Annotated in this window: 44 protein-coding genes; 12 read left to right on the top strand and 32 right to left on the bottom strand. The window is 74.7% G+C overall.

Annotation, left to right across the window (positions count from 1 at the left end; genetic code table 11):
* Positions 1 to 347 precede the first annotated feature (347 nt).
* The 16 genes from IE330_RS17340 to IE330_RS17265 form a co-directional block, all read right to left on the bottom strand.
* A complete protein-coding gene (locus tag IE330_RS17340; protein WP_190136933.1) occupies positions 348 to 1,748 on the bottom strand; it encodes an alkaline phosphatase family protein in 1,401 nt (466 codons plus the stop codon).
* The gene (eboE, locus tag IE330_RS17335) at positions 1,745 to 2,941 is read right to left on the bottom strand and encodes a metabolite traffic protein EboE (protein WP_190136932.1); all 1,197 of its coding nucleotides are present in this window, start codon (positions 2,939 to 2,941) and stop codon (positions 1,745 to 1,747) included. Before eboE ends, IE330_RS17340 begins: the two co-directional genes overlap by 4 nt.
* Before the next feature lie 3 nt (positions 2,942 to 2,944).
* A complete protein-coding gene (locus IE330_RS17330) occupies positions 2,945 to 3,793 on the bottom strand; it encodes a TatD family hydrolase (RefSeq protein WP_190136931.1) in 849 nt (282 codons plus the stop codon).
* Positions 3,793 to 4,527, bottom strand: a complete 735-nt coding sequence (locus IE330_RS17325) for an EboA domain-containing protein (protein WP_190136930.1) — start codon at positions 4,525 to 4,527, stop codon at positions 3,793 to 3,795. The genes IE330_RS17330 and IE330_RS17325 overlap by 1 nt, the downstream gene beginning before the upstream one ends.
* A complete protein-coding gene (locus tag IE330_RS17320; RefSeq protein ID WP_190136929.1) occupies positions 4,524 to 5,633 on the bottom strand; it encodes a sugar phosphate isomerase/epimerase family protein in 1,110 nt (369 codons plus the stop codon). Before IE330_RS17320 ends, IE330_RS17325 begins: the two co-directional genes overlap by 4 nt.
* Positions 5,630 to 6,583, bottom strand: a complete 954-nt coding sequence (locus IE330_RS17315; protein ID WP_190136928.1) for an SCO3242 family prenyltransferase — start codon at positions 6,581 to 6,583, stop codon at positions 5,630 to 5,632. The genes IE330_RS17320 and IE330_RS17315 overlap by 4 nt, the downstream gene beginning before the upstream one ends.
* Before the next feature lie 3 nt (positions 6,584 to 6,586).
* Complete coding sequence (locus IE330_RS17310; protein WP_190136927.1) at positions 6,587 to 7,894, bottom strand: inositol-3-phosphate synthase; 1,308 nt, start codon at positions 7,892 to 7,894, stop codon at positions 6,587 to 6,589.
* Between the two features lie 133 nt (positions 7,895 to 8,027).
* The gene (locus IE330_RS17305; protein ID WP_229925710.1) at positions 8,028 to 9,725 is read right to left on the bottom strand and encodes a ThuA domain-containing protein; all 1,698 of its coding nucleotides are present in this window, start codon (positions 9,723 to 9,725) and stop codon (positions 8,028 to 8,030) included.
* Positions 9,726 to 9,740: 15 nt separating this feature from the next.
* The gene (locus tag IE330_RS17300; protein WP_190136926.1) at positions 9,741 to 12,197 is read right to left on the bottom strand and encodes a PQQ-dependent sugar dehydrogenase; all 2,457 of its coding nucleotides are present in this window, start codon (positions 12,195 to 12,197) and stop codon (positions 9,741 to 9,743) included.
* A 334-nt stretch (positions 12,198 to 12,531) separates the two neighbouring features.
* On the bottom strand, positions 12,532 to 13,530 hold the full coding sequence (locus IE330_RS17295; RefSeq protein WP_190136925.1) for a sugar phosphate isomerase/epimerase family protein: 999 nt from the start codon (positions 13,528 to 13,530) through the stop codon (positions 12,532 to 12,534).
* Positions 13,531 to 13,600: 70 nt separating this feature from the next.
* Positions 13,601 to 15,064, bottom strand: coding sequence for a Gfo/Idh/MocA family protein (locus tag IE330_RS17290; RefSeq protein ID WP_373314669.1), 1,464 nt, complete (start codon positions 15,062 to 15,064; stop codon positions 13,601 to 13,603).
* Positions 15,065 to 15,118: 54 nt separating this feature from the next.
* Positions 15,119 to 16,165: a substrate-binding domain-containing protein gene (locus IE330_RS17285; RefSeq protein WP_190136924.1), complete on the bottom strand. Its 1,047-nt coding sequence runs from the start codon at positions 16,163 to 16,165 to the stop codon at positions 15,119 to 15,121.
* Between the two features lie 12 nt (positions 16,166 to 16,177).
* Positions 16,178 to 17,197, bottom strand: a complete 1,020-nt coding sequence (locus IE330_RS17280) for an ABC transporter permease (protein WP_190136923.1) — start codon at positions 17,195 to 17,197, stop codon at positions 16,178 to 16,180.
* Positions 17,194 to 18,891 carry a sugar ABC transporter ATP-binding protein gene (locus IE330_RS17275; RefSeq protein ID WP_190136922.1) on the bottom strand — a complete coding sequence of 566 codons (1,698 nt, stop codon included), beginning with the start codon at positions 18,889 to 18,891 and terminating at the stop codon, positions 17,194 to 17,196. The genes IE330_RS17280 and IE330_RS17275 overlap by 4 nt, the downstream gene beginning before the upstream one ends.
* Positions 18,892 to 19,179: 288 nt before the next feature.
* On the bottom strand, positions 19,180 to 20,361 hold the full coding sequence (locus IE330_RS17270) for an ROK family transcriptional regulator (RefSeq protein ID WP_190136921.1): 1,182 nt from the start codon (positions 20,359 to 20,361) through the stop codon (positions 19,180 to 19,182).
* A gap of 233 nt (positions 20,362 to 20,594) precedes the next feature.
* On the bottom strand, positions 20,595 to 21,542 hold the full coding sequence (locus IE330_RS17265) for a beta-ketoacyl-ACP synthase III (protein ID WP_190136920.1): 948 nt from the start codon (positions 21,540 to 21,542) through the stop codon (positions 20,595 to 20,597).
* 318 nt (positions 21,543 to 21,860) lie between these two features.
* Between IE330_RS17265 and fdhD the strand changes: the two genes are divergently transcribed.
* Positions 21,861 to 22,739: a formate dehydrogenase accessory sulfurtransferase FdhD gene (gene fdhD, locus IE330_RS17260; protein WP_190136919.1), complete on the top strand. Its 879-nt coding sequence runs from the start codon at positions 21,861 to 21,863 to the stop codon at positions 22,737 to 22,739.
* 332 nt (positions 22,740 to 23,071) lie between these two features.
* Here the strand turns inward: fdhD and IE330_RS17255 are convergent, their stop codons facing one another.
* Positions 23,072 to 23,530 (bottom strand): MarR family winged helix-turn-helix transcriptional regulator, encoded by a 459-nt coding sequence (locus tag IE330_RS17255; RefSeq protein WP_190136918.1) that lies wholly within the window; start codon positions 23,528 to 23,530, stop codon positions 23,072 to 23,074.
* A 91-nt stretch (positions 23,531 to 23,621) separates the two neighbouring features.
* Between IE330_RS17255 and IE330_RS17250 the strand changes: the two genes are divergently transcribed.
* The 3 genes from IE330_RS17250 (at position 23,622) to IE330_RS17240 (ending at position 28,044) form a co-directional block, all read left to right on the top strand.
* Complete coding sequence (locus IE330_RS17250; RefSeq protein WP_190136917.1) at positions 23,622 to 24,545, top strand: quinone oxidoreductase family protein; 924 nt, start codon at positions 23,622 to 23,624, stop codon at positions 24,543 to 24,545.
* Between the two features lie 228 nt (positions 24,546 to 24,773).
* Complete coding sequence (locus tag IE330_RS17245; RefSeq protein WP_190136916.1) at positions 24,774 to 26,723, top strand: sialidase family protein; 1,950 nt, start codon at positions 24,774 to 24,776, stop codon at positions 26,721 to 26,723.
* A gap of 10 nt (positions 26,724 to 26,733) precedes the next feature.
* Positions 26,734 to 28,044 (top strand): DUF5005 domain-containing protein, encoded by a 1,311-nt coding sequence (locus tag IE330_RS17240; RefSeq protein ID WP_373314668.1) that lies wholly within the window; start codon positions 26,734 to 26,736, stop codon positions 28,042 to 28,044.
* Here IE330_RS17240 and IE330_RS17235 read toward each other — a convergent pair.
* Positions 27,980 to 29,059 (bottom strand): bile acid:sodium symporter family protein, encoded by a 1,080-nt coding sequence (locus IE330_RS17235; RefSeq protein ID WP_229925709.1) that lies wholly within the window; start codon positions 29,057 to 29,059, stop codon positions 27,980 to 27,982. The two genes, IE330_RS17240 and IE330_RS17235, sit on opposite strands and share 65 nt — an antisense overlap.
* 214 nt (positions 29,060 to 29,273) lie before the next feature.
* Here IE330_RS17235 and IE330_RS17230 point away from each other — a divergent pair, with 214 nt between their 5' ends.
* Positions 29,274 to 30,140, top strand: coding sequence for a LysR substrate-binding domain-containing protein (locus IE330_RS17230; protein WP_190136914.1), 867 nt, complete (start codon positions 29,274 to 29,276; stop codon positions 30,138 to 30,140).
* 15 nt (positions 30,141 to 30,155) lie between these two features.
* Here the strand turns inward: IE330_RS17230 and IE330_RS17225 are convergent, their stop codons facing one another.
* A complete protein-coding gene (locus tag IE330_RS17225) occupies positions 30,156 to 31,133 on the bottom strand; it encodes an Lrp/AsnC family transcriptional regulator (protein ID WP_190136913.1) in 978 nt (325 codons plus the stop codon).
* 143 nt (positions 31,134 to 31,276) lie between these two features.
* Between IE330_RS17225 and IE330_RS17220 the strand changes: the two genes are divergently transcribed.
* On the top strand, positions 31,277 to 32,794 hold the full coding sequence (locus tag IE330_RS17220) for an MFS transporter (RefSeq protein WP_190136912.1): 1,518 nt from the start codon (positions 31,277 to 31,279) through the stop codon (positions 32,792 to 32,794).
* A 204-nt stretch (positions 32,795 to 32,998) separates the two neighbouring features.
* Entirely contained in the window at positions 32,999 to 34,825 is a 1,827-nt protein-coding gene (locus IE330_RS17215) for an AMP-dependent synthetase/ligase (RefSeq protein WP_190136911.1), read from the top strand.
* A gap of 72 nt (positions 34,826 to 34,897) precedes the next feature.
* Here IE330_RS17215 and IE330_RS17210 read toward each other — a convergent pair whose 3' ends face one another.
* From IE330_RS17210 to pqqA, 7 genes are all read right to left on the bottom strand, one after another.
* Positions 34,898 to 36,046: a PQQ-dependent sugar dehydrogenase gene (locus IE330_RS17210; RefSeq protein ID WP_190136910.1), complete on the bottom strand. Its 1,149-nt coding sequence runs from the start codon at positions 36,044 to 36,046 to the stop codon at positions 34,898 to 34,900.
* A 49-nt stretch (positions 36,047 to 36,095) separates the two neighbouring features.
* Entirely contained in the window at positions 36,096 to 36,956 is an 861-nt protein-coding gene (locus IE330_RS17205; RefSeq protein ID WP_190136909.1) for a Tat pathway signal sequence domain protein, read from the bottom strand.
* Positions 36,957 to 37,086: 130 nt separating this feature from the next.
* A complete protein-coding gene (gene pqqE, locus IE330_RS17200; RefSeq protein ID WP_190136908.1) occupies positions 37,087 to 38,214 on the bottom strand; it encodes a pyrroloquinoline quinone biosynthesis protein PqqE in 1,128 nt (375 codons plus the stop codon).
* Positions 38,211 to 38,435 (bottom strand): pyrroloquinoline quinone biosynthesis peptide chaperone PqqD, encoded by a 225-nt coding sequence (pqqD, locus tag IE330_RS17195; RefSeq protein ID WP_229925708.1) that lies wholly within the window; start codon positions 38,433 to 38,435, stop codon positions 38,211 to 38,213. Before pqqD ends, pqqE begins: the two co-directional genes overlap by 4 nt.
* A 116-nt stretch (positions 38,436 to 38,551) precedes the next feature.
* Positions 38,552 to 39,349 (bottom strand): pyrroloquinoline-quinone synthase PqqC, encoded by a 798-nt coding sequence (gene pqqC / locus IE330_RS17190; RefSeq protein WP_190136935.1) that lies wholly within the window; start codon positions 39,347 to 39,349, stop codon positions 38,552 to 38,554.
* A 77-nt stretch (positions 39,350 to 39,426) separates the two neighbouring features.
* The gene (locus IE330_RS17185; RefSeq protein ID WP_190136906.1) at positions 39,427 to 40,437 is read right to left on the bottom strand and encodes an MBL fold metallo-hydrolase; all 1,011 of its coding nucleotides are present in this window, start codon (positions 40,435 to 40,437) and stop codon (positions 39,427 to 39,429) included.
* Between the two features lie 8 nt (positions 40,438 to 40,445).
* Positions 40,446 to 40,589 carry a pyrroloquinoline quinone precursor peptide PqqA gene (gene pqqA, locus IE330_RS17180; RefSeq protein WP_190136905.1) on the bottom strand — a complete coding sequence of 48 codons (144 nt, stop codon included), beginning with the start codon at positions 40,587 to 40,589 and terminating at the stop codon, positions 40,446 to 40,448.
* Between the two features lie 320 nt (positions 40,590 to 40,909).
* Here pqqA and IE330_RS17175 point away from each other — a divergent pair, with 320 nt between their 5' ends.
* Together IE330_RS17175 and IE330_RS17170 are read left to right on the top strand one after the other, a co-directional pair.
* A complete protein-coding gene (locus IE330_RS17175; RefSeq protein WP_229925711.1) occupies positions 40,910 to 41,701 on the top strand; it encodes an aldo/keto reductase in 792 nt (263 codons plus the stop codon).
* 157 nt (positions 41,702 to 41,858) lie between these two features.
* Entirely contained in the window at positions 41,859 to 42,560 is a 702-nt protein-coding gene (locus tag IE330_RS17170) for a bleomycin resistance protein (RefSeq protein WP_190136903.1), read from the top strand.
* 24 nt (positions 42,561 to 42,584) lie between these two features.
* Here the strand turns inward: IE330_RS17170 and IE330_RS17165 are convergent, their stop codons facing one another.
* From IE330_RS17165 to IE330_RS17150, 4 genes are all read right to left on the bottom strand, one after another.
* Complete coding sequence (locus tag IE330_RS17165; RefSeq protein ID WP_190136902.1) at positions 42,585 to 43,646, bottom strand: class I SAM-dependent methyltransferase; 1,062 nt, start codon at positions 43,644 to 43,646, stop codon at positions 42,585 to 42,587.
* Positions 43,647 to 43,697: 51 nt separating this feature from the next.
* A complete protein-coding gene (locus tag IE330_RS17160; RefSeq protein ID WP_190136934.1) occupies positions 43,698 to 44,492 on the bottom strand; it encodes a class I SAM-dependent methyltransferase in 795 nt (264 codons plus the stop codon).
* A 21-nt stretch (positions 44,493 to 44,513) separates the two neighbouring features.
* Complete coding sequence (locus tag IE330_RS17155) at positions 44,514 to 44,837, bottom strand: 4a-hydroxytetrahydrobiopterin dehydratase (RefSeq protein ID WP_190136901.1); 324 nt, start codon at positions 44,835 to 44,837, stop codon at positions 44,514 to 44,516.
* A gap of 67 nt (positions 44,838 to 44,904) precedes the next feature.
* Positions 44,905 to 45,993 carry an ADP-ribosylglycohydrolase family protein gene (locus tag IE330_RS17150; RefSeq protein ID WP_190136900.1) on the bottom strand — a complete coding sequence of 363 codons (1,089 nt, stop codon included), beginning with the start codon at positions 45,991 to 45,993 and terminating at the stop codon, positions 44,905 to 44,907.
* 97 nt (positions 45,994 to 46,090) lie between these two features.
* Between IE330_RS17150 and IE330_RS17145 the strand changes: the two genes are divergently transcribed.
* Positions 46,091 to 47,002: a helix-turn-helix domain-containing protein gene (locus IE330_RS17145; protein WP_190136899.1), complete on the top strand. Its 912-nt coding sequence runs from the start codon at positions 46,091 to 46,093 to the stop codon at positions 47,000 to 47,002.
* Positions 47,003 to 47,033: 31 nt separating this feature from the next.
* Here the strand turns inward: IE330_RS17145 and dnaK are convergent, their stop codons facing one another.
* Together dnaK and IE330_RS17135 are read right to left on the bottom strand one after the other, a co-directional pair.
* Complete coding sequence (gene dnaK, locus IE330_RS17140; RefSeq protein WP_190136898.1) at positions 47,034 to 49,013, bottom strand: molecular chaperone DnaK; 1,980 nt, start codon at positions 49,011 to 49,013, stop codon at positions 47,034 to 47,036.
* Between the two features lie 145 nt (positions 49,014 to 49,158).
* On the bottom strand, positions 49,159 to 49,584 hold the full coding sequence (locus IE330_RS17135; protein WP_190136897.1) for an OsmC family peroxiredoxin: 426 nt from the start codon (positions 49,582 to 49,584) through the stop codon (positions 49,159 to 49,161).
* A gap of 231 nt (positions 49,585 to 49,815) precedes the next feature.
* Here IE330_RS17135 and IE330_RS17130 point away from each other — a divergent pair, with 231 nt between their 5' ends.
* Both IE330_RS17130 and IE330_RS17125 read left to right on the top strand, forming a co-directional pair.
* On the top strand, positions 49,816 to 53,196 hold the full coding sequence (locus tag IE330_RS17130) for a S8 family peptidase (RefSeq protein ID WP_190136896.1): 3,381 nt from the start codon (positions 49,816 to 49,818) through the stop codon (positions 53,194 to 53,196).
* Positions 53,197 to 53,467: 271 nt separating this feature from the next.
* The coding region (locus IE330_RS17125) for a DUF6345 domain-containing protein (protein ID WP_190136895.1) at positions 53,468 to 54,868 on the top strand (1,401 nt) is incomplete at its 3' end.

Raw genomic sequence — 54,868 nt, 5'->3', positions numbered from 1 at the left:
GTGGGCGCGGCCGCGGCGGCGGGCGCCGCGGCGGCGGCGCCCGCGGCGACGCCGAGGACGCCGCGCCTGCTCAGTCTGCGGGCGAGGTCGGGATCGGGTGGGGGCTTGCGGGTCATAGGGGCCTCCCGAGGTGGGTCGGGTCGGGGTTATCTCAGGGATGGGTTCGAAGAACGCGTCAGGGTGGGATCGGGGGCCGACCCCGATGGCAGGGGCGGCGCGCTCTGGTTCAGTGGAATGCGTGGGAACCGGGGCGGCTCGGACGGGTCGGGGCGGCTCGGAGGGAGCCGCCGTCGCGGCCACCGGGCGGGGCGCGGGCGACGCCACGTCCGGGTGATCGCCCGCGGGGTTCAGTCGAGCCCCGCGAGCCGCAGCAGCAGCGCCTTCACATCGGTGGCCGCGACGCGGCCGGAGACAGCACGGGGGGTGGAGCACAGAATGAGCGGCGCGGAGTCACGTTCCTCGCCCGCCGGGAGGCGGCCGTGGCTGCCCCGCACCGGCGACGGGTCGAGGGGCACGACCGCCATGCGGTACCGCAGACCGAGCTTCTTGCGGGCCAGGGCCCCGGCGGCCTTGAGCCGGACGTAGGGGTCCTCCGGGTCCATGAACAGCTCGGCCGGGTCGTAGCCGGGTTTGCGGTGGATCTCGACGAGCTGCGCGAAGTCGGGCGCGCGGGCGTCGTCGAGCCAGTAGTAGTACGTGAACCAGGCGTCGGGTGCGGCGATCGCGACCAGTTCTCCCGAGCGGGGGTGGTCGAGGTGGTGGGCCTTCTTGCTCTCGTCGTCGAGGAGCTGCTCGACGCCGGGCAGGCCCTCGAGTGCCGCGCGGGTGGCCTCCAGGTCCTCCGGGCGGCGCACGTAGACGTGGGCGATCTGGTGGTCGGCGACGGCGAAGGCCTTGGACGCCATCGGGTCGAGGTACTCCATGCCGTCCTGGGTGTGGACCTCCAGGAGCCCGGCGCGGCGCAGCGCGCGGTTGATGTCGACGGGCCGGCTCACGGGGGTGATGCCGTACTCGGACAGCGCGACCACGGTGCGCCCTGCCGCGGCGGCGTCGGCGAGGAGCGGTGCGAGCACCGCGTCCAGGTCGGCGGCGGCCTGGTGGGAGCGGGGGTCGTCGGGGCCGAAGCGCTGCAGGTCGTAGTCGAGGTGAGGGAGGTAGCACAGGGCGAGGTCGGGGTGGCGGGTGTGGAGGATGTGGCGGGTGGCGTCGACGATCCACCGGCTGGAGACGATGTCCGCGCCGGGGCCCCAGAAGTGGAAGAGGGGGAAGGTGCCGAGTTTCCGGGTCAACTCGTCGTGCAGGGCCGGGGGCCGGGTGTAGCAGTCGGGTTCCTTGCGCCCGTCGGCGTAGTAGACGGGGCGGGGGGTGACGGTGAGGTCGGTGTCGGCGCCCATGGCGTACCACCAGCAGATGTTGGCGACGGTGTAGCCGGGGTGGGCGCGGCGGGCGGCGTCCCAGAGCTTGTCCCCCGCGACGAGGCCGTTGTGCTGGCGCCACAGCAGGACGTCGCCGAGCTCGCGGAAGTACCAGCCGTTGCCGACGATGCCGTGCTCGGCGGAAGTGGTGCCGGTGAGGAACGTCGACTGCGCGGCGCACGTGACGGCGGGCAGGACGGTTCCCAGCGAGGCCTGGGAGCCGGCCTCGCCCAGGGCGGCCAGGCACGGCATGTGAGCGAGCAGACGGGGGGTGAGGCCGACGACGTCGAGGACGAGCAGCGGGGTCGGCCGTCGTGGGGCGGAGGAGGTCATGGCAGTTCCTTCAGGCCGAGGTCCGTCAGGAGGTCGCGGGCGAGGGCGAGTTCGGCGGCGATGCCGTCGGCGAGCTGGGCACGGGCGCGCGGCCGCAGGCCGGGCGGGAGTGCCTGCCAGGTGTACGTCTCGACCTCCAGGTGGTGGGTGCGCGGGCGCGGCCCGCCGACGAGGCGGGCGAGCGCCTCCTGGAGGACGGGGAGCGTGGAGGTGAGAGGAGGCGCCGGGGCCGCGTGCAGCGGCACGTGGAAGTGGGAGCGCCAGGGAGCCGTGTCGGGCAGGGCGTCACCGGTGAGGGCTTCGCCGAGGTCGTCGGTGCCGCGCAGGGCGGGGGCCGCTCCGGCCGCCCTGCGGGGGCCGCGGGGCACGGTGCGGGTCTGGTGCAGGAAGCGGGGTTCGTCGAACGCGGTGAGAGCGGCGCGTACGGCGGGGAGGTGGGGGTGTTCGGCGTGCAGGGCGGCGGAGAGCTGGGTCTTGACGACGGGGACGCCCGCGACGGCGAGGGCGTCGAGCGCGGTGCGCGGATCTTCGAAGGAGGTGGCGAGATGGCAGGTGTCGACACAGACGCCGACGCGGTCGTGGCCGATCGCGGTGAGGGGCTCGATGGCGTCGCCGGTGGTCTCCACGGTGCAGCCGGGTTCGGGTTCGAGGCCGACGCGGACGGACCTGCCGGTGAGGTCGGCGAGCGCGTCCAGGCGACGGCCGAGGGTGGCCAGGGCGGCGCGGGCCGCTCGGGCGCGGTCCGCGTCGAAGGCGGTGCGCCAGGCCAGCGGCAAGGTGGAGATGGTGCCCTCGGTGACGTCGTCGGGCAGCAGCCGGGCCAGGACGCGGCCCAGGGCGGTGGTGTGTTCCAGGCGCTCGGGGTCGGCCCAGTCGGGTTTGTACACGCGGTACTTGACCTCGCCGGAGCCGAACCCGTCGTACGGGAAGCCGTTGAGGGTGACCACTTCGAGGCCGCGCCGGTCGAGTTCGGCGCGCAGGGCGCGCAGGGCGGCCGGGTCGGTGTCGAGGGTGTGGGCGGCGTCCTTGGCGAGCCAGAGGCCGATGCCGATGCGGGCGCGGCCGAGCCGTCTGCGGACCGGCTCGCAGTGGTCGCGGAGCTGGGCGAGGACGCCGTGGAGGGTCTCGGCCGGGTGGACGTTGGTGCAATAGGCGAGGTGGACGGTCGAGCCGTCGGGGTGGCGGAAGCGCATGGCTCACGCCCCGCCGCGCAGGACGGAGTTGCCCTCGTGGGTGGCGTCGGTGGCCGCGACGTCCAGGACGAGGCGGTTGCTGAGGCCGTAGAAGGCGACGGGGTTGCGCCACAGGACGCGGTCGACGTCGTCCTCGGTGAAGCCGGCGCCGAGCATCGCGTCGCCGACCTCGCGGGTCTTGAGGGGGTCGCTCCTGCCCCAGTCCGCGGCCGAGTTGACGAGGACGCGCTCCGGGCCGTACCGGCGCAGGATCGCGACCATCCGGTCCTCGTCCATCTTGGTGTCGGGATAGACGGAGAAGCCCAGCCAGCAGCCCGCGTCCTTGGCCTCCTCGACGGTGGTCTCGTTGAGGTGGTCGACGAGGACCCGGTCCAGGGGCAGGGCCGACTCCTTGACGACGTCCAGGGTGCGGCGCAGGCCCGCCGGCTTGTCGCGGTGCGGGGTGTGCACGAGTGCGGGCAGCTCGTGTGCGACGGCCAGCTCCAGTTGCGCCGCGAGGGCCGCGTCCTCGGCGGGCGTCATGGAGTCGTAGCCGATCTCCCCGACGGCGACGACGTTGTCCTTCACCAGGTACCGGGGCAGCAGGTCGAGCACGGGCGTGCAGCGCGGGTCGTTCGCCTCCTTCGGGTTGAGCGCGATGGCACAGTGGTGGGCGATGCCGTACTGGGCGGCGCGGAAGGGCTCCCAGCCGAGGAGGGAGTCGAAGTAGTCGACGAAGGTCGCGGGCGAGGTGCGGGGCTGCCCCAGCCAGAAGGCGGGCTCGACGACGGCGCGCACGCCCGCGGCGTGCATCGCCTGGTAGTCGTCGGTGGTGCGGGACGTCATGTGGATGTGCGGGTCGAAGATGCGCATCAGGACTCCTGCTCCTCGCCGGTGGGGGTCGAAGGGGAGACGGCGGCCGCGGGGGCCGTCTCGTGCCGGGGGCCCGGTGCGGCCGGTGGGGGCGCCGGCGTGGCCGTCAGGGCCAGGACGCGGTGGAGATCGGCGGGGACGGGGCGGCCTGCGGCGGTGCGTTCGTCCGCGTAGTCGACGAGCATCCGGGCCAGTTCGGTGTCGGCGCGGGCGCGGCGTTCCAGGTCGGCGACGGTGTCCACGGGCACGCCGGTGAACAGGCACTTCAGGACGGCGTACCGCCAGGCGTGCGGCGGGAGGTGCGCGGCGGCGTACGGACCGAGGGCGACGGCGAGCAGGCGGGTGTCGTTGGTGCGCAGGGCGTCCTCGACCAGTGGCAGGGCGTCGGGGCCCGGCACCAGCAGGGGCAGGGCGCGCAGGACGGCGCGGCGCTCGGCGGCGGTGCCCTGGTGGTAGAGGCGGGCGAGGGTGGTGCGGTCCGCGCGGGCGGCGTGCAGCAGGAGCAGCCGGGCGGCGTCGGCGTGCTCGGGCCCGCAGCGCCGCCCGGCTTCGGCGAAGCGCACCTCCCAGGTGGGCGGGGCGGCCTGGTGGACGGCCGCCCGGGCGTCCTCGGCGTCGGCGGACGGGTGCGCGGCGGCCTCGGCGGTGGCCTGGTCGAGCCAGGCGCGGGCGGCTCCGCCGAGGGCGGCGTCGAGACGGGAGCGGAGGTCGGTGACGGCGGGCGAGTCGGTCACGGGGTTCCTCCTGGGGGTGACGCGGCGTCGTGGGCCGTCCCCGAGGCGGCGGGACCGGAGGCGGAAGGAACGGCGGCGGAAGGAGTGACGGTGACGGTGGAAGGAGCGGAGGTGGGATGCCCGGGGGCACTCGGCCGGGCGAGGGCGGCGGCCCGGCGGAGGAAGGCGAGGGACCGCGCGGCCAGTTGGGGGCCCGCGTGGGAGTGACGGGGCAGCTCGACGACGGTCAGGCCTTGGTAGCCGCTGTCGGCGAGGGCGCGCAGGACGGGCGGGAAGTCGATCTCGCCGTCGCCGAAGGGCAGGTGCTCGTGGACCCCGCGGCGCATGTCCTCGATCTGGACGTGCCGCAGCCAGGGCGCGGCGGCGCGTACACAGTCGGCGGGCGGGCGGGGTTCGAGGCACTGGCAGTGCCCGATGTCGAGGGTCAGGCCCAGCGGTGCGGGGTCGCCGAGGAGACGACGGAGGTGGTGGAAGTGGGCGAGGGTGGCGAGGAGGTGGCCGGGCTCCGGTTCGACGGCGAGCGGCACGTCCGCGGCGGCCGCGGCGTCCAGGACGGGCGCGAGGGCGTCGGCGAGCCGCGCCCAGGCCGTGGGCTCCGGGGTGCCGTCGGGCACGGTGCCGCTGAAGCAGTGCACGGCGTGCGCGCCCAGGTCGGCGGCGACCTGTACGGCCCGGGTGAGGAGGCGGACCCGCTCGGCCCGGCGCCGCGGGTCGGGGTCGAGCAGCGAGGGGCCGTGCTTGTGGCGCGGGTCGAGCACATAGCGGGCGCCCGTCTCGACGGTGACCGTCAGCCCCAGCCGGTCAAGGCGCCGGGCCAGCCGCCGGGTGCGGGCGGGCAGGTCGGGGGCGAGCGGGTCGAGGTGCATGTGGTCGAGGGTGAGCCCGACACCGGCGTAGCCCAGGTCGGCAAGAAGGCCGAGCGCGTCGTCGAGCCGGAGGTCGGTGAGCCCGTTGGTGCCGTAACCGAAGCGGAGGCCGGCGGGGGCGGCCTGCGCGGAGGGTGCCTGGGGTTGCCCGTTGTCGGGCCGGCCGCCACCGGCGCCCCGGCCCGAAGACCGTCCCTCCCCGGTGTCCCCGGCCGGAGGCCACTCGTTCCGGGAGGTCATGTGACGCTCACCAGGCGGGCGAAGCGGCGGGCGGCCGGGGCCAGGGCCGCGGTGAGCAGGGCGGTGCCGGGGGCGCCGGAGCGTGCGGCAAGGGCCGCCTGGAGAGGGATCAGGGCGCGGATGCCGCCGCCGACGGCGCGTTGGGTCAAGGGGCGTGAGGGGTTCAGGGCCGCGTGCAGGTAGGGGCGGCCGGCGGTGGTGAGGTAGGCGGCGGCGAGACCTGCCCGGGCCAGGTCCCCGGTGCCGCCCGCCGCTCGCCGGGGCCGGGCCACCGCGTGGCTCAGGACGAGGACCGTGGCGAGGGCGCCCAGGGGAGCGGTGGTGGACCCGCCTCGGGTCTCGTGCCGGGAGACGGAGGTGACGGCGAGGGTGTGGGCGCCGACGGCCAGGGCGGAGGGCAGCGCGGAAGCCACCGCGCCCGGGCCACCGTGGACGCTCCAAGCCTCGGTGCCGTCGCCGACGCGGTTCGCGGGAGCCGTGGCCGTGGCGGTCGCGCCGAGGAGGAGGTCCAGGGCGCGGGCCGTGGCCATGGCGGTGGGACCGGCCTTGGTGTGCTTGAGGGACAGGTCGTAGGCCCAGACCGTGCCGGCGAGGGCGGTGGCCACCGTCAGGGCGGGGCGGCCCGCCCGGGCGGCCAGGCCCAGGCCCGCCGCCGTGAGGGCCCCGGCGGCCGTGAGCGCGGCGACGGGGGAGACGCGGCCGGACGGGACGGGCCGGTGGGGCCGGTCCACGGCGTCCTCGGCGCGGTCGGCCCAGTCGTTCAGGGCCATGCCCGCCTCGTACAGGCAGAGGGAGGAGGTGAGAGCGAGGACGGTTCCCCGGCGGGGGCGCGGGCCGGTCGCGGCGGCACCGGCGAGGGCGTCGCCCGGGACGGTGAACAGGGCGGGCAGGCGGAGGAGTTCGGCCCAGGCGCGGGTGTCTGGGCGGAGATTCGGGCGGAGGGTCGGCACGCGTCACTCACCCCGTTCCCGGAGGCGGGCGGCGAAGGCGACCAGGGCGGCGTACTGGTCGGCGAGGCCGGAGGGGGCGCCGGGGTCGGGGTCCTTGAAGTAGAAGGCGAGTTCCGGGCGGGGGCCGGTGAGGCCGCGCTCGTGGGCGCGGGAGAGGAGGCGGGCCAGGTCGAGGACCAAGGGGGCGGCGAGGGCGGAGTCGCAGCCCTGCCAGGTGGTCTGGAGCGTCATGCGGGTGCCGAGGAAGCCCTCGAAGGCGATGTGGTCCCAGGCGGTCTTCCAGTCGCCGAGGGCGGGCACGTCGTCGATGTGGACCTCGCCCTCGGGAACGGCGCCGAGGGTGTCGGCGAGCACGCGTTCCTTGCCCGCGTTCTTGGCGGCGGCCGCGCGCGGGTCGGCGAGGGCGGCGCCGTCGCCTCCGCCGAGGAGGTTGGTGCCGGACCAGGCGCGGACCACCAGGGCCCGATGGGCGAACATCGGGCCGAGCACGGAGCGCAGCAGGGTCTGGCCCGTCTTGCCGTCCCGCCCCGCGTGGGGCAGGCCGCCGGAGGCGGCGAGGCGGGCCAGGGCCGGGTGGTGGAGACCGGTGGAGGGGGTGAAGTTCACGTAGGAGCAGCCGGCGCGCAGGGCAGCCGCCGCGTACAGGGAGCTGGCGGGCAGCCTCCCTCCGGCCCCCGCCTCCGCACCGGAGGCCGCACCCCGACCGGGCTCACCGGGCTCACCGGGCACCGAGGGCTCACCGGGCACTGGGGGCTCACCGGGCGCTGGCGGCTCCGCGGACTCCCCCGGCTCCCTTGCCGGGCCGGAGCCTGCCCCCGGAGGGAGTGGTCCGGCCGCGTCGGAGGGGGCGGACGCCGGGGCCGGTTCCGTGGAGGCCACGTTCACGACGACCGCCCGGGTGAGGCCCCGGCGGCGGAGGAAGTCCAGGAGATCGGAGGTGAAGGCGGTGATGAGGTCCTCGTCGGTGCGGGTGTCGCCGGGGTGGGGGCCGCCGGGGCGGATCTCGGCGTCGGCGGCGAGGAGTTCGGCGCGGACGGCCAGGGGGAGGTCGTGGGGCAGGACTCCCCCGGCGGCGAGCTGTTCGGCGCGCTTGGGGAGCGGGCACTCCACGACGTCGTGGCCGCCGAAGACGAGCGCGGACAGGGCGGGCAGCCCGGCGCCGGCGAAGGCCGGGGTCTCCGTGGCCATGCCGGTGGGCGGGTGCAGGCCCGCCGCCATCGCCGCGCAGCCCGCGACGGCCGTCGTCGCGACCGACCCCCGGGCGCCGATCAGCCACACCCCGACGCGGTCCGCGGTAGCAGTACTGGACACGGCTGCCTCCTGTCCGCGCGCACGGGTCGTGCGCGCACTCGCTCGGTCCTCACCCGTCACCCGTGCCTCGCGGTGCGGGCGGGACGGTGACAAGACGGTGGGCGGAGGTCCGGCGTCCTCCGCCCACCGCCGTCTATCGGGCGCCGGCCCCTTCGGCCCGGGCCGCGCCCCCGCTTCCGGCCGCGTGGCGCCCGTGCACCACGAGGCCACCGCCGGCCGCGGGACCGCCCTGCGCCACCGGACCGCCCTCAACCGCAGGGCCGCCGCCAGCCGCGAGACCGCCGTGAGCCGCGAGGCTGCCGTCAGCCACCGGGCCACCACCAGCCACGAGGCCATCACCAGCCACGAGGCCGCCGCCAGCCGCGAGACCGCCGCCAGCCGCGAAGCCGCCGCCAGCCGTGGGTGCAGGACGGGCACCGGTCCGCGGGGCGGTGGTGGTGGGGGCCGGTTCCGCCCCGGTTCGGACCGGGGGCAGGGCCCGCAGTCGGATGTCGCGGAACGCGACCTCGTCGTCGGCGCCGTGGTTCTGGATGCCGATGTGGCCGTCGCGCAGGCTCCGTGCGGGGTCCGTGTTGGTGAAGTCGTTGATCAGGACGCCGTTGAGCCACAGGCGCAGGCGCTCGCCCTCGACGCGGATCTCGTAGGTGTTCCACTCCCCCGGCGGGTTCAGCGCGCGGTCGCGGGCCGCGAGGTCGGCGGACTGGAAGCCGTAGACGGAGCCGGTGGTCTTCTCCGGGACGTCGGTGGCGTCGATCTGGATCTCGTAGCCGTGGTGCACGGCCGACCAGGGGTCGTCGGAGGGCGGGAAGCCCACGAAGACCCCGGAGTTGTCGTCCTTGTCGGCGCCGCTCATCCGCCAGTCGAGCTTGAGCGAGTACGAGCCGAAGGACCGGTCCGCGTACCAGAGCAGGCCCATGCCGCCGACCGAGGTGAGGGTGCCGTCGTCCTTCAGGGCGAAGGAGCCGGGCCCGGCCTGTTTCCACTGCGCCAGGGAGGCCTCGCTGCCGTCGAAGAGGGGGGTGTGGCCCCGTTCGGGGCGGCAGTCGGCGTGGGCGGCGCCGGTGGCGTAGCGGATGCCGCCGAGCAGGTGCTGCCGGAAGGCGGGCTCGGCGTACGACTCCTTGGTGTGGCCGCCGCCGGTGTAGAACGACCGCCCGGCCGTGCCCGCGACGGACGCCTGGCACCAGGCGATGGGGTGGTCGCCGCCCATCGTGCCGCCGCTGTACGACGACTCGTCGAGGGAGGCGAGCACCCGGGCCCGTTCGCGCGGGTTGGCGCGGTAGTCGTACCACTCGTCGGTGCGGTGCCAGTCGGTGCCGAGGTGGGCGGTGGCCGGGTGGGCGTGGTCCTCGACCGTGATCCTGGCGCGCTGGACCGCGGGGTGGGACCGGAAGTAGGCGCCCGCGAGGGCACCGTAGAAGGGCCAGTCGTACTCGGTGTCGGCCGCCGCGTGGACGCCGACGTAGCCGCCGCCCGCGCGGATGTACTGCTCGAAGGCACCCTGTTGCTGGGGGTTCAGGACGTCGCCGGTGGTGGAGAGCCAGACGACGGCGTCGTAGCGGGCGAGGTTCTTGCGGGTGAAGGCCGCGGCGTTCTCCGTCGCGTCGACGGTGAAGCCGTGGGCGGCGCCCAGGGCCCTGACGGCGGCGACGCCGTCCGGGATCGAGTCGTGGCGGAAGCCGGCGGTCTTGGAGAAGACCAGGACGCGTTCGCCGTCCTTGCCGGGTCCCGTCCGGTCCGGCCCCGGATCGGAGGACGCCGACCCCGACGCGCACCCGATCAGCAGGGTGGCGGCCGCCGTGGCGACGGCGAGCCGTGCGCGTGCGCGCATCACGGTGCCTCCCTCTCAGCTCGTGGTGAAGGTGAAGTCGTCGACGTCGTACAGCGCGCCCGTGCCCGTGCCCTTGAAGACGAGGTAGAGCGTCGTGGTGGAGGCCGGTGCGCCCGTGAGGGCCGTGCTGACGTCGGTGTACGTCTCCCAGGAGCCGGTCGGGGTGACCTGGGCGCTGCCGAGCAGCGTCCCGTCGGGCGCGCCCGCGCGGACCTCCAGGGTGCCGCCGGAGCCGGCCGAGGCGACGCGCGCGGTCAGCTTGGTGGCGTTGTTCAGGAGGTAGGGCGTGAAGGAGATCCAGTCGCCGTGGTGGATGTCGCCGACCGTCCTGCCGCCGTGGGCCGGGGTGTGGCTGACGACGCGCACGCCCTGGGAGCCGCCGTGGTGCTCGGCCTGGCGGAGCCTGGTCTGGGTGATGTTCTGGTCGTGGGTGGTCAGCGGGGGCTGGCTGTTCGCGCCCTGGTCGGTGTACTCGGCGTCGAAGACCCCGAAGATGTTGGCGTTCGGGTCGTGCTCGCTGTCCGCGGAGGTCTGCAGGGTGCCTTCGCAGCCGGTGGCGGAGGTGACGGGGTGGCCGTGGCTGTCGTGGCCGAGGATGTGGGTGACCTTGACCTTGGAGCAGTCGACGGGCCCGTCCTCCGGGTCGGTCACCGTCACCTTGAAGGGCACCTTGTCGCCGAAGGTGAAGAGTTGCCCGTTGCCGGGGAGCTGGAGTTCCACGGTCGGCGCGGTGTTGCCGACGGTGACGTGCGCGCCGGCGGTGCCGGTGCGGCCCGAGGGGTCCTTGGCGGTGACGGTGGCGGTGTAGGTGCCGTTCTTGTCGTACGTGTGCGTGGGGTTCTGCTCGGTGGAGGTGGTGCCGTCGCCGAAGTCCCACGCGTACGTCAGGGTGTCGCCGTCGGCGTCCGTCGCCTTGGCGGTGAACTGGGTTCTCAGCGGGGCCTGGCCGCTGGTCACCGAGGCGGCGGCCTCCACGACGGGCGAGTGGCCGCCGGTGGCGTTCTCGATGCGGTAGAGGGCGGAGTTCTCGTCGCCGTTGAAGAAGCCGGTGCCGTAGTCGAGGACGTACAGGGCGCCGTCCGGGCCGAACTCCATGTCCATCACCTGGGTGCCCTTCCAGGGAAAGGCGTTGATGGACGTCACGGTACCGTCGCCGCCGTGCTCGATGCGCTTGATCCAGCGCCGTCCGAACTCCCCCGCGAAGAAGTCCCCGTCGTACGCCTGCGGGAACTTGACCGGCGAGTCCAGGTTCGCGTCGTAGCGGTACACCGGGCCGCCCATCGGGGACTCCGAGCCGGTGCCGAACTCCGGTACCGAGCCGCCGTCGTACGGGATCCACGCGGGCTGCGCGGGCGGCAGGGCCGTCAGGCCGGTGTTGCGCGGCGACTCGTTCCGCGGTGCGGCGCAGTTGAAGGCCGCGCCGGAGGTGCCGGTGGCGAAGTCGTGGTCGACGTAGGCGTCGTTCTTGCCGGTGCAGTACGGCCAGCCGTAGTTGCCGGGCTTGGTGACGCGGGTGAACTCGACCTGTCCGGCCGGTCCGCGCTTCGGGTCGGCGGTGCCGGCGTCGGGGCCGTAGTCACCGACGTAGACGATGCCGGTGGGCTTGTCGACGCTCATCCGGAACGGGTTGCGGAAGCCCATCGCGTAGATCTCGGGGCGGGTCTTCCTGCTGCCGTTGGCGAAGAGGTTGCCGCGGGGTATGGAGTACGAGCCGTCGCTCCTGACCTTGATGCGGAGGATCTTGCCGCGCAGGTCGTTGGTGTTGGCGGAGGTGCGTTGGGCGTCGTACGCGGGGTTGCGGGCCGGGCGTTCGTCGATGGGGGTGTAGCCGTCGGAGGCGAAGGGGTTGGAGTCGTCGCCCGTCGACAGGTACAGGTTGCCCTGCCTGTCGAAGTCGATGTCGCCGCCGACGTGGCAGCAGATGCCGCGGCTCGCGGGGACGTCGAGGACCTTCTTCTCACTGGCCGTGTCCAGCGTGCCGTCGGCCTTGAGCACGAAGCGGGACAGGCGGTTGACGCCGTCGAACTTCGCGAAGTCCGCCGCCGTGCCCTCGTTGGGCGCGTCGCCCGGCGGGGTGGACAGGGGCGGGGCGTAGTAGAGGTAGACGGCCCGGTTCTTGCGGAAGCCCGGGTCGATGGCGATGCCTTGCAGGCCCTCTTCGTCGTGCGTGTAGACCGGGATCTTGCCCGCGACCCTCGTCACGCCCGCGGCGTCGGTGCGGCGGACCGTGCCGTCGCGGGAGGTGTGCAGGACCGAGCGGTCGGGGAGGACGGCGAGCGTCATGGGCTCGCCCGTCTCCGGCTCGCCCTTGGCGAGCGTGACCTGCTGGAAGTCCTCCGCGCGCGGCTGCGGGGCAGGGGCGGCGGGTTGGGCCGAGCTGGGCGGGGTGACGAGGGTGAGCGTGGCGGCGGTGAGGAGCGAGCCGGTGAGCAGGGCCAGGGGCTTGCGGGTTCTCGGGCGCGGTCTGTGCACGGGGTCCTCCGGTGGGGGACGGTGGTGCCGGTGGGTGCGGGCGCCCGGGGTGCGCCGTCACCCCGGGAGGGTTATGTCCTGTACACATCAGGGACGGTAGCCATGTTTGTCCGTGACGGGTAGTCCTTGCGCGGGAGGTGTGTGCGGCTTCTTCCTTGGGCGGGACAAAGTCGGCGGGGCCGGTCCCTCGCGGGGCGCCCCAGACCCGCCCCTTTCCCGGAACCAGGGGCTCCGCCCCCTGGACCCCCTTTTTTCGGCGCTCCGCGCCTCGTCCTCAAACGCCGGACAGGCTGGAACTCTCCGCCGAGCGCGGCCGCCCCGCGCGAGTGCGGCCCTAGCGGGCGAACGCCGCGTCGAAGGAGGCCGTGGGTGGGTCGAAGTCGTAGGCCTTGAGGCGGCGCAGGGCCTCGGGGGCGCCTTGGAGGCGGTCCATGCCCGCGTCCTCCCACTCCACCGACACGGGACCCTCGTAGGCGATGGAGCGCAGCATGCGGAAGACGTCCTCCCAGGGGACGTCCCCGTGGCCCGCCGAGACGAAGTCCCAGCCCCGCCGGGGATCGCCCCACGGCAGGTGGGAGCCGAGGCGGCCGTTGCGGCCGTCCAGGCGGCGGCGGGCCTCCTTGCAGTCGACGTGGTAGATCCGGTCGCGGAAGTCCCAGAGGAAGCCGACCGGGTCCAGGTCCTGCCAGACGAAGTGGGAGGGGTCGAAGTTGAGCCCGAAGGCCGGCCGGTGGCCGACGGCGGCCAGGGCCTTGTGCGTCGTCCAGTAGTCGTACGCGATCTCGCTCGGGTGCACCTCGTGCGCGAAGCGGACGCCCTGCGCGTCGAACACGTCGAGGACCGGGTTCCAGCGCTCGGCGAAGTCCTCGTAGCCGCGTTCGATCATCGACTCGGGCGCGGGCGGGAACATCGCCACCAGGTGCCAGATCGCGGAGCCGGTGAAGCCGACCACCGTGGTGACCCCGAAGGCCGCGGCGGCGCGCGCCGTGTCGGCCATCTCGGCGGCGGCCCGGCGGCGTACGCCCTCCGCGTCGCCGTCGCCCCAGATCCGGGCGGGCAGGATCGCGCGGTGGCGCTCGTCGATGATGGCGTCGCACACCGCCTGGCCGACGAGGTGGTTGGAGATCGCCCAGCACCTGAGGCCGTACTTGTCGAGCAGCGCGTGGCGGCCCGCGACGTACGCCGGGTCGGCGAGGGCCTTGTCGACCTCGAAGTGATCGCCCCAGCAGGCGAGTTCCAGGCCGTCGTAGCCGAAGTCGCGGGCCAGGGAGCAGACCTCCTCCAGGGGCAGGTCGGCCCACTGGCCGGTGAAGAGCGTGAACGGGCGGGGCATGGCGGGTCCCTTCGGAGTCGTCGGCCGCGGCGGGCCGCGGGCCGGGAACGGGCTCGGGCCACGAGCGGGCTCAGGCCACGACCGGGGTGTACACGGAGTTCTTGGCCGCGCTCTCCTCCACCGCGGCCAGCACCCGCTGCACCGCGAGCCCGTCGGCGAAGGAGGGCTCGGGCGTGGTGCCGGTGGCGACGGCGTGCAGCAGGTCGCGGGCCTGGTGCACGAAGGAGTGCTCGTAGCCGAGGCCGTGGCCGGGCGGCCACCAGGCGTCCACGTAGGGGTGGTCGGGCTCGGTGACGAGGATGCGGCGGAAGCCGGCCGAGGCGGCGGGCGCGGTGTGGTCGTGGAAGGAGAGTTCGTTCAGGCGTTCCAGGTCGAAGGCCAGGGAGCCGTCGGAGCCGTTGAGTTCGAGGCGCAGGGCGTTCTTGCGGCCCGCCGCGAACCGCGTGGCCTCGAAGGTGGCGAGGGCCCCGGAGGGGAACCGCGCGGTGAACACGGCCGCGTCGTCGACCGTGACCTGACCGACCGCCCCGCGCGTACGGGAACCGGAACTGGTGCCGGTACCGGCACCCCCTCCCCCGGCTCCGGCCCCGGCTCCCCCGGCTCCGGCCCCGGCTCCCCCGGCTCCGGCGCCCGCACCGCCCGCCGCGCCCAGGCCGCCGGGAGCGCCCGCGCCCCAGCCACCGGCGAGCGGCCGCTCCCGTACGAACGTCTCGGTCAACGCGGAGACGCCCGCGACGGCCTCACCCGTCAGGTACTGCGCGAGGTCCACGATGTGCGCGCCGAGGTCGCCGAGGGCGCCCGAGCCCGCCCGGTCCTTCCGCAGTCGCCACGTCAGCGGCGCGCCGGGGTCGACCAGCCAGTCCTGGAGGTACGTGAACCGCGCGTGCCGCAGCGCGCCGAGGCGGCCCTCGGCGACGAGGCGGCGGGCCAGCGCCAGCGCGGGCACGCGGCGGTAGTTGAAGCCGACCATCGCCACCTGACCCCGCGCGCGGGCCCGTTCGGCGGCGGCGGCCATGGCCTCGGCCTCCTCGACGGTGTTGGCGAGCGGCTTCTCGCACAGCACGTGCTTGCCCGCCTCCAGCGCGGCGATCGCGATCTCCGCGTGGCTGTCGCCGGGCGTGCAGATGTCGACGAGGCCGACGTCGTCCCGGGCGACGAGGGCACGCCAGTCGGTCTCGGCGGCCGCCCAGCCGAGCCGCTCGGCGTCGGCGCGCACGGCGGCGCCGTCGCGGCCGCAGACCGCCGCGAGGCGCGGGTCCTCCGGCAGGTCGAAGACGTGCCCCACGGTCCGCCAGCCCTGGGAGTGGGCGGCGCCCATGAAGGCGTAGCCGACCATGCCCACGCCGACGTGGCGCCGCGCGGCACCCGGTCCGGACGCCGCCGCAGTACCCGGGCCGGGCGCCGCCGCGGTACCCGGGCCGGGCGCCGGCCCGGCCCCGGACACCGGCCCCGACACCGGCCCCGCCCCCGGCCCCGCCCCCGCCCCGGACACCGGCCCGGCCCCGGAAGCGGCCTCGTGCTCCGTCTCACTCATGCGGTAACTCCTCCTGGTCGGCGCGGCGTCCGCTGCGCGGGGCGGTGGGCCGCCTCACTTGAAGCCGGTGGACATGTACTGGTCGACGTTGTCCTTGTCGACGACGGCCGAGTAGAGCGTGATGGAGGCCGGGATCTCGAACTCGGCCATGCCGCCGATGCCCTTGCCCTGGCCGAGCGCGCGGGCCAGGTCGATCGCGGACGCGGCCATCGTCGGCGGGTACAGGACGGTGGCCTTCAGCACGCCCCGGTCGGCCTTGATCTCCTGGAACGCGGAGAGCGCGCCCGCGCCGCCGACCATCAGGAAGTCGTCGCGCCCGGCCTGCTTGACGGCGCGCAGGGCGCCGACCCCCTGGTCGTCGTCGTGGTTCCACAGGGCGTCGAAGTCCTTCTGCGCCTGGAGGAGCTGCGACATCTTCGCCTGGCCGGACTCGACGGTGAACTCGGCAGCCTGGCGGGCGACCTTCTTGATGTTCGGGTAGTTCTTCAGGGCGTCGTCGAAGCCCTTCGTCCGCTGCTTCGTGAGCTCCAGGTTGTCGAGCCCGGCGAGCTCGACGACCCGGGCGTTCCCCTTGTCCTTCAGCTTCTCGCCGATGTAGTGCCCGGCGCTGAGGCCCATGCCGTAGTTGTCGCCGCCGATCCAGCAGCGGTAGGCCTGCGCGGTGGCGAAGATCCGGTCGAGGTTGACCACGGGGATCCCGGCCTTCATGGCCTTCAGGCCGACCTGGGTGAGGGCCTTGCCGTCGGCGGGCAGGACGACGAGGACGTCGACCTTCTTGTTGATGAGGGTCTCCACCTGGCCGATCTGGGCGGCGGTGTCGTTGGAGCCCTCGGTGGACTCCAGGGTGACGTCCTGGTACTTCTCCGCCCGCCGCTTGGCGTTGTCGTTGATGGCGTTCAGCCACCCGTGGTCGGCCTGCGGCCCGGCGAAGCCGATGGTCACCTCCTTGCCCGGCTTGTCGTCGGCGACGGCCTGGCCGTTGTCGGCCGGGCCGTCGTCGGAGTCCTTCGGCTCGTTGCTGGTGCAGCCCGTCAGGACGGCGCCCGCGGACACGGCGGCCGCGCCCATGAGCAGTCCTCTGCGGCTCGTGATCGGTGGCATGGCGGTGACCCCTTACGTGGTGGAGGCCCGGCGCTGGACCAGGACGGCGGCGACGATGATCGCGCCCTTGGCGATCTGCTGGACGGCGGTCTCCAGGTTGTTGAGCGCGAAGATGTTGGTGATCGTGGTGAAGATCAGCACGCCGAGCACGGCGCCGGTGATGGTGCCGCGCCCGCCGCTGAGCAGGGTGCCGCCGATGATCGCGGCGGCGATGGCGTCGAGTTCGTACAGGTTGCCGTTGGTGTTCTGGCCGGAGCCGGACAGGACCACGAGCAGGAAGGCCGCGATGCCGCAGCACAGGCCGGACAGCAGATAGAGGTAGAGCCGCTGCCGGCGTACGTCGATGCCGGCCAGGCGGGCCGCTTCCGCGTTGCCGCCGACCGCGACCGAGCGGCGGCCGAAGGTGGTGCGGTTGAGCAGCAGCCAGCCGACGACGGTCACCGCGGCGAAGACCAGGACGAGGGGCGGTACGCCGAGGACGTACGCGTCGCGTTCGCCGAGTCTGAGGACGCCGTCCACGGTGACCATCTGGGTCTTGCCGTCGGTGATCTCCAGGGCGAGGCCGCGGCCCGACGCCAGCATGGCGAGCGTCGCGATGAACGGCACCATGCCGCCGTACGCGATGAGCAGGCCGTTGACGAGCCCGCAGCCGAGGCCGACGACGACGGCGGTGAAGAGGATGCCGGCGAAGCCGTACTCCTGGGTGGCGACCGTCGTCGCCCACACCGACGCGAGCGCGACGATCGCGCCGACGGACAGGTCGATGCCGCCGGAGATGATGACGAAGGTCATGCCGACGGTGACGACGCCGATGACGGACGCCTGGGTGAGGATGAGCTGGAGGTTGTCGGTGTCGAGGAACGCGTCGGGCTGGGTGACGCCGCCGATCACCGCGAGGGCGGCGAGGACGCCGAGCAGGGACAGGGTGCGCAGGTCGGCACGGGCGGCGAGGGCCCGCCAGGGGCCGGCCGCGCCGTCCGGCGGCGGGCTCTTCTCGGTCACGGGCCGGGCGGGCGATGCGGGCTGCGTCATGGCGCCGGGCTCCCTTCGGTGGTGACGGTGTCTTCCGGTGCGCCGGGAGTGCTGCCGGACCCGCGGTTCGCGCCGGTGCCGCCGGTGCCGCCGGTGCCGCCGGGCCCACGGGGGCCACTGGATCCACCAGCCCCTCCGGCTCCTCCAGCCCCACCGGCTCCTCCGGCCCCACCGGCCCGCCCCGACCCCAGGACCAGGTCCAGCACCCGGGGTTCGTCGAGTTCGTCCGCGCGGGCCGTGTGGACGACGTGGCCCTCGCGGAGTACGAGGACGCGGTCCGCGAGGCCGAGGACCTCGGGCACCTCGCTGGAGACGAGCAGCACGGCGAGGCCCTGGTCGGCGAGGCCGCGTACGACGGCGTACAGCTCCGCGCGGGCGCCGACGTCGACGCCGCGCGTCGGCTCGTCGAGCAGCAGCACCCGGCAGCCGCGCAGCAGCCACCGGGCGAGCACGGCCTTCTGCTGGTTGCCGCCGGACAGGGTGCGTACGGGTACGGACGGGTTGTCGGGCCGGAGCGACAGCTCCCGGGTGGCGGCGCGGGCGGCGGCGCGCTCCGCGCCCCGGTCCAGCCAGCCGCCGCGCGAGAAGCGGGACATGGAGGACACCGACACGTTGCGCGTCACGGACTCCAGCATCAGCAGGGCCTGGGCCTTGCGTTCCTCGGGGGCGAGGCCCAGCCCGGCGCGCACGGCCGCGCGGACGCTGCCCGGCCGCAGCGGCCTGCCGTCGACGCGGACATGTCCGGCGGCGGGCCTGCGCGCGCCGTAGACGGTCTCCAGGATCTCCGAGCGCCCGGAGCCGACGAGCCCGGCGAGTCCGACGATCTCGCCGGGGCGCAGTTCCAGGTCGAGGGGCGCGAACTCGCCGTGGCGGGCGAGGCCGTGGACGGTGAGGACGGGCTCGGGCGGCGCTCCGGGGCGGTCGGCGGGCGCGCGCTCCGGGAAGACGTACTCGACGGTGCGGCCCGTCATCAGCGCGACGATCTCGCGCGTGGGCGTCTGCTTCGCGGGCAGCCCGACGGCGACGGCACGGCCGTCCTTCAGGACGGTGACGCGGTCCCCGATGCGGCGGATCTCCTCGAGCCGGTGCGAGATGTAGACGACGGCGACGCCCTCGGCCGTGAGGTCGCCGATGACGCGGAAGAGGTTGTCGACCTCGTCGGGGTCGAGCGCGGCGGACGGCTCGTCCATGACGATGAGGCGTACGTCGTGGGAGAGCGCGCGGGCCATGGACACGATCTGCTGCTGCGCGGCGGACAGGTCGCCCACCAGCCGCCCCGGGTCGATCTCCGCGTGGCCGAGCCGGGTGAGCAGCGCGGCGGTGGCAGCCCGGGCCCGGCCGGGCCGGACCACGAAACCGGCGGCGGTCGGCTCGTGCCCGAGGAAGACGTTCTCGGCGACGGACAGGTGTTCCACCAGGTCGAGTTCCTGGTAGATGGTGGCGATGCCGAGGCGCATCGCGGCGATCGGCGAGCGCGGCGCGACGTGTTCGCCGCGCCAGGCGATGGTGCCGCCGTCGGGCTGGTGGGCCCCGGCGAGGACCTTGATGAGGGTGGACTTGCCCGCGCCGTTCTGGCCGAGCAGGCAGTGCACCTCACCGGCCTGTACGTGCAGGTCCACGCCGTCGAGCGCGCGGACGCCGGGGAACGACTTGGTGATGCCGGACATGCGGAGCAGCGGTGGTTCTGGTGCCATGACGGTTCCCTCGCGCGGGTGCGGCCGGTTTCAGGGCAGAGCAGGGTGAGCGCCGTGTGCGTCGTACGTGCTGCGTGCGTCGTAGGTACCGCGTGTGTCGTGCGTGCCGGGTGTGGGTCGGGCGTGCTGTATGCGTCGTACGTGTCGGGTGCGTCGTACGTGCTGCGCGCGTCGTACGTGTCGGGTGTGTGCCGTGCGTGCTGTGTACGTCGTACGTGCTTGTGCGTCGTCGTACGTGCCGGGTGGGGCGTGCGGGAGGAGCCGGGGGGGCCGGTCGTCGCGGGCCGGTCAGGCCGGGGAGAACAGGTGGTCGCTGATGAGCCGGGCGCCGCCGATGACTCCGGCGGCGGGGCCGAGCTCGCCGAGGACGATGGGGAGGTTGCCGGTCGCGAGGGGCAGCGACTGGCGGTAGACCTGGGTGCGGATCGCGGCGAGCAGGGTGTGTCCGAGGCCCGTGACGCCGCCGCCGATCACCACGAGGCCCGGGTTGAAGAAGCTGACGAGGCCCGCGATGACCTGGCCCGTGCGGGTGCCGCCGACGCGGATCAGGTCGAGCGCGGTGGGGTCGCCGGCGGCGGCCGCCGCGGCGACGTCGGCGGCCGTGAGCGTCCCGGCCGCCTCCAGGCGGGCGGCGAGCTCGGGCGAACGGCCCTGCTGGGCGGCCTCCTTCGCGTCACGGGCGAGCGCCGCGCCGCTGAAGTAGGCCTCCAGGCAGCCCCGGTTGCCGCAGGCACAGGGGCGTCCGTCGGGCTCGGACTGGATGTGCCCGATGTCGCCCGCGCTGCCGGTCGTGCCCCGGTACACCTCGCCGCCGACGACGATGCCGCAGCCGATGCCGGTGCCGATCTTCACGCACAGGAAGTCGCCCACGGAGCGGGCGACGCCCGCGTGCTGCTCCCCCGTCGCCATCAGGTTCACGTCGTTGTCGACCATGACCGGGCAGCCGAGCTCCTGGCTGAGCGCCTCCCGTACGGGGAAGCCGTCCCAGCCCGGCATGATCGGCGGGGCGACGGGGACGCCCTCGGGGAAGCGGACGGGCCCCGGCACGCCGATGCCCGCCCCGTCGAAGCCCTCGGCGAGCCCCGAGTCGCGCAACTTCGCGGCCATGGCGAGGACTTGCTCGAAGACCGCGACCGGGCCCTCCCGGACGTCCATGGGCTGGTTGAGGTGGCCGAGGACCTCCAGCTCGGCGTTGGTGACGGCGACGTCCACGGAGGTGGCGCCGATGTCCACGCCGAGGAAGCGGAGGTTCGGGGCGAGGCGGATGTTGTGGGAGCGGCGGCCGCCGCGGGAGGCGGCGAGGCCGTCGGCGACCACGAGGCCGGTCTCCAGGAGCCGGTCCACCTCCACGGCCAGCTTGGACCGCGACAGGTCGACCTGGTCGCCGAGTTGCGCACGGGAGCTGGGGCCGCCGTCACGCAACAGGCGCAGCAGCCGCGCCTGGTGCGCGTTGGCGGGTCGAGCCGTCATACGTCTCACGCGCCCCTCCCCGCCTCATCGGCCTTGACCCTCGTACGCGTTGGGCTTTCGAGGGGAACGTAGCAGCGGGTGTCCGGCCTGGGAAGCACTTGCGCCCGAATAGCCGCCGACTTTCTCCTCGGGCAGGACAAAGCCTCTCGCCTTTCGGCCACCCGAGGGCCCGCCACCGTCATGAGGGACGCCGCCCGTCACGGGGCCCGCCGCCGTCACGGGGCCCGCCACCGTCACGGGCACCGCACCACCTGTCCCGCGTACGACAGGTTCCCGCCGAAGCCGAACAGCAGCACCGGGGCGCCCGTGGCGATCTCGCCCCGCTCCACCAGCTTGGACAGAGCGATGGGCACGGACGCCGCCGAGGTGTTGCCCGAGTCCACCACGTCCCGGGCCACGACCGCGTTCACGGCGCCGATGCGCTCGGCGAGCGGTTCGACGATGCGCAGGTTGGCCTGGTGCAGCACGACCGCCGCCAGGTCGGCGGGGGCGAGCCCGGCCCGCTCGCAGGCGGCGCGGGCCAGCGGCGGAAGCTGGGTGGTCGCCCAGCGGTAGACGCTCTGGCCCTCCTGTGCGAACCGCGCAGGCTCCCCCTCGATGCGCACCGCCCGCCCCATCCCGGGCACCGAGCCCCACAGCACCGGCCCGACGCCGGGCTGCTCGTCCGGGCCGCACGCCTCCACCACGGCCGCGCCCGCCCCGTCGCCGACCAGGACGCACGTGGTGCGGTCGGTCCAGTCGGTGACGGCGGACATCTTGTCGGCCCCGACGACCAGCGCCCGGGTGGCGGCGCCGGCCCGCACGGCGTGGTCGGCGGTGGCCAGGGCGTGCGTGAAGCCCGCGCAGACGACGTTGACGTCCAGCGCGGCGGGCGAGGGCACGCCGAGGCGGGCGGCGACGCGGGCGGCCATGTTCGGCGAGCGGTCCACCGCGGTGGACGTGGCGACGACGACCAGGTCCACGGCGGCGGGGGCCTGCCCGGCGGCCGCGAGGGCCTTGGCGGCGGCGTGCGCGGCGAGCTCGTCGACCGGCTCCTCGGGGCCCGCGATGTGCCGGGTGCGGATGCCGACCCGGGACCTGATCCACTCGTCACTGGTGTCGACCATGCCCGCCAGCTCGTCGTTGGTCAGTACCTTGGCGGGCTGGTAGTGGCCGACGGCGGTGATGCGTGAGCCGGGCATGTGCGGGTCCCCTCGTGGTGCCGGATGTGCGGGACCGTCCAGTCTGCTGAGCGACTCACGGGTACGAGGTGAGGTGAAGCGACAGTATTGGGAGCGGTCGTTTGGATGCTTCTCATCATCGCGTCACCCGGTGACGAGGCGCCTGGTCGCGTGTGCGAGTGCGTACGGGCCGCGGGCCGGGGCACCCTGCACGTGCAGGACAATGAGCGGGCGGAGGTCGCCTCGCGCACGGCCCCGGCCGGTGCCCCGCGCCCTCCGCGCGACCAGGGCCGCTCGGGCCGCCGGCACGTACGGAACACAGAACCGGGACTGATCGACATGGGACGAGTCACGGAGCGCCGCCGCGTCCTCCGCATCCGCGACGGCGTGGTCACCGAGCGGCCGGACACGCTCGTCGCCGAGGAGCCGCTGGAGATCCGCCTGAACGGCAAGCCGCTCGCGATCACCATGCGCACGCCGGGCGACGACTTCGCGCTGGCGGTGGGCTTCCTGGTCAGCGAAGGGGTGCTCGGCGCGGCGGACGAGCTGCGGAACGTCGTGTACTGCGCGGGCGCCACGCGGGACGGCTCCAACACCTACAACGTGGTCGACGTGTCGACCGCCCCGGGCGTGGTGCTGCCGGACATCACGCTGGAGCGCAACGTGTACACGACCTCGTCGTGCGGGCTGTGCGGCAAGGCGAGCCTGGACGCGGTGCGGACGACGGCCCGCTGGGCCATCGACGACGGGGCCCACGGCGCCCACGGCGCGGACGGCGCCGGCCCGCTGCGCCTCACGCCCGAGCTGCTCGCCGGGCTGCCCGACCGGCTGCGCGCCGCCCAGCGCGTGTTCGACCGGACCGGGGGGCTGCACGCGGCCGCGCTCTTCTCGGAGCAGGGCGAGCTGCTGGACGTGCGCGAGGACGTGGGGCGCCACAATGCCGTCGACAAGCTGGTGGGGCGCGCCCTGCGGGACGGGCGCCTGCCGCTGTCCCGTACCGTCCTCCTCGTGTCCGGGCGGGCCTCCTTCGAGCTGGTCCAGAAGGCCGTGATGGCGGGCGTTCCGGTGCTCGCCGCGGTGTCGGCGCCGTCCTCGCTCGCGGTCGACCTGGCCGCGGAGGCGGGGGTGACGCTGGTGGGGTTCCTTCGCGGGGCGTCGATGAATGTGTACGCGGGGCAGCACCGGGTTGCCCTGCGGGCTGCTGCGGATCGGGGGTAGGCCCTGGTCGGGCCGGGGCTCTTTCTCCCGCCCGCCCGCCCCTTCATCGCGCTCCGCGCTCGTCCTCAAACGCCGGACGGGCTGGAGCGCCCGGTCGCGGCCGTCCCCCCTGTGCCGGTTCATACCTTCGCGCTGGCGCGCTCGTCCTCAAACGCCGGACGGGCTGAAGCGCCCGGTCGCGGCCGTGCCCCCTGTGCCGGTTCATACCTTCGCGCTGGCGCGCTCGTCCTCAAACGCCGGACGGGCTGGAGCGGCCGGTCGCAGCCGTCCTCGAACGCCGGACGGGCTGGAGCGGCCGGTCGCGGCCGTCCTCGAACGCCGGACGGGCTGGATCAGCCCGCGGCGGGGTCCTCTTCTGCCCTCACCACGCGCGTCAGCATGTCCATGAAGTGGTCTCGTTCTTCCTCCTCCAGGGGCGCCAGGAGTTCCTTGTTGGCGCGGTGGGCCGCTCGGGCGCAGTGGCGGAGGGTGCGGTGGCCCTGGGGGGTGATGGTGACGGCGTTCTTGCGGCGGTCCCTGGGGTCCGGGGTGCGCTCGACGAGGCCCGCGTCCTGGAGGTCGTTGAGGACGCCGACCATGTCCTTCGGGTCGAGCGACACGCTGCGGCCCAGCTCCGCCTGGGCGACGGGGCCCAGGTCGGCGACGGCGGCCAGCACCACGTGGTGCCACATCTTCATGCCCTGCTCCGCGAGGGCGTCGGCGACCAGGGCCCGGCCGCGGGCGGCGGCACGGCCGAGGAGCCAGCTCGGCAGGGTGCGGATGGCGGACGGGGCGGGCGGGGTCTCGGGCATGGGGAGAGCGTAGCGAAGAATCGTTGGACTTCCCCATGAACAGGGAGATACCGTTGGGAGCACCAATGGTTTTCCGTGTGGGGAGGCATTCATGCGTCGTGTGCGGTACGACCACCGCGGCAATCCCGGCGTCCTGCGGATCGAGGAGGTGCCCGTGCCCGAGCCGGGCCCCGGCGAGCTGCTCGTACGGGTCGCGGCGGCCGGTGTGACGCTGCCGGTCGTGCGCAAGGTGCGCGAGTCCGCCGGGCCCGTGCCGCTCGGCGGCGAGGTCGCGGGCGAGGTGGCCGCGCTCGGCCCGGGCGTCACCGGCTTCGCCGTGGGCGACCGCGTCACCGGCCTGGTCTTCGGGCACGGCTACGCCGACTACGCGCTCCTGGGCACCGCGATGGCCTCGCCCGTGCCGGACGGCGCGAGCGCGACCGAGGCGGTGGCGCTGGTGCGCAGCGGCCTGGTCGCGTACGGCGCGCTCCAGGCGGCCCGGCCCGCGCCCGGCGAGGCCGCGCTCGTCACGGCCGCGGCGAGCGGGGTGGGCCATCTGGCGGTACAACTCGCCCGGCTCCAGGGCGCCGGGCGCGTCGTGGGCGCCGTGTCGGACCCCGGCAAGGCGGACCTCGTCCGGGGGCTCGGCGCGGACGAGGTGGTCACCTACGACCGGGAGAGCTGGGGCGAGCCGGTCGACTACTGCCTGGACGGGGTGGGCGGCGAGCTGCTGACCCCGGCCCTGGCCGCGCTCGCCCCGGGCGGCCGCCTGGTCGCGTACAGCTCGGGCGGCGGCACCGTACAGGCGTACGACCTGCTGGTCGGCGCCAAGACCGTGACGGGCTTTCACATGAGCCTGGTCGCCCGTCAGCGGCCGCTGGAGTACGAGGCGTGGCGCAAGGAGCTGTGGCGGCTGTTCCAGGAGGGCTCGCTGCGGCTCGCCGTGCACGCCGCGTACGCCCTGGAGGACGCGGCCGCGGCGCACCGGGCCGTGGAGTCCCGTGCCAACCGCGGCAAGGTGGTGCTCGTGCCGTGACCCCGAGCCGACCGGCGCGCACGCCGTCCTGAGAGGCACTCAACAGCCGCCCGCGCACGTCATTCGCACCCGTTGGGAGGGTTGATCGGGAACCGCTCGCCCGTATGGCGTCAGCTTGCCGCACGGTTGTTGTGCGGCCCGAGTGGCCCAAGTAGCGTCGTCGCCCCGCACTTGCTCATGGGATGTCCATATGTCCGGTCGATATGGTCACGACGAAGGGCCCGCAGCATGCCGCCGAGACACCGCGTACGCCCCAGACCTCCCCGGCTCAGCCACTCCCGCTCCCGCCCGCGTGCGACACGGCGCGCCGTCGCCGCGCTGACCACCGCCGCCCTCACCGCGCTCACGCTGCCGTCCGCGCTCAGCGGCGCGACCAGGGCCACGGCCGCGGGGGCGGCGCCCTCCTTCGAGCAGCAGACCCTCTTCAAGGCCTCCCAGGACCCCGGGTACACGTGCTTCCGCATACCGGCCGTCGTGCGGACCACGAAGGGGACGCTGCTCGCCTTCGCCGAGGGCCGCGTCAACGACTGCAGCGACGCGGGCGACATCGACCTGGTGCTCAAGCGCTCCGGCGACGGCGGCCGCACCTGGGGGCCGATGCAGGTCATCAACGAGGGCGCGGGGGACACGCACGGCAACCCGACGCCGATCGTCGACCGCAGGACGGGCCGGATCGTCGTCGCGGAGACGTACAACAAGGGCCGGACGGACGGCCAGAACTGCGCCACGCCGTGCGCCCGCACCCCCTACCTCCAGTACAGCGACGACGACGGCGTGACCTGGTCCAAGCCGCGGGACCTGAGCGACCAGATCCTGCCCGCGCACTGGAACTCCTGGTACGCCACCGGGCCCGTGCACGGCATCCAGCTCACCCGCGGCCGGCACAAGGGCCGCCTGGTCTTCGCGGTGAACGCCGAGACGTGGAACGGCAGCCGGGTCACCGCCAACCACGCCGCGCTCGTCGTCAGCGACGACGGCGGCACCACCTGGCGCATCGGCGCCACCGACACCTACCCCGTCGACGCCGCCGACGGCACGTTCCGGCAGAAGCCGTCGGAGATGACCGTCACCGAGCGGTACGACGGCGCCATCTACGTCAGCGGGCGCGAGCAGGACGGCACCGACCTGGGCCACCGCTCCCACACGATCAGCCGCGACGGCGGCGACAGCTTCGTCGCGCCCTTCCGCCCGCAGCCCGACCTGTACTGCCCGCAGGTGCAGGGCTCGACGCTGCGGATCGGCCAGCGGCTGCTGCTGGCCTGCCCGGCCGACCCGGACCGGCGCAGGACCATGCTCATCCGGTCGTCGTACGACGGCGGCCGCACCTGGGACAGCGTCGACCGCGGCACCGTCGTGACCACCGACTGGTCCGGCTACTCCGACATGGTCCGCGCCGACGCCGCGCACGTGGGCCTGATGTACGAGGGCGGCCCGGTCGACGCCCGGGACGAGATCCGCTTCGCGCGCTTCACCGAGGAGTGGCTGAAGCCGCGGCGCGGGCCCGACCCGACGACACCCGACCGGGCGCCGGGCGCGCGGGACGCCGCTGTCCTCGGCGACGCGGACACCACTGACGGCGTCGCGGGCGGCGCGCTGGAGTTCGACGGCGTCGACGACGCCGTGCGCCTGCCCTACCGGACCCGGCTGCCGCTCGGGACGCGCGACTTCACGGCCTCGCTGTGGTTCCGCCACTCCGCCGCCCGCGGCGAGCAGCCCCTGCTGTGGATGGGGGGCGTGGGCGGCAACCAGCCGCAGGTGTGGCTGCGCGACGAGCCCGCCGAGGACCGCCTCACCGGCCTGATCACCACCCGTGAGGGCAGCGGGCCGCCCCGCTCGGCGTCGCTGAGCGCCCGGGGCGCGTACGACGACGACGAGTGGCATCACGTGGTGCTGCGCCGCGGCGGCGGGCAGCTCAGCCTGTTCGTGGACGGCGAGAAGGCCACCCGGGCGGACGTGCCGGGCTCGGTCAGCCGCACCTCGCCGTTCGGCGTGCACGTCGGCCAACGCGTCGACAGCCGGGCGCACTTCACCGGCGACATCGACGAGGTGCGGGTGCTCGCGCGGGCCCTGTCGGACGACGAGGTGGCCGAGCTGCGCCGCAACCCGGGCGACCGGACCGCTGTGACACGGGACACCGTCCTCCGGCTCCCCATGGACCGCGTGCGTTCGAGGAACTAGCGTCCCGGGCGTGTCCCAAGCCACACGGCCGCACACCGGCCCGCCCGCCACCGACCGGGGGCAGGGCAGCCGCAGTTCCCGTGGACTGTGGCTCGCCCTGCTCCTGGCGCTCGCCTGCGTGGCGGTGCTGCTCACCGTCCTCCCGGACGCCGACGACGGCACGGACGACCGGAAGGACGGCGCCGCGTGCCCGGCGCGCACCGTCGGCTCCTGGCGGGCCGAGCCCCGGCTGAACGACGCGTTCGCGGCGTACGGCGACGACGGGGCCCGCGACGACGACTGGTCCGGCGGCGACGGCAGCCACTCGGTGCGGCTCCCCGACGGGCGGGTGCTGTGGCTGTTCTCCGACACCTTCCTCGGCCGGGTGCACGCGCCGCCCAACCCCGAGGGCAAGCCGCACAAGTGGCGCGACGGCGGCGCGCCGATGGTGCGCAACTCGGGCGTGGTGATGTCGCGCTCGGGCACGCCGGAGCAGACCCTGCCCACGCCGCTGTTCCACGACGCGGGGCCGGGGCAGTGGCGCTGGCCGGTGGCCGCGAAGGTCGAGCCGCGGACGCCCGGCAGCGACGAGGACGTGGTGCGCGTCCTGCTGTGGACCCGTGCCACGGCTCCCAAGCCGTGGATCTTCGGGGTGCCCGCCGCCACCGAGGTCGCCACCCTCACGCTGCCCGACCTCGCCCTGGAGGGCATCACCCAGATCTCCGACCAGCGCGGCGTCGCCGACCCCGAGCGGCGCGTGCTGTACGGCACGACCGCGGTCGACGACGGCGAGTGGACGTACGTCTTCGGCGGCAACGACGCGCAGACCGCCAGGCGGCCCTCCTCGCACGCCTACGTCGCCCGCGTCCCGCAGGGCGCCCTCGGCGACCCCGCGGCCTGGCGCTACTGGGACGGCCGCGACTGGTCGCGGGACGGCGCGAAGGCGCGCTCCGTGCTCGGCAACGGCGACCACAAGGGCGTGGGCAGCGCGTTCACCGTGGTCCGCGACGGCGGCACGTACGTGCTGTTCACGATGGCCGCGGGTGCCAGTGGCCTGACCGACGTGACGTCGTACTGGGCGTGCGCGCCGACCGGGCCCTGGCACGGCCCCGGCGCGGGCTTCGCTCCCCCGCTGCCCCGGGACGCCGCGGCGAACGGGGACACGGCCGCCTACAACCCGCAGGCCCACCCCGCGCTCAGCCGCGACGGGCGGCTCGTGCTCAGCTACGACGTCAACGCGCTCGACGCGGCGGGCACGCCCGGCGGCCAGGCGCTGGTCAACCGGAACGTGGAGCTGTACCGGCCCCGCTTCGTGTCGCTGCGCCTGACCTCGCGGCCCTGACGTCCCCGCCGGGCCCGCGCCCCCCGGCCTCCGGCGGCTCCTGGGCCTCGGGGTCCCGGGAGCGGTGCCGGGCGATGACCGCGCCCACCATGAGCTGCATCTGGTGGAACAGCATCAGCGGCAGCACCGCGAGCGAGGCCTGCGCGCCGAACAGCACGCTGGCCATGGGCAGCCCCGCCGCCAGGGACTTCTTCGACCCGGCGAACTGGATCGCCACCCGGTCCGCGCGGCCGAAGCCGAGCCGCTTCGCGCCGTACCAGGTCACGGTGAGCATCAGCGCGAGCAGCACCGCCTCCACGCCGAGCAGCGCCGCCAGCCGCGCCGGGGTGACCTGGCTCCAGATGCCCCGCACCATGCCCTGGCTGAACGCGGTGTAGACCACCAGCAGGATCGAGCCCCGGTCGACGAGGCTCAGGACCTTCTTGTGCCGGCTGACGAACCCGCCGATCCAGCGGCGCAGGAGCTGACCCGCGAGGAACGGCACGAGGAGCTGGAGCACGATCTTGACGAGCGCGTCGGCGGAGAACCCCCCGCCCTTGTCGCTGAGCAGCCAGGCCACGAGCAGCGGCGTGATGACGACCCCGGCCAGCGAGGAGAAGGAGCCCGCGCAGATGGCCGCGGGCACGTTGCCGCGGGCCAGTGAGGTGAAGGCGATCGACGACTGGATCGTGGAGGGCACCAGCGTCAGGAAGAGGAAGCCGCTGTAGAGCGCGGGCGTCAGGACGTACGGCACGAGCCCCTTGGCGGCGAGGCCGAGCAGCGGGAAGAGCGCGAAGGTGCACAGCAGGACGGTCAGGTGCAGCCGCCAGTGCCGCAGGCCGTCCAGGGCCTCGCGGGTCGACAGGCGCGCGCCGTACAGGAAGAACAGCAGCGCGACGGCCGTGGTGGAGGCGCCGGACGCCACGTCGGCGGCGGTGCCCCGGGCGGGCAGCAGCGCGGCGAGGCCGACGGTGGCGAGCAGCGCCGCGATGAAGGGGTCGACCGGTATCCAGGACGGCCAGGACGGGCGTTTCACGGTGCTCCGGGCTCTCGGGGACGGCGGTGGTGGGGGCCCGCGCGGTGCCGGTGGTGCGGGACGGCGCCCGCGCGCGGCGGCGGTGCGGCGCACGCGGCCTCGCGCGGGGCGAGGGCCGGTACGTGCCGCCCTTCCCATGGTCCTCCTCCCGGAGGCCATCGGGAAAGCCGTACACCGCTCTGACTGTCATCACGTTCCGCGATAGCCTGGTGCCGTGTACGACCCCGGTCAGCTCCGGACCTTCCTCGCCGTGGCGCAGACGCTGAGCTTCACGCAGGCCGCGCGCCGCCTCGGCGTGCGCCAGTCGACGGTCAGCCAGCACGTGCGCCGCCTGGAGGACGCGGCGGGCCGGGCGCTGTTCTCGCGGGACACGCACCGCGTGGAGCTGACCGAGGACGGCGAGGCCATGCTCGGCTTCGCGCGCGGCATCCTGGAGGCGCACGAGCGGGCGGCGGCGCACTTCGCCGGGGCCCGGCTCGGCGGCCGGCTGCGCTTCGGCGCGTCCGAGGACTTCGTCCTGACCCGCCTCACCGACATCCTGGAGTCCTTCCGGCGCGGCCACCCGGAGGTCGACCTGGAGCTCACGGTCGAGCTGTCCGGCACGCTGCACGAGCGCCTGGACGCGGGCAAGCTCGACCTCGTCCTCGCCAAGCGGCGCCCGCGGGACCCGCGCGGCGAGCTGGTCTGGCACGACGGCCTGGTCTGGATCGGCGCGCCCCGACTGCGCCTCGCCGCCGACCGGCCGGTGCCCCTCATCGTGTACCCGCCGCCGGGCATCACCCGCGCGCTGGCCCTGGACGCGCTGGAGCGCGGCGGCCGCCCCTGGCGGATCGCCTGCACCAGCGGCAGCCTGAACGGCCTGGTGGCCGCGGCGCGGGCGGGGCTCGGCGTGATGGCGCACTCCCGCGGCCTGGTCCCGCCGGGCCTGGAGCGCGTGTCGGACCGGGCCGGGCTGCCGGAGCTGGGGTCGGTGGACTTCGTGCTGCGGCACGGGGAGCGCCGCCCCTCGCCCCCGGCCAGGGCGCTCGCGGCGGCGATCCTCGCGGGCGGCGACCGGTTGCAGCGGGGGCGCGGCGGCTGAGCGTGCCGCGTCCGCTCAGCGCCCCGGCCGGTACGTCAGTTGCTTCACCCGGCGCAGGAACGGCGCGGTCTCCACGTGCTGCACGCCGTCGAGGTGCCCGAGCCGGCCGCTCACGTACGCGTACAGGTCCGCCGTGTCCCTGGTGACGGCGGTCGCGACCAGGTTGGAGGGGCCCGCGGTCGCGGCGACGTAGGCGATCGGGCCGTGCCCGGCCAGGGCCTCGCCGACGGCGTCCAGGGCGGCGGGCGCCGCGGTGATCCACAGGGTGGAGCCGCAGCGGTAGCCGAGCGGCTCGGCGGCGTACTCGATGTCGACGAAGACCGCCCCGGACTCGAGCAGGGCCGTCAGGCGGCGCTTGACCGAGGACTCGGAGAGGCCGGTGGCGCGCTGGAGTTCGGGGTAGGTGACCCGGCCGTCGGCTTCGAGGGCGGCGACCAGCGGCTCGTCCTCCGGCGTGATCCGCACCGGCCCCGCGGGCGGGGCGGACCGCCGCGGGGTCAGCGCGGCCACCTGCTCGGGGCTCAGCGGGGCGAGCTTGCCGAGCCAGCCGCGCGGCCCGCCGAAGAAGGTGTGCAGGATCTGGTGGGCGCGGATCTCCACGATGTGCGGGGTGCGCGGCAACTTGCCGAGCAGCAGGTCGTCGTGGTCGCCGGGGGTGCGCGGCCGGGTCATGCAGACGACCTCGGTGCCACCGGACGCCAGGCCCACCCAGAACGTGTCCGGGCGCCGGGCCAGCGCGTCGGCGATGGTCAGGGCGCCGTCCGGGGCGCAGCGCAGGCGCAGTATCCAGTGGTCCTTGCCCATGCGCTCGGCGTTGCGCACGCCCACGACGCGCAGGCCACCCTCGGCGGTGAGGCGGCGGAAGCGGCGCGCGACGGTCTGGTCGGAGACGCCGAGGACCGCGGCGATCCGGCTGAAGGGCGCGCGGCCGTCGGTCTCCAGGGCCTGGAGCAGCCGGATGTCCAGCGCGTCGAAGACCGTGGGGGATTCCATCGCCCGATGCCCCTTCCCTGTCGGATTCCGCCGCCGAGGCGGCGGTGGCCCGCGTCCGGCGCGCGCCCCACGGATCGTACGACGTCGGAAAGCGCCGGGCCGTCACGGGTGGTCCCGGCCGGAGCGAGACCGAGGAGTACGAGATGCGCTCATGGGGGCCGCTGACCGCGGTGTGCCTGGGCACCTTCATGCTGTTGCTGGACGTGACGATCGTGATCGTGGCGCTGCCCGACATGGCGCGGGCCCTGGACGCCTCGCTGAGCGAGCTGCAGTGGGTGATCGACGGCTACGCGCTGGCGCTGGCCGCGCTGCTGCTCGGCGTCGGGGCCGCGGCCGACGTGCTGGGCCGCAGGCGGGTGCAGGTGGCGGGCACCGTGGTGTTCGCGCTGGCCTCGCTGGGGTGCGGGCTCGCGGGGTCGGCGGAGCTGCTGGTGGCGGCGCGCGCCGTGCAGGGCCTGGGCGCCGCCGCGATGTTCGCGACGACGCTGCCGCTGCTGGGCGCCGCCTACCAGGGCAAGGAGCGCTCGGTGGCGCTCGGTGTCTGGGGTGCGGTGAGCGGCGCCGCCGCGGCGCTCGGGCCGGTGGCGGGCGGCCTGCTCACCGCGGGGCCCGGGTGGCGCTGGATCTTCTTCATCAACCTGCCGGTGAGCGTGGCCGCGGTCTGGCTGACGCTGCGGGCGGTGCCGGAGTCGCGCGGCGACGCGCACCGGCGCGTGGACTGGGCGGGCACGGTGACGTTCGCGCTGTTCGCGGGCGCCCTGACGTACGGGGCGGTGCGGGCGTCGGCCGTGGGCTGGGCCTCGGCGCGCACCGGGGTGACGTTCGCGGTGGCGGCGGTCGCCCTGGCCGCGTTCGTGGCGGTCGAGCGCCGGGCCGCGCATCCGCTGCTGGATCTGCGGCTGCTGCGCAAGCCCGCGTTCACGGGCGTCCTGATCGGCGCGGTCGGCTACAACGCGGCGGCGTTCGGCGTGATCCCGTACTTCTCGATCTGGCTCCAGACGGTGCTCGGCATGAGCCCGGTGCGCGGCAGTCTGGTCCTGCTGCCGCTCGCGGCCACGTCGTTCGTGGTGGCGGCGGTCGGCGGCCGGCTGCTGCACGGGGTGCCCGCGCGGTACGTGATCGGGGTCGGGCTGCTGCTGATCGGCGCGGGCGGGGCGGCCACGGCCGTGCTCGACGCGGACTCCTCGTGGGGCGCACTCGTACCGGGCCTGACGCTGGCCGGCGTCGGCACCGGCCTGGTTTCGCCGGGGCTCGCGGGCGCGGCGCTGGCGGCGGTGGAGCCGCACCGCGCGGGCATGGCGGGCGGCGCGGTGAACACCTTCCGGCAGCTCGGCTACGCGCTCGGCGTGGCGGTGTTCGGCACGGTCCTCACCTCGCGGATGACGGACGCGCTCGGCAGGGACGCGGCGCACACCGCGGCGGGCGGCGGCGCGGCGGCCCTGCGGGGCGCGCTGCCCGAGCACACCGTCCGGGAGGCGTTCGCGTCCGGGCTGAACGGGGCGGCGCTCACGGCGGGCGTCACGGGTCTGGTGGCGGGCGCCGCCGTCCTCCTGATGGTCCGGACCAAGCGGGCCTCCACCGCAGGTCAGGGGCGCGCAGCCGGGGCGCACGCGCCCGGCGGGACAGTCGCGGAGAGCGCCGGGGAGCGGCTGAGGGCGTAATCCCGGCGTACAGATTCGGTGGAGATTACGCCACCGAAACTTACTCCGGCGTAAGGAATCTGTCCGACCCTTCCCCTTGTGGCCGCATTTACCCCGCTGACCTGTGACGATCGTGCCAGTTGGCGCGCTCCCCACCCCTCTCCCGGACGGGTCCGGGGTGGGGTACCGTCACCGGCGCTGTGCGGAGCGCCACAAGGAGCACCATTGCGCGAGTTCACGAACCCTCCCCTGGCGTCGGCTCCGAGAGCGGGCGGCCTCGCCGACGCCGTGTTCGACCATGCCGCCGAGGATCCGCCGCGGGTCGTCCTCGGCCGCAAGTCCGAGGAGACCGGGCTGTGGCGGGACGTGACGGCCGCCGCGTTCCGCGACGAGGTCCTCGCGGTCGCCAAGGGGCTGCTCGCCCAAGGCGTCCGCTTCGGCGACCGGGTCGCCCTCATGTCCCGTACCCGCTACGAGTGGACGCTTCTCGACTTCGCGCTGTGGACGGTCGGCGCGCAGGTCGTGCCGCTCTACCCGACCTCGTCGGCCGAGCAGGTCTTCTGGATGCTGCACGACGCGCAGGTGACGGCGGTGGTGGTGGAGCACGAGGACCACGCGATGACGGTCGGCTCGGTCGTGGACCGGCTGCCGCTGCTGCGCCGCCTGTGGCAGCTCGACGGGGACGCGGTGGGCGAGCTGACCCGGGCGGGCCGCGACCTGGACGACGAGGTGGTGCACCGCCACCGCCGCGCGGTCACGCCCTCCTCCGTCGCCACCGTCATCTACACCTCCGGCACCACGGGCCGCCCCAAGGGCTGTGTGCTCAGCCACGCGAACCTCATGTTCGAGGTGGACACGGTGGTCCGCCGCTGGGAGCCGGTGTTCCGCTCCCGGCGCGGTGACGAGGCCTCCACACTGCTGTTCCTGCCGCTCGCGCACGTCTTCGGCCGCATGGTGCAGATCGCGGCGATCCGCGGCCGGGTCAAGCTCGGCCACCAGCCCAGCCTGAGCGCGGCCGCGCTCCTGCCGGACCTGGCCGCCTTCCGGCCGACGTTCTTCCTCGCCGTGCCGTACGTCTTCGAGAAGGTCTTCCACGCGGCCCGCCGCACGGCCGAACGGGAGGGCAGGGCGGGCCCGTTCGACAAGGCCGTGGACGTGGCGGTGAAGTACGCCGAGGCGCTGGAGGCCAGGGCCTTCGGCACCGGGCCCGGCCCCTCGGCCGGGCTGCGCGTGCAGCACCAGCTCTTCGACAAGCTCGTGTACGCCAAGGTGCGCGAGGCCCTGGGCGGGCGGGTGCGGCACGCCATGTCCGGGGGCTCGGCCATGGACCGCCGCCTGGGTCTCTTCTTCGCGGGCGCGGGCGTCACCGTCTTCGAGGGCTACGGCCTGACCGAGTGCTCGGCCGCCGCGACCGCGAACCCGCCCGAGCGCACCCGCTACGGCACGGTCGGCCAGGCCGTCCCCGGCACGGCGGTGCGCATCGCGGACGACGGCGAGGTGTGGCTGCGCGGCGACCACGTCTTCCAGGGCTACCTCAACGACCCGGAGGCCACCGACGCGGTCCTGCGGGACGGCTGGCTCGCCACCGGCGACCTGGGATCCCTGGACGAGGACGGGTACCTCACGATCACCGGCCGCAAGAAGGAGATCCTGGTGACCTCCGGCGGCAAGAGCGTGTCGCCCTCGCGGTTGGAGGAGCGGGTGCGCGACCACCCGCTGGTCGCGCAGTGCGTCGTCGTCGGCAACGACCGCCCCTACGTCGCGGCGCTGGTCACCCTCGACGCCGAGGCCGTCGACCACTGGCTGGCCCTGCGCGACAAGCCGCGGCTGCCCCCCGCCGAGCTGGTGCGCGACCCGGACCTGGAGACCGAGGTGCGGCGCGCGGTGGTCGCCGCCAACACCCTGGTCTCGCAGGCCGAGTCGATCCGCACCTTCCGCATCCTGGCCCACCAGTTCACCGAGGAGCACGGCTTGCTCACGCCCTCGCTCAAGCTCAAGCGCAAGGCCATCGAGGAGGCCTACGCGGCGGAGGTCGAGGCGCTGTACCCCTGAGCCCGCGCACGGTCCGTCGATCGGGTCGACCCAGCCGCCGCGGAGGTTGGCGCGGGCGGCGGCGCGGGCGGGTCAGCCGAGGCGCACCCCGAGGATGCGGTCCGTGCCGTCGGGCGCGCCGCCGGTGTCGTCGGCGTTGCTCGTGGTCAGCCACAGCGCCGCCGCGCCGGGCACGGCCGTCACCGTGCGCAGCCGCCCGTACCGGCCGGTGTAGTACGCCTCGGGGGTGCCGACGGTGTCCTTGCCGCGGAGGGGGACGCGCCACAGGCGGGCGCCCTTGAGGGCCGCCATGTAGATCGCCCCGTCCACGACGGCGATGCCGCTCGGCGAGGCCTCCTCGACACCCCAGGTCCTCTTGGGAGCGGTCATGCCCGGCTCGTCGCAGGGGCCTTCGCACAGGGGCCAGCCGTAGTTGCGGCCGGGCTCGACGAGGTTGAGCTCGTCATGCAGCGCGTCGCCCAGCTCGGCCTCCCACAGGCGGCCCCGGCGGTCGAAGGCGAGGCCCTGCGGGTTGCGGTGGCCGAGGCTGTACACGAGCGTGCCGAACGGGTTGCCGGGGGCGGGCCCGCCGTCACGGGTCAGGCGGAGGATCTTTCCGTTGAGGGAGTCCTTGTCCTGGGCGAGCTTGCGGTCCTGCGCGTCGCCGGTGGTGGCGTACAGATGGCCGTCGGGGCCGAAGGCCAGGCGGCCGCCGTTGTGGTAGCGGGCCTTCTTGATGCCGCGGACCAGGACCGTGTAGCCGCCGAGCGAGGAGCCGTCGTACGTCATGCGCGCGATGCGGTTGCCCTCGGTGGAGGTGTGCATGACGTAGACGTAGGGGTGGGACGGCCACCGCGGGTCGACGGCGATGCCCATCAGGCCGCCCTCGCCGCCGGTGGCCTGCGTCTCGGGCACCGTGCCGATCGGCTTCCTCGTACGGCCGTAGGGCGACACCCTCCAGACGCGGGCGGCGTCCCGCTCGGTGACGAGCGCGGCCGTGCCGTCGGGCAGCCAGGCGGTGCCCCAGGGGACGGTCCAGCCGTCGGAGAGGGGCGTGACGCCGGTGGGCCGGTTGCCCTCGGGGGCGGGTGACGCGGCCCCGGCCGGGGCCGCGGGCGTCACCAGGACCGCGGTGAGGACGGCGGCGGCCGTGAGCGCGACACCGCGGCCTGTCGGTCTGCTCCTGTTCTTGCTCCTGCTCCTGCTCCTGCTCCTGCTCCTGCTCCTGCTCTTGCCGGGCACGGGACCTCCTGGAGGCGGGGACGGCAGGCGCGTGGACGTGCGGGACGGGTCAGACGAGCTGGTGGGCGCGCATGCCGGTCAGGAGCATGTACGTGTCCCGCAGCGATCCTGAGGTGTCGCCGAGCGAGCGGTAGATGCCCCACTTGGGGCGCACGCGGTCGGCGAGGAAGGTGTCCACGCCGGACTTCGACGCGTCCACGACGGTCGCCCCGCCGTTCGTCAGGATCCAGCGCACCGCGCCCGACGCGCCGTCGCCGATGGTGATCCGGAAGTCGACGTCGGTCCACGAGTCGTGCAGCGGCTCAAGCGCGGTGCGGCCGACCAGGACGTCGCCGCCGAAGACCTTCAGCTCGACGGTCTGCTCGCCGCCCACGCGGCGCAGCGACTGCACGACGATCGGCGAGGTGCCCGGGCCCGGCTGCTTCATCTGCATGATGTGCGTGAACGTCGTCGTCGCCCGCAACGACCGCGGCAGGTACATGCGGTACGTGACCCGCCACGTCTCCCCCGCGCGCCACTTCAGGTACGTGTCGCCGGTGCGGCAGCCGGTGACCTCCTGGCGCTGCCGGTCGGTGTGGCTGTCGCGGTCGACGGTGTGGATGTCGAAGCGGAAGGCGTCGCCCTCGGTCTTGATGTGCGGCTTGGCCGCGGGGTGGGAGGCGGCGCGGTCGTCCTCCACGGTCTCGAAGGCGCGGGTGCCGACGTCGCGGGCGGACGGGGCCCAGCGCAGCTTCCACGCGGCGGCGGGCGGGTTTCCGACGGCCGGGGCGGGCGTAGTTCCGGCGGGTGTGACGGGGTTGGTGGGTGGGAGGCCGGCGGCCGTGGCGGGCGGGAGGCCCGCGGCCGTGGCCGCCGTGGCCGCCCCGGCGCCGAGTGCCGCCGCGAGTACGGTCCTGCGCGAGGGGGTCATGCCGGGTGCACCTCTGTCTCGGTCGTCTCGGTCGTCTCGGTCGTCTCGGTCGTCTCGGTGGTCTCCGTCGTCACCGTCGTCTCCGTCGCTGGTCGTCCGGGTGCCGTACGGGCCGTCGTGCCGGGGCGGTTCAGGCTCCCTCCTCACGGTAGGCGTAGCCGCCCGCGGCGGCCGCGGGGGACCGCGCGGCGTCGACGAGGGCGCGGACGAGCCCGTGGTCGGGCGCGTGCCGGCAGGCGGGGTCCGTGCGCGCGGCGTCGCCGGTCAGGGCGTACGCCTGGCAGCGGCAGCCGCCGAAGTCGACGGACCGCAGCGCGCAGGACCGGCAGGGATCGGGCATCCAGGCCTCGCCCCGGTACCGGGTGAAGGCCTCGGACTCCCGCCAGATCCACGCCAGTCGACGCTCCCGTACGTTCGGCGCGGCGTCGCCGAGGAGGTCGGCGGCGGCCGGGCAGGGCAGCACCGTCCCGTCGGGCGCGACGGTCAGGGACACCGCACCCCAGCCGCCCATGCAGGGCTTGGCCGTGGCGTCGACGTAGTCGGGCGCGACCCACACCAGTTCCAGGCGCCCGGCGAGTTCGGCCCGTCTGCGCTCGACCGCGCGGCGGGCGCGGGCGACCTGGTCGGGGTGGGGCAGCAGCGCGTCGCGGTTGCGCAGCGCCCAGCCGTAGAACTGGGTGTTGGCCAGCTCGATCCGGTCCGCGCCCCAGGTGAGGGCGAGGTCCACGAGGGCGTCGACCGCGTCCAGGTTGGCGCGGTGCAGGACCACGTTCAGGCCGAGCGGCAACCCGGCCGCGCGGACGAGCCGGGCGGCCCGCTCCTTGGCGCCGGACGCCCGCGCCCCGGCGATGTGCTCGGCCCGCCGGGGGTCGGTGTGCTGCACGGAGAGCTGGACGCTGCGCAGGCCCGCGTCCACGAGCGCGGCGAGGCGGTCCTCGTGCAGGCCGACGCCGCTGGTGACGAGCTGGGTGTGGATGCCCGCGCGGTCGGCGGCGGCGACGATGCCCGTCAGGTCGCGGCGCAACAGCGGCTCGCCGCCGGACAGGTGGCTCTGCACGACGCCGAGGTCACCGGCCTGGCGGAACACCTCGGCCCACTCCTCGGCGGTCAGCTCCGCGTCGCGCCGTACGAGTTCACGGGGGTTGGAGCAGTAGGCACAGCGCAGCGGGCAGCCGTGGGTGAGCTCGGCGAGGAGGGCCCAGGGCGGGTCGGGGGCGGGGCGCGGCCCGGCGGCCGGGGGCGGCGTCGGTGGGGTCACCGGAGCCACCCCTCGTGGCGCAACCGGTCCAGGAACACGGGGACTTCGTCGGCCACCGGTGCCCCCGGGTGCCGCCGCTCCAGCTCCGCGACGATCGCCCGTACGTCCCGCTCGCCGTCGCACAGCGCCAGGATGCTCGCGGCGGCGCCGCGCAGCACCACGACGCGCTCGGGCAGCACCAGCAGGTCGAGGCCGCGCACCCGGTCGTGGCGCAGGGTCACGGAGCGGGCCCGGGCGGGCCGCCAGTCGAGGTGACCGTCGGGGTGCCCGGCGGAGCACCTGCCGGGGCACCTGTCGGATCGCCCCTGGGGCCGCCCATCGGGTCGTACGAGGTCCGTCACGGCGATCCGGCCTTCCGCTCGGTGGCGGCTTCCGGGCCGGACGGGCCGGGCGGGCCGGGTGCGGGGCCCCGGTCCACGGCGTCCAGCAGCGTCCACAGCACGTCGCACTTGAAGGCGAGCGCGGCGACGGCCCGCTCCTGCTGCGCGCGGGTGCGCGCCCAGGCCCGGACCAGGCCGAGCGCCTCCTGACCGTCGCGGCCGCCCTGCTCGACCCGGCCGCGGAAGTAGGCCAGCCCGTCGGCGTCGATCCACGGGTAGTGCTTCTCGAAGGCGGCGATCCGGGTGCGCATCAGGTCCGGCGCCGACAGCTCGGTCAGCGAGGCGGCGACGGCGTCGAGCGCGGGCCGCAGGCGGCAGAAGTTGACGTAGCCGTCGACGGCGAGCCGTACGCCCGGCAGCACCCGGGAGCTGTCCCACAGCGTCGCGCGGGGAAGGCCCGCCGCCTCGCCGAGCCGCAGCCACCGCTCGATGCCGCCCTCGCCCGCGCGCTCCCCGTCGTGGTCCCGGATCCGCCGGGCCCAGCCCCGGCGCAGCGCCGGGTCGTCGAACTTCGCGAGGATCAGGGCGTCCTTGACGGGGATGTGGCGCTGGTAGTGGAAGCGGTTGGCGATCCAGCGGCGCAGCTCCTCGGGGGTGAGGTCGCCCGCGTGCATACGGACGTTGAAGGGGTGGCGGTCGTGGTAGCGCTCGGCGGAGACGGCGCGGAGCCGGTCGGTGAGCTCGTCGGCGGTCCACGGCTCGCGCTCGTCGGCGGCTTCCGGGAGCCGCTGGCCGGAGGCGGGGTCCGGGGCCAGGGCCGGGGACGGGTGCGGGGCGGGGTCCGGGGCGGGGCCGTCCGGGCCTGCCGGAAGGCCGTCCGGGGAGGTCGTCCTCACAGCTCGATCACCATCCGTTCGTCCGCGACGGCGAGGCCCCACGCGGCGAGCTGCCGGTGCTGCTCGGCGTCCGGGTCGCCCAGCGGGTTGGTGTTGTTCAGATGCGTGTACAGGCAACGGCCCGGCAGGCGGGCGAGCCGGGCGGCGGTGCCACCCGGACCGGTGATCGGCAGATGGCCCATCCCGGTGGCGGTCCGGCGCGAGAAGCCCGCCCGCAGCGGCTCCTCGTCGTCCCAGAACGTGCCGTCGACGAGGACGACGTCGGCCTCCTGGGCGGCCTCCTCGAAGGCGTCGCTCCAGACGGCGAGCGCCGGGGCGTACAGGAGCGTGCCGCCGGTCGCGGTGTCGCGCAGACACAGGGCGACGGACCAGGCGTCGCCCGCGGAGGTGACGTCCGCGACGGCCCCGGTGTCCCCTGTGTTCTCGGTGTCCCCGATGGCCCCGGTGTCCCCAGTGAGCCCAGCGGCCCCGGTGTCCCCGGCGTCCGGGGAAGCGGTGTCGGCCGCGTACCTCGGGCGCTTGGCCGAAACCGGCACGGCGCTGACGTGCACCCCCGCCCCGTCGCCGAGCGGCGCCCCCGTGCCGGTGAGCCCGCGCCAGCGGACGGCGGTGTACGGGGCGAGCACGGCGCCGAGCCCGAGCCGCTCGCGCACGGCGTGCTCCACCGGGGCGGTGGCGTACACCTCGACGCCGTCCCGGGCCTCGCGCAGCCGGGCGATGCCGAGGGTGTGGTCGAGTTCGGCGTCGGTGAGCAGCACGCCCGCGACGGGGGTCCGGCGGGGGTCGCCCGCCGGGTCGGGCAGCAGCTCCGGGCACCGTTCGAGCTGCTCCCCCAGGTCCGGGGTGGCGTTGACGAGGTACCAGCGGTCGCGGCCCGCGTGGACGGCCAGGGAGGCGTGGAGGCGGCGGCGCCCCGGGTGGGCGCGTGCCCCGGCGCAACCGGGGCACGCGCAGTTCCACTGGGGCAGCCCGCCGCCCGCCGCGGTGCCGAGCACCTGCAGCAGCATCGGCGTGCTTACCGGTCGGCGAGCCGGTAGGCGGTGACTTCGAGGGAGGTCTCGACGACCGTGTACGCGGGGGTCTGCCACGCCGGGGCGGGCGTGGCGTCGGACGGGCCGGAGGGGTACTGCTCCGGGGTCTCCTGCTCGTGGGGGTTCATGGCGCGTCCTGCCTTCCTGAGAAGTGGGGGATCAGGAGCCACTGGCATACACCACCACCGCGATGCGTAGGCTGTTCACATGGATGGCCTGCGTTCAGTGGCGTGCAACAGAGTCCCGGCCTGACGGGACGCGGTCAATGGTTCGGACCGCTGGGAACGGCGCCATATCCGGCCATTCTCAGGGCCACCGCGGCCCCCGCGTCCCCCAGGAATGCGACACGGCCCCTGATCGTTGACCATGGATGTACCACCCGACGACGTATAAGGATCGAGAGCCCGTGAGCAAGGTCCCCCCGATCATCCTGAACAACGGCATCGAGATGCCCCAGCTCGGCTTCGGTGTCTGGCAGGTGCCGGACGACGAGGCGGAGCAGGCCGTCACGACGGCCCTGGAGGCCGGGTACCGCAGCATCGACACGGCGGCCGTCTACGAGAACGAGGAGGGCACCGGCAAGGCCGTCGCCGCCTCCGGCATCGCCCGCGAGGAGCTCTTCGTCACGACGAAGCTCTGGAACACCGACCAGGGGTACGAGGCGACGCTCAAGGCGTTCGACGCCTCCCTCGCGAAGCTGGGCCTCGACTACGTCGACCTGTACCTGATCCACTGGCCGATGCCGGACAAGGACACGTACATCGACACGTACAAGGCCTTCGAGAAGATCCTGTCCGAGGGCCGCGCCAAGTCCATCGGTGTCTCCAACTTCCTCCCGGAGCACCTGGAGCGCCTCATCGACGCCACGTCGGTGATCCCGGCCGTCAACCAGATCGAGCTGCACCCGCACCTCCAGCAGCGCGCCGCCCGCGAGTACCACGCGGAGCAGGGCATCGCCACAGAGGCCTGGTCGCCGCTGGGCCAGGGCAAGGGCCTCCTGGAGGTCCCCGCGATCGTCGCGATCGCCCAGAAGCACGGCCGCACCCCCGCGCAGGTCGTCCTGCGCTGGCACATCCAGCTCGGCAACGTGGTCATCCCCAAGTCGGTGACCCCGTCCCGCATCAAGGAGAACATCGAGGTGTTCGACTTCGAGCTGGACCCCGAGGACATGGCCGCGATCAGCGCCCTCAACGAGAACCGCCGCCTCGGCCCGGACCCGGCCGAGTTCCACGTCGCGTAACCCCCACCGGCGTACCCCTCGGCCCGGCCGCCCCGCCTCCCCGACGGCGCGGCCGGGCCGCGGCATGCGGTCCTTGTGTACGCCTCCCCTGGGCACTGTTGAGCTGGTGAGCGACAACCCCTCGCTTTGGGTATTCAAGTTTGACTAGAGTGACGGCATGGCTGAGAAAACCATCCCCCTGCTTCCTGCCCACTCCCTCCAGCCGGTCGTGGACTTCTACACCGCCCTGGGCTTCGAGACGACGTACTTCCAGAAGAGCCCGTACGCGTACGTCGTCGTCGAACGCGGGCCCGTGGAGCTGCAGTTCTTCGGGATGCGGCAGTACGACCCCGCCGCGTCGTACTCGGGGTGCTACGTCCTCACCGACGACGTGGACGGGCTGTACGAGGCCTTCCGGGCCGGGCTGAAGGCGGCGTACGGGAAGGTGCCGCGGCGCGGGCTGCCGCGGATCGGGCCGGTGAAGGACATGTCGTACGGGGTGCGGCAGTTTCTGATGACCGATCCGGCGGGGAACAGCATCCGGGTCGGGCAGGCGATCAGCGAGGACCAGAGCATGCGGCCCGTGCCGAAGGAGACCTTCGCTCGGGCCCTGCACCTCGCCGACCTCTTCGTGGACTCCAAGGAGGACCTCGCGGGCGCCGCCAAGGTCATCGACCGCGCCCTGGCCCTGGAGGACGAGCGGCCCACCCCCGCGCAGCACCTGCGGCTGCTGGTGCTGCGCGGGGACATCGCCCGGCGGACGGGCGACGAGGAGCTGGCCGGGCGGCTCCTGGGGCGGGCCGCCGCGATCGAACTCGACGCGGACGAGCGGGAGTCCGCGCGCGACGCGCTGGATCGGCTGGCGGAGCTGCGGTCCTGAAGGGGGTTTCGGAGCCCGCCCGGGTCAGTCCTCGCGTACCGCCACGTGGACGGTGTGCGCGGCGAGGAGGAACACGTCGTCCCTGCGGTACAGGCTCTCCGGGTCCTCGGGGTCGATCAGCCGGTCCAGAATCGCCAGGTCGTCCTCCGCCAGCGCGGCCGGCTGCGCCTCCGGGGCGGCCGCGAGGTGGCGGTAGCGCTCGAAGGTGGCGGCGACGTGCTCCCGCGCCCGGTCGTCCAGGGGCGCGGGCAGGTCCAGGAGGAACGTGCGCGTCGCCGTGTGCCGCAGGCCCGCCGCCGCGAGCAGCGCGGGCCAGTGCTCCACCGTCTCCTTGGCGCCGGGCAGCTCCGCGCGCATGCGCGTGAACCAGGCCTCGTTGGCTGCGTCCAGGCGCGCCTGGAGTCCGGGCCGGCCGAGGCCGATGTCGCGCGGCAGGCTGCGCGGCGGCAGCCCGCCCTCCAGGACGGCGAGCGCCCCGCCCGGCGCCAGTCGCTCCCCGAGGGCGGCGAGCGCGGCGACCTGGTCGCCCACGTGGTGCACGGACCGGGCGGCCCAGACGAGGTCGGCGGGCGGCAGCGCCCCGAGGCCGTCCGGGAGTTCGGCCCGGTGGGCGCGCACGCGGTCGCCGAGACCGAGGCGGGCCGCGCGGGCGGCGGCGCGGTCGAGCAGCGCCTGCTCGGGGTCGGCCGCGACCACCTGGGCGCGGGGGAAGGCCTGGGCGAGCAGGCAGGTGACCACGCCCGGGCCGCTGCCCGCGTCGACCACCAGGGACGGCTCCGCACCGGCGCGCAGCTCCCGCAGCCAGTCGGCGACCTGCCGGTACGCCGGGGCGGTGACCTCGGCGTTCGCCTCCAGGACGGGGGCCATCTCGGCCCAGTCGATCTCGGCGCCGTGGCGGTGGCCGTGACCGTGGCCGCCATGACCATGGCCGTGCCCGCTGTGCCCGCCGGGCCCGCTGTGCGCGCCGTGGCCGTGGTCGCCGGGACCGCCGTGGCCGTGGTCGCCGTGCGCGTGCCGGCCGTGCGCGCCGGGCCCGTGGCCGCCGCCGTCCTCGCCGCCCTTGCCGTCGCCCGCGAACTCCGTCATCGCCCTGCCGCCTCTCCGTCGCTTCCGGGATCGGCTCCAGCCTGCGGCGGGTCAGCGGAAACGGCTACTTCCGTTGCCGTTCCGGCAAACCCGGTCGCGCCCCTGCGCGGTCGGCTCGGCGAAGGAGCGGAGCGTGAACACCGGGTCCGGGCGCCGTACGTCCTGGTCCGGCAGGTCCGCGAGCCGCGCCGCGTACTCCCGCGCCATGGCGCTGTCCGGCGGGATGCTGGTGAACCAGCCGCGGAACAGGTCCGCCACCGTGCTGCGCGGGCTGCGGCCCTGGCCGTGGCCGGTGAAGCGGGCCCGGCCCGCGGGGGCGAGCCCGCACGCCGCGGCGTAGCCCTCGACCCGGGCCGCGCCGTCCACGGGGCTGCGGACGGGGCGGCCCGCGAGCACGGCGTCGATGTCGCTGCCCACGTTGTGCGCGGCCGCCTTGTCGACGGTGGTGACGTAGCGGCCGCCCGGCTTGAGGACCCGCGCGCACTCCGCGACGACCGTCGCGGCCTCCTCGGGGTCGGCGAGCAGGTGCAGCAGCCACACGGTGCTCACCGCGTCGAACGCCGCGTCGGGGAACGGCAGTCGGCGGCTGTCCCCGAGCACGACGGCGCCCGGGACGCGGGCGGCCGCCATGCGCGCCATGGCGGAGGTCGCGTCGACACCGGTGACGCGCAGGCCCGGTTCGGCGGCGAACCGGCGGGTCACCAGGCCCGTGCCGCAGGCGACGTCCAGGAGGCTGCCGGTGCCCGGCGGCAGCAGCGACAGGACCGCGGCGGCCGCGGCGGCGGCCCGGGGCTCGCCGCCGCGCGACGCGTCGTACCGGACGGCCTCCTTGCCGTAGTCGAGCATCGCGCCCTCGCTCCGTCCCACTCAGACCGCGCCGTGGCCGGGTGCGATCTCCTCGACCCGGCGGGCCAGTTCGAGGTCGCGCTCGGTGAGGGCCCCGCCCACGCTGTGGGTGTTCACCGCGAGCACCACCGTGTCGTAGCCGAGGGTGATCTCCGCGTGGTGGTCGAGCTCCTGCTGCACCTGGGAGACGTGGACGACGAAGGCCGTGGCCGCGTAGTGCGAGGCGAGCCGGTAGGAGCGGGTGATCTTGCTGCCGAAGGTGCCCGCGTCGCCGGTGAGGGACCAGCCGGGCAGCTCCGCGAGGCGGTCCTCGATCTCCTTCTGCGACAGTGGTTCAAGGGGCATGGCCGCGCTCCTTCCTTCGTGTCCGGGGTGTGGTGCCAGCGTGCCACAGCGATTCGCAGGCGGGGACTCAGCGGCGCAGGCATTCCGCCGCGAGGTCGTCCGCCACCGCGGCGATCACCGCCCGGCCCTCGGTGGCTTTCAGCCAGTCGCCGGGCAGCGCGTGGTCGCCGTACAGCGCGCCGAGCAGGTTGCCGCAGACCGAACCGGTGGAGTCGCTGTCGCCCGAGTGGTTCACGGCCAGGGTCAGGGCCTCCTCGACGCTCCGCGCGGCGAGGGCCGCGTACACCGCGACGGCGAGGGCCTCCTCGGCGATCCAGCCCGCACCCAGGGACTCCACCGTCTCGGCGCTCGGCTCCCCGGCGGCGGCCAGGTCGACGGCGCGGGTCAGGGCGGTGGAGGTCTCCTCGTGCCCCGGCTGACGGGCGAGGAGTCGCAGGGTGCGCAGGACGGCGCCCTCCAGCGAGTCCCCCGCGACCAGGTGCGCGACGATCGCGGCGAGCGCGCCCGCGGCGTAGGAGCCGGTGGGGTGGCCGTGGGTGATCCGCGCGCAGCGCGCGGCCAGGTCGAAGGCCCGGTCCGCGGGGGCGCGGGTGAGCCCGAAGGGCGCCGACCGCATGACGGTGCCGCAGCCCTTCGACTCCGGGTTGACGGGGCCGCGCGACCCGAGCGGGGCCCGCGGGTCCGGGGCGTGGGCCTGGGCGAGGCCGCTGAGGCAGGCGTTGCCCGGCGCGCGCCGGGCGTAGAGCCAGGGCTGCGCGACGAGGCCGCCGCGCACGTCCGGGGCGGGGGCGGGCCGCCGCTGGGTGTCCAGCCAGCGCAGGTAGGCCTCCAGGACGAGCTGGGGCGCGGCGCCGCCGATGCCCTTGCGGCGCTCCCTGGCGTGCGCCAGCTCCAGGGCCTCGGCGGTGAACAGCGTCATCTGCGTGTCGTCGCTGATCCGGCCGACGCCCGCCGCGTCGGTCACCGGCCCGGTCACGCCGCGCGGGCCGTGCGCGGCGCGGATGGCCGCCAGCGAGTCGAACTCGACCGCGTAGCCCAGCGCGTCGCCGACCGCGCCGCCGAGCAGGCAGCCGCGCACCCGGGCGCGGTACGCGACGGCGGCCTCCCACGACAGCGGGGCCCACGGGTGGTTGATACCGGTCTCGTCGTACGCCATGCCTCTAGCTGTACGCCATGGGCCGCCGCGGACGACCGGCGGGGGGCCACCGCGGACGACCGGCGGGGGCCCGGCCGCCGTCGGCTACCGTCGGGGCATGACGACTCTCGCGCCCGGCAGACGGAACGGCGACGGCGGAGCGGCACGCGCGGGCACCCCGGCCACACCGCGCGCGGGCGCCCCGACCGGGCCACACGCAGGCGCCCCGACCGCGGCACGCGCGGGCGCCCCCTCCGGGGTGGGGGCCCTGTTGCGCGGCTGGCGCGAGGAGCGGCGCGTCAGCCAGCTCGAACTGGCGCTGCGCGCGGACTCCTCGGCCCGGCACATCAGCTTCGTCGAGACGGGCCGGGCCAAGCCCAGCGAGGAGTTCGTCCTCAAGCTCGCCGAGCACTTGGACGTGCCCGTGCGCGAGCGCAACGCGCTGCTGCTCGCGGCCGGGTACGCGCCGCGCTTCCCGCAGACCCCGCTGGACGACCCGGCGATGGGCGCGCTGCGCGCGGGCGTGGAGCAGCTCCTCCAGGGCTTCGAGCCGTACCCGGCGCTGGTCGTCGACGCGACGTACCAGGTCCTTGCCGCCAACCGCGGCATCGCGACGCTCCTGGACGGCCTGCCGGAGCACCTGCTGGCACCGCCGCTGAACGCGATGCGGGTCGTGCTGCACCCCGAGGGGCTCGCGCCGAGGATCCGCAACCTGCGCGAGTGGCGCGGGCACCTGCTGCACCAGATGGAGCGGCAGATCGCGCTCCAGCGCTCCCCGGCGCTGCGGGCGCTGTACGAGGAGGTGGCGGCGTACCCGGTCGGGGACCCGGGCGAGGACACCGCGGCCGAGGGGACGGTGGCGCACGTCGCACTGCCGCTGCGGATCGAGCACGAGGGCCGCGTGCTCTCCTTCGTCTCGTCGATCTCCACGTTCAACACGCCGATGGACGTGACCGTCGCCGAGCTGGCCATCGAGACGCTGCTCCCGGCCGACCCGGCGACGGTCAAGTACCTCCGGACGAAGGGGTAGCCACGCGGCCGGGCCCGCGGAGGTCAGGGGGTCAGGGGTTCTCCTTCCCCTCGGCGCCCTTGCCGGTGCCCTCGGCGTCCTTGCCGGTGCCCTCGGTGCCCTTGCCGGTGCCGGCGGCGCCCTCCCCCTCGTCCTCCACGATCTCGGCCTCGACCACGCCCTCGTCGCCGGGCTGCCGGGCGCCGGAGTCCCCGGCCGAGGCCCCGCCCCCGGCCCCGGCCCGGGCCGAGGACGTGTCGCCGGGCGGCGGCGCGGCCTCGTACATGGCCTGGCCCAGCTTCTGGCTGACCGTCGCGAGCTTCTCCGCGCCGCCGCGCAGCGCCTGGGTGTTGTCGCCCTCGTGCTCCAGGAGGCGCTTCACCTCGGCGACGGCCGCCTCCACCTCCTCCCTGGTGGCGGCGGGCACCCGCGCCAGGCTCTCGGCGTTCTCGCGCAGGAACCGCTCGGTCTGGTAGACGAGCTGCTCGGCCTGGTTGCGGGTCTCGGCGGCCTCGCGGCGCCTGCGGTCCTCCTCGGCGTGCTGCTCGGCCTCGCGGACCATCCGGTCGATGTCGTCCTTGGGCAGCGCGGAGCCGCCCGTGACGGTCATGCGCTGCTCGCGCCCGGTGGCCTCGTCCTTGGCCGAGACGTGCATGATGCCGTTGGCGTCGATGTCGAAGGTGACCTCGATCTTGGGCACGCCGCGGGGCGCGGGCGGCAGGCCGGTGAGGTCGAAGACGCCGAGCTTCTTGTTGTACGCGGCGATGTCCCGCTCGCCCTGGAAGACCTGGATGCCGACCGAGGGCTGGTTGTCCTCGGCGGTGGAGAAGGTCTCCGAACGGCGGGTGGGGATGGTGGTGTTGCGCTCGATGAGCTTGGTCATGATGCCGCCCTTGGTCTCGATGCCGAGGGACAGCGGGGTCACGTCGAGCAGCAGCACGTCCTTGACGTCGCCGCGGATGACGCCCGCCTGGAGCGTGGCGCCGACGGCGACGACCTCGTCGGGGTTGACGCCCTTGTGCGGGTCCTTGCCGGTGAGCTCCCTGACCAGGTCGGTGACGGCGGGCATCCGGGTGGAGCCGCCGACGAGGATGACGTGGTCGATCGCGGCGAGCGCGACGCCCGCGTCCTTGACGGCCTGGTGGAAGGGGCCCTTGCAGCGGTCGAGCAGGTCGGAGGTGAGCGCCTGGAACTGGGCCCGGGTGAGCTTCTCGGCCAGGTGCAGCGGGCCGTCCGCGGACGCGGTGATATAGGGCAGGCTGATGTCGGTCTCGCTGGACGAGGACAGCTCGATCTTCGCCTTCTCGGCGCCCTCGCGCAGGCGTTGCAGCGCCATCTTGTCCTGGGCGAGGTCGATGCCGTGGGCGTTCTTGAACTGCCGTACGAGGTGCTCGACGATCCGCTGGTCCCAGTCGTCGCCGCCGAGCCGGGTGTCCCCGTTGGTGGCCTTGACCTCGATGACGCCCTCGCCCATCTCCAGGAGCGACACGTCGAAGGTGCCGCCGCCGAGGTCGAAGACGAGGACCGTCTCGTCCTCGCCCTTGTCGAGGCCGTACGCGAGGGCGGCGGCGGTCGGCTCGTTGACGATGCGCAGGACGTTCAGGCCGGCGATCTCGCCCGCCTCCTTGGTGGCCTGGCGCTGGGCGTCGTCGAAGTACGCGGGCACGGTGACGACCGCGTCGGTGACATCCTCGCCGAGGTAGGACTCGGCGTCCCGCTTGAGCTTCTGCAGGACGCGCGCGGACAGCTCCTGCGCGGTGTAGCGGTGGCCGTCGATCGCGCCGTCCGCCGGGAAGCGCCAGTTCGGGTCGCCCATGTGGCGTTTGACGGAGCGTGCGGTGCGCTCCACGTTCGTGACCGCCTGCCGCTTGGCGACCTCGCCCACGAGCACGTCGCCGCTCTTGGCGAAGGCGACGACCGAGGGGGTGGTGCGGGCGCCCTCCGCGTTCGCGATGACGGTGGGTTCGCCGCCCTCCAGGACGGCGACCACGGAGTTCGTCGTTCCGAGATCGATACCGACCGCACGTGCCATCTCCAACAACCCCTTCCGACGCGGCGATACTCCGACCTCCAGCACAAAACTTGAGCGGGTCGTTGTCAATGCCGCGTACGGGGTCGCGCACAGCACGGAGCCGCCGGCCCTCGCGGGTACCGGCGGCTCCTTCGGGGCGCTGCCGTCAGGCCAGCTTCGCCGACAGGGTGATCGTCGTGCCGCTGAGCGCCTGGCTGACCGGGCAGTTGGCCTTGGCGTTTTCGGCAGCGGCGGTGAAGGCCGCCTCGTCGATGCCCGGCACCTCGCCCTCGACGGTGAGGTGGATGCCGGTGATGCCGGTGCCGGGCTGGAAGGTCACGTCGGCGGACGTGACCAGCTTGGTGGGCGGGGTGCCCGCGCCGGTCAGGCCGTGGGACAGCGCCATCGAGAAGCAGCTCGAGTGCGCGGCGGCGATGAGCTCCTCGGGGGAGGTCTTGCCGTTCGCCTGCTCGGCGCGCGACGGCCAGGACACGGCCTGCTCGCCGATGCCCGAGGAGTCGAAGGTCACCGTGCCGGAGCCCTCGGTCAGGCTGCCTTCCCAGACCGTGTGTGCGGAGCGCGTGGTTGCCACGATGCCGTTTCCCTTCGGTGAGGATCAGTGAGGATTCGCTGGCCTCCATCCGATCACACTCCGCGGGAAAACACGGCGCACAGGGGTGTCACCGAGCCGTAAGAAGGATCACCCGGGTTGCAGGGCCGGGGCGCGCGCCGGGGCGCCCCGGGCAACCGTGGCCCACAACTCCCCGTCTGACGGGGAAAGTTGGTCCCGGCAGCGGGACAGCGCAACCCGACAGGGGGACATGTGCGCAAGCATCGAAGAAGAGGGCGCCCGGCCGCCGTCGTCGTGACGACGGCGGCCGTGGCGCTGACGGCGGGCGTGACCGGCCCGGCGTCGGCGGACGGAGCCGGGGCGGACGGCGACCAGGTGGCGGCGGGCCCGGCCTTCTCCGCGGCCGGAGGCCTGCCCGCCGCCACCCCGGCTGCCGCCGCGAAGGCCGGGTCCGGGCACCGCCTGACCCTCGTCACCGGCGACCGCGTTGCCGTCAACGCCCGGGGCAAGGTGACCGGATTCGCCCCGGCGAAGGGCCGCGAGCGCATCCCGGTCCGCACCGAGACCAGGAACGGGCACACCCTCGTCCTGCCCCACGACGCCCGGCGCCTCGTCGCCGAAGGCCGGGTCGACCGGCGCCTGTTCGACGTCACCGAGCTGAGCCGGCAGGCCGCGCGCACGGGCCGGGACGGCGGCCTGCGGCTGATCGTCGGCTACGCCGGCGCGGCGCGCGACGCCCGGGCCGGTGTCCGCGCGGCCGGGGGCACGACGGTCCGCCGCGGCCTGCCCTCGCTGAACGCCGAGGCCGTCCGCACCCCGCCCCGGGACGCGGCGCGGCTGTGGCGGGCCCTGACGGACGCGCGCGGCTACGCGCCGGGCGTGCGCCACCTGTGGCTGGACGGCGTCCGCGAGGCGCACCTCGACAAGAGCGTGCGGCAGATCGGCGCGCCGAAGGCCTGGGCGGCCGGGTACGACGGCAAGGGCGTGAGGATCGCCGTCCTGGACTCGGGCGTCGACGCCACGCACCCCGATCTGAGGGGCCAGGTCGTCGGCGAGAAGAACTTCACCTCCTCCCCCGACGCCAAGGACCGCGTCGGCCACGGCACGCACGTCGCGTCCATCGCGGCGGGCACCGGTGCGAAGTCCGGCGGCGCGTTCAAGGGCGTCGCGCCCGGCGCCCGGATCCTGAACGGCAAGGTGCTCGACGACGACGGCTCCGGCGGCGACTCGGGGATCATCGCGGGCATGGAGTGGGCGGCCGCCCAGGGCGCCGACGTCGTCAACCTGAGCCTGGGCGGCGGCGACATGCCCGGCGACGACCCGCTGGAGGCCGCGATCGACAGGCTGTCGGCCGACAAGGGCGTCCTGTTCGCGGTCTCGGCGGGCAACAGCGGCGAGTACGGCTCCGGCACCGTCGAGTCCCCGGGCAGCGCGAAGGCCGCCCTGACCGTGGGCGCGGTCGACGACGCGGACAAGCTCGCGCCGTTCTCCAGCCGGGGCCCGCGGGCGGGCGGCGGCGGCCTCAAGCCGGACGTGACGGCGCCGGGCGTGGACATCACCGCGGCCGCCGCGCCGGGCAGCGCCATCGAGAAGGAGGTCGGCCAGCAGCCCGAGGGCTATCTGACCATCTCGGGGACGTCGATGGCCGCCCCGCACGCCGCGGGCGCCGCCGCGCTGCTCAAGCAGCGGCACCCGACGTGGTCGGGCGCCGAACTGAAGGGCGCCCTGACGGCGTCCGCGAAGGGCGGCGCGTACCACCCCTTCGAGCAGGGCGCGGGCCGCGTCGCCGTCGACCGGGCGCTCGGGCAGACGGTGGTCGCCCGGCCGACGTCGCTGGACTTCGGCCGCCAGTCGTGGCCGCACACCGACGACGAGCCGCGGACGCGGAAGGTGACGTACCGCAACCTCGGCGACCGGGACGTCACGCTGGACCTGAAGGTGGCGGCGACCGACCCGAAGGGCCGTCCCGCGCCCGCCGGGTTCTTCACCCTCGACAAGCGGAAACTGACCGTGCGCGCGGGCGGTACGGCATCCGTCGGCCTGGTCGCGGACACCCGGCCGGGCGGCTCGGTCAACGGCTCGTACGCGGCGTACGTCACGGCGAGCGGCGGCGGGCAGAGCGTCCGCACGGCGGCCGTCGTGGAGCGGGAGATCGAGCGGCACGAGGTGACGCTGAGGACCGTCGGCCGCGACGGGCGGCCCACCCCGCACCACGCGACGCTGCTCCAGGCCCTCACGGGCGGCGACAAGGGCCTCAACCTCTCCCCGCACGACCCGTCGGGCACCGTCACGGTGCGCGTGGCCAAGGGCACCTACCTGCTGGACACGGCGCTCTACGTCGACCCCGACGACGCCGACAAGGGCACCGACTGGCTGGTGCGGCCCAAGCTCACCGTCGACCGCAGGACGACCGTCACGCTCGACGCCCGCAAGGCGAAGCCGGTCGACATCCGCGTCCCGGACCGCTCCGCCGAACTCGTGTCCCTGGACGCCCGCTACACGTACGCGGGCAACGAGCTGGGGGCCCTGCCCATCAGCTCCTTCCGGAGCCTGCGCACCGCGCACCTCGGTCCCGCCGTCCCCGAGGGCTTCGGCCAGCAGTGGCTCGGGACCTGGCGCAAGGGCGCGGACGTCCGCTACGACGTCATGCTCGGCGGCGAGGTCACCCGGTTCGCGACCGGCTACACCCGGCACCTGAAGGCGGACGACTTCGCCCGGGTGCGGATCCGCCAGGGCGCGTCGGCCCCCGGCCGGTGGGCCGAGCTGTCCGTCGCCGGGTATCTGCGCGAGGCGGGCGGCATCTCGCCGATCCTGCCCCAGCAGAAGCTGCCGCGCACGACGACGGCGTACGTGTCCGCGCTCGACGGCGCGCGGTGGGGCGCCGACGTCGAGCAGTACGGCGACGCGGGCGCGGACGGCGAGCGCGTCCTGGAAGGCATCCACGAGATGGCCCCGGAGAGGTTCCGGGCCGGCAAGAGCTACACGAGGACGTTCAACACCGGCGTCTTCGGCCCGCTGCTCGGCGAGCGGATGGGGGTCTTCCGCACGGGCGACGAGCTGCGCGGGCGACTGCCGATGGTGGCGGACGGCGCGGGCCACCCCGGCTGGACGCTCACCACGCGGCAGAAGTCGGTCCTGTACCGCGACGGCGTGAAGGTCGCCGAGCGGGACGACGCGGTGACGGGCGGCGAGGTTTTCGCGGTCCCGGCGGCGGACGCGGAGTACCGCCTGACGGCGTCCCTGACCCGCTCCCCGAGACTGGCCTCGGTGTCCACACGGGTGGACGCGAGCTGGACGTTCCGCTCCCGGCACACGGCGGCGGAGACGGCGCTGCCGGTGTCCACCGTGCGTTTCGCGCCGAAGCTGGGTCTGGACAGCCGGGCCCCGGCGGGCGTGAAACAGTCCGTTCCGGTGACCGTCCAGGGCCACGCGGCGGGCGCCAACCTGAAGTCGCTGCGCGTGTACGCCAGTCACGACGAGGGGCGCACGTGGCGCGAGCTGACCGTCAGGGGCGGCACGGTGGAGGTGGAGAACCCGGCCCGCGGCAAGGGCGTCTCCCTGCGTGCCACGGTCACCGACCGGCAGGGGAACACCTCGACGGTGCGGATCCTCGACGCCTACCGCGGCCGGTAGACGGCAAGTAGACACCCTCCGCTTCCGGTCGGTCGCGCGGCCCCCTCGCCCTGTTCGAGGGGGCCGCGCTGGTGCGCGGCGGCCGATACGAACACCGGGGCGGCGAACGCCCTGGCCACCGGGGTTGCCGGGGCGCCGGAGCACACCCGTGGCACGTCCCCTACGGCCGGAATGTCACCTGGGCAAAGCCCGTGCGCGGTGACACTTTTAGGCCCCCTCGGCCGCGTGCGATCCAGCCACGCGAGGGGGAGACCACCCAGGGGGTAAGGCCATGCGCATGATCTACGCGGACCGCGGTCCGTCGCCGCTGGAGCCGGAGAAGCCCGGCGCGGCCGGGGAGCGGGACTCGACGTTCGGCTGGTGGGGCGCGTTCAGCATCGAGAGGTTCGCCAACGCCTCGCCGCTGTACTACACGCACGAGGACGCCACCGGCTTCCTCGCGTACCTCCAGCAGTTCTACGACCGCAACTTCTGGTTCGCCGACGGCGGCGTGCAGGTGTGGGCGTACGAGGAGACGTACGACAACTGGCAGGACCGCTACGGGATGGACGCGGTGTGCGCCGTGTACCACTCGGGCCACGGCACGATGGACGGCAACGGCGTGTTCTTCGCGCCGCTCGGCGCTGCCTGGGACGGGCGTACCGACGCGGTCTCCAGCCGGATGGCGCTCGGCAACGAGAAGGCCAAGTACGTCTTCTGGTCGACGTGCCTGTCGCTGCGGGTCCTGGACGGGCACTCGCCGATCCGCACCTGGGCGCGGCCCAACACGGGCTTCCGCATGCTCTTCGGCTTCGAGACGGTCAGCGTCGACAACCCGGACTACGGCCGGAAGTTCTGGGACAAGTGGCGGTCCGGGCAGACGTTCTGCGAGGCGTGGCTGAACGCGAGCTGGGACATCGAGCAGCGCCAGGCCCCGTCCGTGTGCGCGGTCGGCGCGACCCAGGCGGAGGCCGTGAACCGGCTCGACACCGAGCGGAACTTCTTCCGCGACCCGGTGCCCGACCACTGGTACGCGTGGCGCTGGTACCACGCGCGCGCGTCCCTGGCCGAGCAGTTCACCGAGGCGCCCGAGGGCGCGCTGACGGTGCGGCTCGCGCCGCGCGACCCGAGCGCCGAACTGGCTGCGGCGGGCCGCCTCGCCGGCTTCCCGGCCGCCGCCCTCGAAGAGGTGCAGGTGGAGCGGCAGGGCGTGCTCAGCGCCACCTCGGGTGACCGTACGGTCGCCACGGCGCCGCACGCGGTGCGCTGGGCACGGCTCGCCGAGCCCACGACCCGCACCACCACTCCCCTGCCCACTGAGCGGGCCGTGGAGCTGGCGCGGGCCTTCGCCGAGCGGCACGGGGACGCGAGCGGGGGCGCGGAGCTCGTCGTGGACGGGGTGCACGACCTGATGCAGAACTCCGGCACGAAGGACGGCACGGAGCTGGGCGCCCCGACGTGCCTGGAGACCCACGTCACCTTCCGGCAGGCCTTCGACGGCGTGCCCGTCATCACCCCGGACCGGGGCGTGTTCCGGGTCGCGCTCGACAACGACGGCACCGTCGTACAGGCGCAGGTGTCCACCCGCGCGGCGACCGGGGCACGGCGCGAGCCGAGCAGCCGCGTCACGCCGCCGTCGGCCGAGGGCGCGCGCGGCGCGGCGGCCCCGGAGGCGGGCGACCCGCAGGAGGCC

Origin of the sequence: Streptomyces longispororuber (assembly GCF_014656095.1) — a bacterium.
Classification (GTDB): domain Bacteria; phylum Actinomycetota; class Actinomycetes; order Streptomycetales; family Streptomycetaceae; genus Streptomyces; species Streptomyces longispororuber.
The sequence above is the reverse complement of the archived record's forward strand: the minus strand, read 5'-3'. Positions and strand labels throughout refer to the sequence as shown.

What these genes read in the sequence shown, in the direction of transcription:
- IE330_RS17340 (WP_190136933.1), bottom strand. Translation starts at nt 1,748, where the DNA reads ATGACCTCCTCCGCCCCACGACGGCCGACCCCGCTGCTCGTCCTCGAC.
- eboE (WP_190136932.1), bottom strand. Translation starts at nt 2,941, where the DNA reads ATGCGCTTCCGCCACCCCGACGGCTCGACCGTCCACCTCGCCTATTGC.
- IE330_RS17330 (WP_190136931.1), bottom strand. Translation starts at nt 3,793, where the DNA reads ATGCGCATCTTCGACCCGCACATCCACATGACGTCCCGCACCACCGAC.
- IE330_RS17320 (WP_190136929.1), bottom strand. Translation starts at nt 5,633, where the DNA reads ATGACCTCCCGGAACGAGTGGCCTCCGGCCGGGGACACCGGGGAGGGA.
- IE330_RS17305 (WP_229925710.1), bottom strand. Translation starts at nt 9,725, where the DNA reads ATGCGCGCACGCGCACGGCTCGCCGTCGCCACGGCGGCCGCCACCCTG.
- IE330_RS17295 (WP_190136925.1), bottom strand. Translation starts at nt 13,530, where the DNA reads ATGCCCCGCCCGTTCACGCTCTTCACCGGCCAGTGGGCCGACCTGCCC.
- IE330_RS17290 (WP_373314669.1), bottom strand. Translation starts at nt 15,064, where the DNA reads ATGAGTGAGACGGAGCACGAGGCCGCTTCCGGGGCCGGGCCGGTGTCC.
- IE330_RS17285 (WP_190136924.1), bottom strand. Translation starts at nt 16,165, where the DNA reads ATGCCACCGATCACGAGCCGCAGAGGACTGCTCATGGGCGCGGCCGCC.
- IE330_RS17280 (WP_190136923.1), bottom strand. Translation starts at nt 17,197, where the DNA reads ATGACGCAGCCCGCATCGCCCGCCCGGCCCGTGACCGAGAAGAGCCCG.
- IE330_RS17275 (WP_190136922.1), bottom strand. Translation starts at nt 18,891, where the DNA reads ATGGCACCAGAACCACCGCTGCTCCGCATGTCCGGCATCACCAAGTCG.
- IE330_RS17270 (WP_190136921.1), bottom strand. Translation starts at nt 20,361, where the DNA reads ATGACGGCTCGACCCGCCAACGCGCACCAGGCGCGGCTGCTGCGCCTG.
- IE330_RS17265 (WP_190136920.1), bottom strand. Translation starts at nt 21,542, where the DNA reads ATGCCCGGCTCACGCATCACCGCCGTCGGCCACTACCAGCCCGCCAAG.
- fdhD (WP_190136919.1), top strand. Translation starts at nt 21,861, where the DNA reads ATGGGACGAGTCACGGAGCGCCGCCGCGTCCTCCGCATCCGCGACGGC.
- IE330_RS17255 (WP_190136918.1), bottom strand. Translation starts at nt 23,530, where the DNA reads ATGCCCGAGACCCCGCCCGCCCCGTCCGCCATCCGCACCCTGCCGAGC.
- IE330_RS17250 (WP_190136917.1), top strand. Translation starts at nt 23,622, where the DNA reads ATGCGTCGTGTGCGGTACGACCACCGCGGCAATCCCGGCGTCCTGCGG.
- IE330_RS17245 (WP_190136916.1), top strand. Translation starts at nt 24,774, where the DNA reads ATGCCGCCGAGACACCGCGTACGCCCCAGACCTCCCCGGCTCAGCCAC.
- IE330_RS17225 (WP_190136913.1), bottom strand. Translation starts at nt 31,133, where the DNA reads ATGGAATCCCCCACGGTCTTCGACGCGCTGGACATCCGGCTGCTCCAG.
- IE330_RS17220 (WP_190136912.1), top strand. Translation starts at nt 31,277, where the DNA reads ATGCGCTCATGGGGGCCGCTGACCGCGGTGTGCCTGGGCACCTTCATG.
- IE330_RS17205 (WP_190136909.1), bottom strand. Translation starts at nt 36,956, where the DNA reads ATGACCCCCTCGCGCAGGACCGTACTCGCGGCGGCACTCGGCGCCGGG.
- IE330_RS17185 (WP_190136906.1), bottom strand. Translation starts at nt 40,437, where the DNA reads ATGCTGCTGCAGGTGCTCGGCACCGCGGCGGGCGGCGGGCTGCCCCAG.
- pqqA (WP_190136905.1), bottom strand. Translation starts at nt 40,589, where the DNA reads ATGAACCCCCACGAGCAGGAGACCCCGGAGCAGTACCCCTCCGGCCCG.
- IE330_RS17175 (WP_229925711.1), top strand. Translation starts at nt 40,910, where the DNA reads ATGCCCCAGCTCGGCTTCGGTGTCTGGCAGGTGCCGGACGACGAGGCG.
- IE330_RS17170 (WP_190136903.1), top strand. Translation starts at nt 41,859, where the DNA reads ATGGCTGAGAAAACCATCCCCCTGCTTCCTGCCCACTCCCTCCAGCCG.
- IE330_RS17165 (WP_190136902.1), bottom strand. Translation starts at nt 43,646, where the DNA reads ATGACGGAGTTCGCGGGCGACGGCAAGGGCGGCGAGGACGGCGGCGGC.
- IE330_RS17160 (WP_190136934.1), bottom strand. Translation starts at nt 44,492, where the DNA reads ATGCTCGACTACGGCAAGGAGGCCGTCCGGTACGACGCGTCGCGCGGC.
- IE330_RS17155 (WP_190136901.1), bottom strand. Translation starts at nt 44,837, where the DNA reads ATGCCCCTTGAACCACTGTCGCAGAAGGAGATCGAGGACCGCCTCGCG.
- IE330_RS17150 (WP_190136900.1), bottom strand. Translation starts at nt 45,993, where the DNA reads ATGGCGTACGACGAGACCGGTATCAACCACCCGTGGGCCCCGCTGTCG.
- IE330_RS17145 (WP_190136899.1), top strand. Translation starts at nt 46,091, where the DNA reads ATGACGACTCTCGCGCCCGGCAGACGGAACGGCGACGGCGGAGCGGCA.
- dnaK (WP_190136898.1), bottom strand. Translation starts at nt 49,013, where the DNA reads ATGGCACGTGCGGTCGGTATCGATCTCGGAACGACGAACTCCGTGGTC.